This is a genomic window from Streptomyces sp. NPDC111507 (assembly GCF_055638955.1).
Genome location: NZ_JBVKBU010000013.1, coordinates 227,197 through 269,351 on the forward strand (window position 1 = coordinate 227,197; position 42,155 = coordinate 269,351).

39 protein-coding genes, 1 rRNA gene and 1 pseudogene (1 of these 41 running past the window's edge) are annotated in these 42,155 nt (G+C 71.7%); 10 read left to right on the plus strand and 31 right to left on the minus strand.

Going from position 1 to position 42,155, the window contains the following annotated elements; all coding sequences use genetic code 11:
- On the plus strand, positions 1 to 182 hold the 3' end of the coding sequence (locus ACZ7M2_RS38190; protein WP_471599177.1) for a hypothetical protein. Its footprint begins 226 nt before the window's first position; the window shows 182 of its 408 coding nt (coding positions 227-408); its start codon lies off the left edge, out of view; the stop codon is at positions 180 to 182.
- A gap of 63 nt (positions 183 to 245) precedes the next feature.
- Here ACZ7M2_RS38190 and der read toward each other — a convergent pair whose 3' ends face one another.
- The 6 genes from der to ACZ7M2_RS38220 form a co-directional block, all read right to left on the minus strand.
- Positions 246 to 1,730 carry a ribosome biogenesis GTPase Der gene (gene der, locus ACZ7M2_RS38195; RefSeq protein WP_352051368.1) on the minus strand — a complete coding sequence of 495 codons (1,485 nt, stop codon included), beginning with the start codon at positions 1,728 to 1,730 and terminating at the stop codon, positions 246 to 248.
- A 77-nt stretch (positions 1,731 to 1,807) separates the two neighbouring features.
- Positions 1,808 to 2,521 (minus strand): lysophospholipid acyltransferase family protein, encoded by a 714-nt coding sequence (locus tag ACZ7M2_RS38200; RefSeq protein WP_352051367.1) that lies wholly within the window; start codon positions 2,519 to 2,521, stop codon positions 1,808 to 1,810.
- On the minus strand, positions 2,479 to 3,174 hold the full coding sequence (gene cmk, locus ACZ7M2_RS38205) for a (d)CMP kinase (RefSeq protein WP_471599178.1): 696 nt from the start codon (positions 3,172 to 3,174) through the stop codon (positions 2,479 to 2,481). Before cmk ends, ACZ7M2_RS38200 begins: the two co-directional genes overlap by 43 nt.
- Before the next feature lie 168 nt (positions 3,175 to 3,342).
- Positions 3,343 to 4,428: a prephenate dehydrogenase gene (locus tag ACZ7M2_RS38210; protein WP_471599179.1), complete on the minus strand. Its 1,086-nt coding sequence runs from the start codon at positions 4,426 to 4,428 to the stop codon at positions 3,343 to 3,345.
- Complete coding sequence (gene aroH, locus ACZ7M2_RS38215) at positions 4,425 to 4,787, minus strand: chorismate mutase (RefSeq protein ID WP_054234458.1); 363 nt, start codon at positions 4,785 to 4,787, stop codon at positions 4,425 to 4,427. Before aroH ends, ACZ7M2_RS38210 begins: the two co-directional genes overlap by 4 nt.
- A 155-nt stretch (positions 4,788 to 4,942) precedes the next feature.
- Positions 4,943 to 5,377 (minus strand): YidB family protein, encoded by a 435-nt coding sequence (locus tag ACZ7M2_RS38220; protein WP_471599180.1) that lies wholly within the window; start codon positions 5,375 to 5,377, stop codon positions 4,943 to 4,945.
- Between the two features lie 224 nt (positions 5,378 to 5,601).
- Between ACZ7M2_RS38220 and ACZ7M2_RS38225 the strand changes: the two genes are divergently transcribed.
- The 4 genes from ACZ7M2_RS38225 to ACZ7M2_RS38240 are packed head-to-tail and all read left to right on the plus strand — an operon-like array spanning position 5,602 to position 8,144.
- On the plus strand, positions 5,602 to 6,270 hold the full coding sequence (locus ACZ7M2_RS38225) for a hypothetical protein (protein ID WP_471599208.1): 669 nt from the start codon (positions 5,602 to 5,604) through the stop codon (positions 6,268 to 6,270).
- A 50-nt stretch (positions 6,271 to 6,320) separates the two neighbouring features.
- Complete coding sequence (locus ACZ7M2_RS38230) at positions 6,321 to 6,905, plus strand: DUF6529 family protein (RefSeq protein WP_471599181.1); 585 nt, start codon at positions 6,321 to 6,323, stop codon at positions 6,903 to 6,905.
- Positions 6,902 to 7,339 (plus strand): Rieske (2Fe-2S) protein, encoded by a 438-nt coding sequence (locus ACZ7M2_RS38235; protein WP_471599182.1) that lies wholly within the window; start codon positions 6,902 to 6,904, stop codon positions 7,337 to 7,339. The genes ACZ7M2_RS38230 and ACZ7M2_RS38235 overlap by 4 nt, the downstream gene beginning before the upstream one ends.
- 22 nt (positions 7,340 to 7,361) lie before the next feature.
- Positions 7,362 to 8,144 (plus strand): nucleotidyltransferase domain-containing protein, encoded by a 783-nt coding sequence (locus ACZ7M2_RS38240; protein ID WP_471599183.1) that lies wholly within the window; start codon positions 7,362 to 7,364, stop codon positions 8,142 to 8,144.
- Here the strand turns inward: ACZ7M2_RS38240 and ACZ7M2_RS38245 are convergent.
- The 12 genes from ACZ7M2_RS38245 to ACZ7M2_RS38300 all read right to left on the minus strand — a co-directional run bounded on the left by ACZ7M2_RS38245 (position 8,040) and on the right by ACZ7M2_RS38300 (position 21,950).
- Positions 8,040 to 8,825 (minus strand): nucleotidyltransferase domain-containing protein, encoded by a 786-nt coding sequence (locus ACZ7M2_RS38245; protein ID WP_471599184.1) that lies wholly within the window; start codon positions 8,823 to 8,825, stop codon positions 8,040 to 8,042. The genes ACZ7M2_RS38240 and ACZ7M2_RS38245 overlap by 105 nt on opposite strands.
- 25 nt (positions 8,826 to 8,850) lie before the next feature.
- A complete protein-coding gene (locus ACZ7M2_RS38250; protein WP_471599185.1) occupies positions 8,851 to 9,876 on the minus strand; it encodes an ADP-ribosylglycohydrolase family protein in 1,026 nt (341 codons plus the stop codon).
- Positions 9,873 to 10,616 (minus strand): NUDIX hydrolase, encoded by a 744-nt coding sequence (locus ACZ7M2_RS38255; protein ID WP_471599186.1) that lies wholly within the window; start codon positions 10,614 to 10,616, stop codon positions 9,873 to 9,875. Before ACZ7M2_RS38255 ends, ACZ7M2_RS38250 begins: the two co-directional genes overlap by 4 nt.
- A gap of 303 nt (positions 10,617 to 10,919) precedes the next feature.
- A complete protein-coding gene (locus ACZ7M2_RS38260; RefSeq protein ID WP_471599187.1) occupies positions 10,920 to 12,092 on the minus strand; it encodes a pseudouridine synthase in 1,173 nt (390 codons plus the stop codon).
- Complete coding sequence (gene scpB / locus ACZ7M2_RS38265; RefSeq protein ID WP_351699047.1) at positions 12,092 to 12,748, minus strand: SMC-Scp complex subunit ScpB; 657 nt, start codon at positions 12,746 to 12,748, stop codon at positions 12,092 to 12,094. Before scpB ends, ACZ7M2_RS38260 begins: the two co-directional genes overlap by 1 nt.
- Positions 12,745 to 13,872, minus strand: coding sequence for a segregation and condensation protein A (locus ACZ7M2_RS38270; protein ID WP_471599188.1), 1,128 nt, complete (start codon positions 13,870 to 13,872; stop codon positions 12,745 to 12,747). The genes scpB and ACZ7M2_RS38270 overlap by 4 nt, the downstream gene beginning before the upstream one ends.
- A gap of 18 nt (positions 13,873 to 13,890) precedes the next feature.
- Positions 13,891 to 14,460, minus strand: a complete 570-nt coding sequence (locus ACZ7M2_RS38275; protein ID WP_471599189.1) for a hypothetical protein — start codon at positions 14,458 to 14,460, stop codon at positions 13,891 to 13,893.
- Positions 14,445 to 15,572, minus strand: a complete 1,128-nt coding sequence (locus ACZ7M2_RS38280; protein WP_075027827.1) for a ParA family protein — start codon at positions 15,570 to 15,572, stop codon at positions 14,445 to 14,447. The genes ACZ7M2_RS38275 and ACZ7M2_RS38280 overlap by 16 nt, the downstream gene beginning before the upstream one ends.
- Before the next feature lie 423 nt (positions 15,573 to 15,995).
- Entirely contained in the window at positions 15,996 to 17,120 is a 1,125-nt protein-coding gene (gene ald, locus ACZ7M2_RS38285; RefSeq protein ID WP_471599190.1) for an alanine dehydrogenase, read from the minus strand.
- Between the two features lie 165 nt (positions 17,121 to 17,285).
- Positions 17,286 to 19,394 carry a tetratricopeptide repeat protein gene (locus ACZ7M2_RS38290; protein WP_471599191.1) on the minus strand — a complete coding sequence of 703 codons (2,109 nt, stop codon included), beginning with the start codon at positions 19,392 to 19,394 and terminating at the stop codon, positions 17,286 to 17,288.
- Between the two features lie 193 nt (positions 19,395 to 19,587).
- A complete protein-coding gene (locus tag ACZ7M2_RS38295) occupies positions 19,588 to 20,214 on the minus strand; it encodes an NUDIX hydrolase (RefSeq protein WP_352051353.1) in 627 nt (208 codons plus the stop codon).
- Between the two features lie 86 nt (positions 20,215 to 20,300).
- Positions 20,301 to 21,950: a CTP synthase gene (locus ACZ7M2_RS38300; RefSeq protein ID WP_067364904.1), complete on the minus strand. Its 1,650-nt coding sequence runs from the start codon at positions 21,948 to 21,950 to the stop codon at positions 20,301 to 20,303.
- 490 nt (positions 21,951 to 22,440) lie between these two features.
- Between ACZ7M2_RS38300 and ACZ7M2_RS38305 the strand changes: the two genes are divergently transcribed.
- The 3 genes from ACZ7M2_RS38305 (at position 22,441) to ACZ7M2_RS38315 (ending at position 27,517) form a co-directional block, all read left to right on the plus strand.
- A complete protein-coding gene (locus ACZ7M2_RS38305; RefSeq protein ID WP_471599209.1) occupies positions 22,441 to 24,249 on the plus strand; it encodes a glycoside hydrolase family 15 protein in 1,809 nt (602 codons plus the stop codon).
- 220 nt (positions 24,250 to 24,469) lie between these two features.
- Complete coding sequence (locus tag ACZ7M2_RS38310; RefSeq protein WP_471599192.1) at positions 24,470 to 25,807, plus strand: FAD-binding protein; 1,338 nt, start codon at positions 24,470 to 24,472, stop codon at positions 25,805 to 25,807.
- Between the two features lie 57 nt (positions 25,808 to 25,864).
- On the plus strand, positions 25,865 to 27,517 hold the full coding sequence (locus ACZ7M2_RS38315) for a PucR family transcriptional regulator (RefSeq protein WP_471599193.1): 1,653 nt from the start codon (positions 25,865 to 25,867) through the stop codon (positions 27,515 to 27,517).
- 15 nt (positions 27,518 to 27,532) lie between these two features.
- Here the strand turns inward: ACZ7M2_RS38315 and ACZ7M2_RS38320 are convergent, their stop codons facing one another.
- The 6 genes from ACZ7M2_RS38320 to ACZ7M2_RS38345 all read right to left on the minus strand — a co-directional run bounded on the left by ACZ7M2_RS38320 (position 27,533) and on the right by ACZ7M2_RS38345 (position 33,809).
- Positions 27,533 to 28,660 (minus strand): glycosyltransferase family 4 protein, encoded by a 1,128-nt coding sequence (locus tag ACZ7M2_RS38320; RefSeq protein ID WP_471599194.1) that lies wholly within the window; start codon positions 28,658 to 28,660, stop codon positions 27,533 to 27,535.
- Between the two features lie 299 nt (positions 28,661 to 28,959).
- A complete protein-coding gene (locus ACZ7M2_RS38325; protein WP_471599195.1) occupies positions 28,960 to 29,703 on the minus strand; it encodes a hypothetical protein in 744 nt (247 codons plus the stop codon).
- Positions 29,704 to 29,864: 161 nt separating this feature from the next.
- Positions 29,865 to 31,583, minus strand: coding sequence for a DNA repair protein RecN (gene recN / locus ACZ7M2_RS38330; protein WP_471599210.1), 1,719 nt, complete (start codon positions 31,581 to 31,583; stop codon positions 29,865 to 29,867).
- 138 nt (positions 31,584 to 31,721) lie between these two features.
- Complete coding sequence (locus ACZ7M2_RS38335; protein WP_352051349.1) at positions 31,722 to 32,627, minus strand: NAD kinase; 906 nt, start codon at positions 32,625 to 32,627, stop codon at positions 31,722 to 31,724.
- The gene (locus ACZ7M2_RS38340) at positions 32,624 to 33,439 is read right to left on the minus strand and encodes a TlyA family RNA methyltransferase (RefSeq protein ID WP_352051348.1); all 816 of its coding nucleotides are present in this window, start codon (positions 33,437 to 33,439) and stop codon (positions 32,624 to 32,626) included. Before ACZ7M2_RS38340 ends, ACZ7M2_RS38335 begins: the two co-directional genes overlap by 4 nt.
- 55 nt (positions 33,440 to 33,494) lie before the next feature.
- Entirely contained in the window at positions 33,495 to 33,809 is a 315-nt protein-coding gene (locus ACZ7M2_RS38345; RefSeq protein ID WP_471599196.1) for a hypothetical protein, read from the minus strand.
- 42 nt (positions 33,810 to 33,851) lie between these two features.
- Here ACZ7M2_RS38345 and ACZ7M2_RS38350 point away from each other — a divergent pair, with 42 nt between their 5' ends.
- The gene (locus tag ACZ7M2_RS38350; protein WP_352051346.1) at positions 33,852 to 34,199 is read left to right on the plus strand and encodes an SCP2 sterol-binding domain-containing protein; all 348 of its coding nucleotides are present in this window, start codon (positions 33,852 to 33,854) and stop codon (positions 34,197 to 34,199) included.
- On the opposite strand, the gene ACZ7M2_RS38355 is transcribed toward ACZ7M2_RS38350, so the two are convergent.
- The 4 genes from ACZ7M2_RS38355 to ACZ7M2_RS38370 all read right to left on the minus strand — a co-directional run bounded on the left by ACZ7M2_RS38355 (position 34,183) and on the right by ACZ7M2_RS38370 (position 38,335).
- On the minus strand, positions 34,183 to 35,109 hold the full coding sequence (locus ACZ7M2_RS38355; RefSeq protein ID WP_471599197.1) for an ABC transporter ATP-binding protein: 927 nt from the start codon (positions 35,107 to 35,109) through the stop codon (positions 34,183 to 34,185). The genes ACZ7M2_RS38350 and ACZ7M2_RS38355 overlap by 17 nt on opposite strands.
- Positions 35,106 to 36,149 carry a FecCD family ABC transporter permease gene (locus ACZ7M2_RS38360; protein ID WP_471599198.1) on the minus strand — a complete coding sequence of 348 codons (1,044 nt, stop codon included), beginning with the start codon at positions 36,147 to 36,149 and terminating at the stop codon, positions 35,106 to 35,108. Before ACZ7M2_RS38360 ends, ACZ7M2_RS38355 begins: the two co-directional genes overlap by 4 nt.
- Positions 36,146 to 37,189 (minus strand): FecCD family ABC transporter permease, encoded by a 1,044-nt coding sequence (locus ACZ7M2_RS38365; protein WP_471599199.1) that lies wholly within the window; start codon positions 37,187 to 37,189, stop codon positions 36,146 to 36,148. Before ACZ7M2_RS38365 ends, ACZ7M2_RS38360 begins: the two co-directional genes overlap by 4 nt.
- Positions 37,190 to 37,267: 78 nt before the next feature.
- A complete protein-coding gene (locus ACZ7M2_RS38370) occupies positions 37,268 to 38,335 on the minus strand; it encodes an HAD hydrolase-like protein (protein WP_352051342.1) in 1,068 nt (355 codons plus the stop codon).
- Between the two features lie 72 nt (positions 38,336 to 38,407).
- Between ACZ7M2_RS38370 and ACZ7M2_RS38375 the strand changes: the two genes are divergently transcribed.
- A complete protein-coding gene (locus tag ACZ7M2_RS38375) occupies positions 38,408 to 39,739 on the plus strand; it encodes a DUF1015 domain-containing protein (RefSeq protein WP_471599200.1) in 1,332 nt (443 codons plus the stop codon).
- 66 nt (positions 39,740 to 39,805) lie between these two features.
- Here ACZ7M2_RS38375 and ACZ7M2_RS38380 read toward each other — a convergent pair whose 3' ends face one another.
- From ACZ7M2_RS38380 to rrf, 3 genes and pseudogenes are all read right to left on the minus strand, one after another.
- On the minus strand, positions 39,806 to 40,615 hold the full coding sequence (locus ACZ7M2_RS38380; RefSeq protein WP_471599211.1) for a tetratricopeptide repeat protein: 810 nt from the start codon (positions 40,613 to 40,615) through the stop codon (positions 39,806 to 39,808).
- A 228-nt stretch (positions 40,616 to 40,843) separates the two neighbouring features.
- Positions 40,844 to 41,395, minus strand: a pseudogene (locus ACZ7M2_RS38385) (hypothetical protein); the annotation flags it as partial.
- Between the two features lie 667 nt (positions 41,396 to 42,062).
- Positions 42,063 to 42,155 (minus strand): 5S ribosomal RNA (rrf, locus tag ACZ7M2_RS38390); the annotation flags it as partial.

Genomic DNA, 42,155 nt, shown 5'->3' on the forward strand with positions numbered 1-42,155 from the left:
CCTCGTACCCCTCGTCGTACAGCTCCTACAGCGCGGGGGCGTACTCCGCGCGCAACGGCGGCTCCCAGCACGGTCACGGCGCGTCGACGACCGGCGTCTGGCAGCCGGTGGCGCGCCAGCACGGTACGGGACTGCACCCCATCCCGGCCGCACTGCCACCCGCGCCCCGCAGGGGGCTGTGAGCAGAAACGGTTGAACAGGTGAGGGGCGGCTCCCCCGGGAGCCGCCCCTCACCTGTCGCTACGTCACTTCTTCTTGGCGCCGCGCTTCTCACGCACCCGTACGGAGATGTGGATCGGCGTCCCCTCGAAGCCGAACTCCTCGCGCAGCCGGCGCTCGATGAAGCGCCGGTAGCCGTGCTCGATGAAGCCGGAGGCGAAGAGCACGAACCGCGGGGGCTTGGTGCCGGCCTGCGTCCCGAAGAGGATGCGGGGCTGCTTGCCGCCGCGGACCGGGTGGGGGTGGGCGGCGACGAGCTCGCCGAGGAAGGCGTTCAGACGGCCGGTCGGGACGCGGGTCTCCCAGCCGTCCAGGGCCGCCTCGATCGCGGGGACGAGCTTCTCCATGTGCCGTCCGGTGCGCGCCGAGACGTTCACCCGGGGCGCCCACGCCACCTGGAGGAGCTCGGTCTCGATCTCCCGCTCCAGGTAGTAGCGGCGCTCCTCGTCGAGGGTGTCCCACTTGTTGAAGGCGAGGACGATCGCGCGGCCCGCCTCGACGGCCATCGTCACGATGCGCTGGTCCTGTACGGAGATGGTCTCGGACGCGTCGATCAGGATGACCGCGACCTCGGCCTTCTCGACGGCGGCGGCGGTGCGCAGCGAGGCGTAGTAGTCCGCGCCCTGCTGGAGGTGGACGCGCTTGCGGATGCCCGCCGTGTCGACGAACTTCCAGGTGATGCCGCCTAGTTCGATGAGCTCGTCGACCGGGTCACGGGTGGTGCCCGCGACCTCGTTGACGACCACACGGTCCTCGTTCGCCACCTTGTTCAGCAGGGAGGACTTGCCGACGTTCGGGCGGCCGATGAGGGCGATGCGGCGGGGGCCGCCCACCGCGGTGCCGAAGGTCTGCGCCGGAGCCTCGGGCAGCGCCTCAAGGACGGCGTCCAGCATGTCGCCGGTGCCGCGGCCGTGCAGCGCGGACACGGGGTGCGGCTCGCCGAGACCGAGGGCCCAGAGGTACGAGGCGTCGGACTCGCCGCTCATGCCGTCGACCTTGTTGGCGCACAGGACGACGGGCTTGCCGGCCTTGCGGAGCAGGCGTACGACCGCCTCGTCGGTGTCGGTCGCGCCGACCTTGGCGTCGACGACGAAGACGACCGCGTCGGCGGCCTCGATCGCGTACTCGGCCTGCGCGGCCACGGACGCGTCGATACCGAGGACGTCCTGCTCCCAGCCGCCGGTGTCGACGAGCTTGAAGCGGCGGCCCGCCCACTCGGCCTCGTAGGTGACGCGGTCGCGGGTGACGCCGGGCTTGTCCTCGACGACCGCCTCGCGGCGGCCGATGATCCGGTTCACCAGGGTCGACTTGCCGACGTTGGGCCGGCCGACGACGGCGAGGACGGGCAGCGGGCCGTGGCCCGCCTCGTCGATCGCGCCCTCGACGTCCTCGATGTCGAAGCCCTCTTCCGCGGCGAGCTCCATGAACTCCGCGTACTCGGCATCGCCAAGCGCCCCGTGCTCGTGCTCGGCCGGGCCGGCCGAGCCGTCGGGCTGGATGTGGTCGTTCATGAAGTCCGTACCTCGTCGTTCATCGTGGTGATCGGTGGACCGCCCGCATATCGGGTGATCCACTACTCAAGTGTCGCCTAGTGCCCGGTGGGGCGCCCGGCGTTTTCCGGGCGTCCGGTCAGACGCCTGGCGTGGTCCAGGTGGGCGCTCAGCTGCTTCTGGATGCGGGCGGTCGCCTCGTCCAGCGCCTTGCGGGTACGCCGTCCGCTGCCGTCGCCCGCCTCGAAGGGGTCTCCGAAGACGACGTCGACCCGGCTGCGCAGCGGGGGCAGCGCCTTGGTCAGCCTGCTGCTCTTCTCGGAACTTCCCAGGACCGCCACCGGGACGATCGGCGCGCCGGAGCGGACCGCGAAGTACGCCAGTCCGGCACGCAGCGAGGCGAAGTCGCCCTCGCCGCGGGTGCCCTCCGGGAAGATCCCGAGCACGCCCCCGGACGACAGGACGCCGAGGGCGTCGGTGATGGCGGTGCGGTCGGTGGTCTCACGGTCCACCTTCAGCTGGCCGATGGCGAGCAGGAAGGGGTCGAGCGGGCCGATGAAGGCTTCCTTCTTGATCAGGAAGTGGGTGGGGCGGGGCGCCACGCCCATGACCATCGGGCCGTCGATGTTGTGCGAGTGGTTCACGGCCAGGATCGCCGGGCCGGTCGCGGGGACCTTCCAGGCACCGAGCACGCGCGGCTTCCACAGCCCGTACATCAGGCCGACGCCGATACGACGGCCTACCTCGGCGCCTCTCTCGGAGGGTGCGGTCACTTGGCGGCCCGCTTCTCCTCGACGAGGGTGACGACGCACTCGATGACCTGCTGGAGCGTGAGGTCGGAGGTGTCCACCTCGACCGCGTCGTCCGCCTTGGCGAGGGGGGAGGCCTTACGGCTGGAGTCGGCGGCGTCCCGCTTGAGCAGCGCCTCGCGGGTGCTGTTGACGTCCGCGCCCTTCAGCTCACCGCTGCGGCGGGAGGCACGCGCCTCCGGGGAAGCGGTGAGGAAGATCTTCAGATCGGCGTCCGGCAGCACGGTGGTGCCGATGTCGCGTCCCTCGACGACTATCCCCAGCTCGGCGGTGGCCGCGATCGAACGCTGCAGCTCGGTGATCCGGGCGCGCACCTCGGGTACCGCGCTGACCGCGCTGACCTTGGAGGTGACCTCCTGGGTGCGGATCGGGCCCGCGACGTCGGCCCCGTCGACCGTGATGGCCGGCGCGGACGGGTCGGTCCCGGAGATGATCTCCGGCTTCCCTGCCACGTCGGCGATCGCGGTCGGGTCCGTGACGTCGATGCCGTTGGTCACCATCCACCAGGTGATCGCCCGGTACTGCGCGCCCGTGTCCAGGTAGCTGAGGCCCAGCTTCGCGGCCACGGCCTTGGAGGTGCTCGACTTGCCCGTGCCGGAGGGGCCGTCGATGGCGACAATCACTGCCGGGGCGGGCCGGGCGGCGCCGTTTTCCACGGTGGGAACACCTTCCTGGTGCGGGGTGGAGGTCTGTGCGGGGCACGATCGCGCCCAGCACAAGGTTACTGTCTCCCCAGACCCCGCATTACTGGCCCTTCCCGGGCCCACCGCACGGGCAGAGCCGACGTCGCCCCGGAGCAGTCCGCCCCGGGCCAGTCGACGGCCCTACTGCCGCAGCGCCCAGCCCCGTTCCCGCAGTGCCGTGCTCAGTACCGGTGCCGCCTTCGGGTCCACCATCAGCTGGACGAGGCCGGCCTGCTGTCCGGTCGCGTGCTCGATGCGTACGTCCTCGATGTTGACCCCGGCGGCCCCCGCGTCGGCGAAGATGCGGGCCAGCTGGCCGGGCTGGTCGTCGATGAGGACGGCCACCGTCTCGTACGTCAGAGGCGCGGCACCGTGCTTGCCGGGGACGCGGACCTGGCCCGCGTTGCCGCGGCGCAGGACGTCCTCGATGCCGCCCGCGCCCTCGCGCCGCTTGGCCTCGTCGGAGGACTGGAGGGCCCGCAGGGCCTGGACGGTCTCGTCGAGGTCGGCGGAGACGTCCGCGAGGAGATCGGCGACCGGGCCCGGGTTCGCGGAGAGGATGTCGATCCACATCCGGGGGTCGGAGGCCGCGATCCGGGTCACGTCACGGATGCCCTGCCCGCACAGCCGTACCGCCGCCTCCTCCGCGTTCTCCAGACGCGCGGCGACCATGCTGGACACCAGGTGCGGCATGTGGGAGACGAGCGCGACCGCGCGGTCGTGGGCGTCGGCGTCCATGACGACCGGGACGGCACGGCAGTGCGACACCAGCTCGAGGGCGAGGTTCAGGACCTCGGTGTCCGTGTCCCGGGTGGGGGTGAGCACCCAGGGGCGGCCTTCGAAGAGGTCGCCCGTCGCGGCCAGCGGACCCGACTTCTCGCGGCCCGACATGGGGTGCGAACCGATGTACGCGGAGAGGTCGAGGCCGAGCGCCTCCAGCTCGCGGCGCGGTCCGCCCTTGACGCTCGCCACGTCGAGGTAGCCGCGCGCGACTCCCCGCCGCATGGCGTCCGCGAGTGTCGCCGCCACGTGCGCCGGCGGTGCCGCCACGATCGCGAGGTCCACGGGCCCGCCGGGCGCCTCGTCGGTGCCGGCGCCGAGCGCGGCCGCCGTACGGGCCTGCTCCGGGTCGTGGTCGGTGAGGTGGACGATGACGCCCCGCTGGGAGAGCGCGAGGGCCGCCGACGTACCGATCAGCCCGGTTCCGATGACGAGCGCGGTTCTCACTGGGCGATGTCCTTGCGCAGCGCGCCCGCGGCACCCAGGTAGACGTGCGCGATGTCGGCGCGGGGCTTGTCGGACTCGATGTGCGCGAGGACCCGTACGACCCGGGGCATCGCGCCTTCGATGTCCAGCTCCTGCGCACAGATCAGCGGTACGTCGACGATGCCGAGCTTGCGGGCGGCGGCGGCCGGGAAGTCGCTGTGCAGATCGGGCGTCGCGGTGAACCAGATGCTGATGAGGTCGTCGGTGGTGAGACCGTTGCGCTCCAGGACGGCGGTGAGCAGCTCGCTGACCTGCTCGTCCATGTGGCCGGCCTCGTCCCGTTCCAGTTGGACGGCGCCCCGGACCGCTCGTACCGCCACGGTGTCACTCCTCGCTGAGCCGAGCTACGTACCTGTCGTATCTCGTCGTATGTCGTCGTGTCTCGTCTTGTCACACCAGCGTAGTCAGGCCGCAACGCGCGAGTGCGCGACGCCCGCCTGACGAGACGGCCGCCGCGCACGGAAAGAAGCACGTCTCAGAGCGACTGCTGCTTGATGAGGTCCTCCAGGGAGGCGCCCGGCTGCGGCAGCTCTCCGCCCGGAGTCAGTTTGTCGACCGCCTGGGGCAGGTGCTGGGCGATCTGGTCCGCGGCCTCCTGCTGGCTGACGCCGGCCTGTGCGGCGACCTCCTGGAGGGTGTTGTCGGGCAGGGCCTGGGCGATCTGCTCACCGCTGACGGGCTTGTTCTCGCCCGTGCCGATCCACGACTGGGCCTGGTCCATCAGACCCGACTTGGTGAGCATGTCGAGCAGGCCGCCCAGAGGATTGCCGCCGGCCGCCTGGCCACCACCGCCGCCCAGGGCGCCGAGCAGCGCGCCGAGGATGTTGCCCGCGCCGGAACCGCCGGTACCGCCCTGGCCGCCTCCGCCGAGGAGACCGCCGAGCAGGCCGCCGAGATCGTTACCCGCCATGGTCACGCCTTTCGAGAGGTGCGTTTCGGGGAGTGTCTGGAGAGTGTCCTTCGGGAGTGCGACCGGAGGCAGACCACCGCCAGGCCCGGGCCTCCGCCAATGTGACCCGAATCGCCCTGTTCCGCCACTTGTAGTGAGAACACACCCGTGCGCCTCTGGACGCCGGGGCACGGGTCCGCTCTCATGGCAGGAGACCCGCCTCGGGGGAGGCCCGCATGGCCCGTATGAAACGCCCAGGACCGCTGCTCACCCTTCTGGCGGGGCTCCTGCTCGCCGTGTTCATGCTGACGCTCAACGCGACGACGGGGACGACGAACGCGTCCTCCTCGTCCCAGGAGGCCTCACCCAGCGCCACGCCGCGGACGAGCCCGCCACCCACCACTACGCCGCCGTCGTCGAGCCCCCCGCCCCCTACGAAGAGCGCGCCGCCGAACGCCGACTACGCGGGCCGCACCGACGACAACTCCTCCGCGGTCGCGGTCTCCCTGCGGGGTGGCAGGGCGATCGCGTACTTCTGCGACGGCCGGAGCAAGGAGTCGTGGCTGAAGGGCGACGTCAAGGACGACGGCACCATGCGGCTCACCGGCAAGAACGGCGCCAAACTGAACGGCACGCTCAAGGACGGCAGGAGCATCCGCGGCACCGTCGACCTCGGCGGGCAGCGCTACGCGTTCACCGCCGACAAGGCGGTCAAGCCGTCCGGGCTCTACCGCGCGACCGCCGGCGTGCGCGGCGCCAAGCTCGACGGCGGCTGGATCGTGCTGCCCGGCGGCAAGCAAGTCGGCATCCTCGACCGGGACGGCAAGCCCGCGGCGGCGCCGACGATCGACCCCCGGACCGGCACGGTGACGGTCGACGGACAGACACTCACCGCCTCGCCCGTCACTCCATGACCCGTTGCTCCAAGACCCGTTCGTGAACCCTTTCCTGATCGGGAGCCGATATGACCGTGGATCCGAACGCCGCCACCCAGGGCTTCCCCTCTCCCCCGCCCGCCCACCGCCGCCCGGGCGCGGCCCGCTATCTCGTCCCCGCCCTGGTCGCCGCGGCGGTCGCGGTCGGCCTCGGCGCCTACGGCAAGGGGCACCACCCGGCGGGGACCGCCTTCAACCTGGCGGGCTTCAGCAGCACGGGCGCGGTGAAGTCGTGGCTGGCGACGACGGCCTTCGGCTTCGCGCTGGTCCAGTTGGTCTCGGCATTCATGGTCTACGGGAAGCTGCCCGGGCCCAGCTGGGCGCCGACGCTGCATCGCTGGTCGGGACGGGTCGCGTTCCTGGTGGCGGTGCCGGTCGCGGTGCACTGCCTGTACGCGTTGGGCTATCAGACGTACGAACCGCGGGTGATGTGGCATTCGCTCCTGGGTTGCTTCTTCTTCGGTGCATTTAGTGCCAAAATGCTCTTGCTCCGCTCGGAGCGACTGCCCGGCTGGCTGCTGCCCCTGGTCGGAGGACTCGTCTTCGTCGTCCTCACGGCCATCTGGCTGACGTCGGCTCTCTGGTTCTTCCGTACGTTCGGAGTGACGACATGACGAACCCCCCGGCTCGGCGCACGGTTCTCGGAACGGGCGCGGCCTTCCTGCTCGCGGGGTGCAGCAAGTACGGCGACAGCAACAGCTCGCCGGCCTCCGCTCCCACCGCGACCCCCTCCCCGATCGCCTCCTCCAAGCCCTCGCCCGGCAAGGAACTCGCCGAGAAGAGCGACATCCCGGTCGGCGGCGGCAAGGTCTTCAAGGACCAGAAGGTCGTGGTCACCCAGCCGAAGAAGGGCGAGTTCAAGGCCTTCTCGGCGATCTGCACCCATCAGGGCTGCACGGTGAACAAGGTCGCCGACGGCACCATCGACTGCCCCTGCCACGGCAGCAAATACCGCATCACCGACGCCTCGGTGGTCCATGGGCCGGCCCCACGCCCCCTGCCCGCGAAGAAGATCACGGTGAAGGGAAATTCGATCTTCCTGGCGTGAGCGGGCACGTACGCTCCGGGGCATGCATTCCGATGCCCCGGTGTCCCTGGTGCGCGACCACACGATCTACTCCTGCGTGATGGGTTCGCGCGCCTTCGGGCTGGCCACGGACGGCAGCGACACGGACCGCCGGGGTGTGTTCCTCGCGCCGACCCCGCTCTTCTGGCGCTTCGAGAAGCCTCCGACGCACGTCGAGGGGCCGGCCGAGGAACAGTTCAGCTGGGAACTGGAGCGCTTCTGCGCCCTCGCGCTGCGCGCCAACCCGAACATCCTGGAGTGCCTGCACTCCCCTCTCGTCGAGTACGTCGACGACACGGGTCGCGAACTCCTCGCCCTGCGCGAGGCGTTCCTCTCCCGCCAGGTGCACGACACGTTCGCCCGCTACGCGCTGGGTCAGCGCAAGAAGCTGGACGCCGACGTCCGGCAGCACGGCGCCCCGCGCTGGAAGCACGCCATGCACCTCCTGCGCCTCCTCATGAGCTCCCGTGACCTGCTGCGCACCGGCGCGCTGACGATCGACGTCGGCTCGCAGCGCGAGGCTCTGCTCGCGGTGAAGCGCGGCGAGGTCCCGTGGCCCGAGGCCGAGGCCTGGATGTCCCGGCTGGCGGCCGAGACGGACGAGGCGGCCGTCCACAGCCCCCTGCCCGCGGAACCGGACCAGGCCCGCGTCGAGGACTTCCTCCTGCGCACCCGCCGCGCCTCAGCCCTCCGCGCGGACTTCGAAGCTCCCCGGACCCTCCAGCCGGACCCGGACGACGAACGCGTGCAGGGCGTCGTACGCGGACGGAGCGTCCGGCAGCGCTGAGGCGTCCTGCGCCAGGTCCAGCACGCCGTGCAGTCGCTCCACGTCGGCCGCCACACGCACGAGGTCGACGTCCGCGTCCCCGTGCTCCCGCTCCGCCTTCGCCGCGATCAGGTCGGCCAGATACACGGGAGCCTCCCCGACCTCCGCGGCCAGCGTGCGCAGATCGGCCTGCACCTCGCGGCCGCGCATCAGATGAATGCCGGTGAGCAGCACTCGGAACGTGTAGAGCAGCGGCTTGAGTTCACCGGTCTTCTCGAAAAGCCGCCACTGGGTCGCCGCGAAACCCCGGTAGTGGTGGGCATGGTGGGAGGTGAGGACTCCGGGGGCGAGCGAGACCAGCTCGCGGTGCGCCTCCCCGGTGTGCACGACCAGGGGCGAGAGCAGCTGCTCCAGCACATAGCCGTTTCGCCGCAGCATCAGCCGTACGAACTTGCGCAGGTCGTGGGTGACGAGGTCCATCTCGACGCCGTCCCGGTGCCACATCCGCGACCGGGTCTCCTCCGGCTCGCGCAGGCCGACCAGTTCGGCCGTCGGCAACAGGTGCACACCCCGCAGGTCGACATCCGAGTCGCGGGACGGGAAGCCGTACAGGTGCGCCCCGGAGACGGTGGCGAACAGCACCGGGTCGGGCTGCTCGGCCACCACACCCGCGAGGTCGATGTCCAGGACGTCGTCGATCATCGTCCAAGCATTCCAGAGCCGCCTCTCAGGCGTCCCAGAGCGCCCCCAGCGACATGAGGTCGCTCTGGTACTCGATGCGGTCGGCCCACTCCGTCGGCCAGGCGTCGGAGCCGTGGTGGGCGCCGGCGAACGCGCCCGTGAGACAGGCGATGGAGTCGGAGTCGCCGGAGGTGCAGGCCGCGCGGCGCAGCGCGGTGACGGGCTCGTCGACGAACTGCAGGAAGCAGAGCAGTCCGGTGGCGAGCGCCTCCTCGGCGATCCAGCCCGCACCGGTGGCCAGGCACGGGTCGCTCTCGGGCGAGGCGGTGCGCACGGCGTCCTGAAGGCGGTCGAGGACCTCCAGGCACTCGTCCCACCCGCGTTCGATGAAGTGCTCCGGTGTGGGGTCCTGGCTCCGGGTCCACAGGTCGCCCAGCCAGCGGGAGAGGTAGCGGCCGCGGTTCTCCTGGGCGTACGCGCGCAGGAGGCCGATCAGTTCGGCCGGCTCGGCGCCACCGGCGAGAAGCCACACGGCGTGGGCGGTGAGGTCCGAGGCGGCGAGCGCGGTGGGATGGCCGTGGGTGAGCGCCGCCTGCAACTGCGCGGCGCCCGAACGCTGTTCCTCGCTCAGCCCCCGTACGAGCCCGACGGGCGCCACCCGCATGTTGGCCCCGCACCCCTTGGAGCCGATCTGGCTGGCCTCCTGCCAGGGCCGGCCCTCGGTCTTCAGGAGGTTGCAGGCCACGAGGCAGGTGCGGCCGGGCGCGCGGTTGTTGTCGGGCGACTGGTACCAGTCCACGAACTCCTCGCGCACCGGCCGTTCCATCCGCAGCGGTGTGAGCAGGCCGCGGTCCATCGCCGTACGCAGCCCCCGCCCCAGCGCCAGCGTCATCTGCGTGTCGTCCGTGACGATCGCGGGCCGCGGCAGCTTCATCTCCCGCCAGGGGCCGAACTTGGCCAGGATCGAGGGGACGTCGTTGAACTCGGTCGGGAAGCCCAGCGCGTCACCGAGGGCGAGACCGAGCAGGGATCCGGTGGCGGCGTGCTTCGCGAGCGTCGGGGTGGTGGTCATGAGGGCCGTCCTTCCGAAGGGGGGCGCAGCAGGGGGGGCAGCAGGGTGGTTGCGCCGCCCGCACGGTAGAGCGCGGCGGGTTTACCGCGGCCCCCGGTGAGGCGTGCGGCGCCCGGGACCGGTTCGACGAACCCGGGCGTGGCGAGGACCTTGCGCCGGAAGTTGGGCCGGTCGAGGACGGCGCCCCACACCGTCTCGTAGATCCGCTGCAGCTCACCGAGGGTGAACTCGGGCGGGCAGAAGGACGTGGCGAGACAGGTGTACTCGAGCTTGGCGCCGACGCGTTCGTGGGCGTCGGCGAGGATGCGGACGTGGTCGAAGGCGAGCGGGCCGGCCGAGCCGTACGGCAGCCAGCGGGCCTGTGCCGCGTCACCGCCGCCGTGCGGCTCGGGAGGGTCGGGGAGCAGCGCGGCGAACGCGACGGAGACGACCCGCATTCTCGGGTCGCGGTCGGGTTCGCTGTAGGTCCGCAGCTGTTCCAGGTGGAGGCGGGAGAGGTCCGGGATGCCGGTCTCCTCGGCGAGTACACGCCGGGCGGCCGTCTCCGCGGATTCCTTCGGCAGCACGAAGCCGCCGGGCAGTGCCCAGCGGCCGGCGTACGGTGCCTGCCCCCGTTCGACGAGCAGCACCTCGAGTGCGCCCGCGCGGACGGTCAGGACGGCGAGGTCGACGGTGACGGCGAAGGGTTCGAAGGCGTACTTGTCGTAGCCCTCGGGAGCGAGGCCTTCCCTTGCGCGCAAGTCACCCGCCCCCGGTTCCGCACGAGCCGTGGCCGGTCATGACCGGCACGAGTAAGAGTCAGTACGACTATAAAAAGCCGAACCGCGCCCTACAAGACCTCGGGCGCGGTTCTCGGCACATCCGTGCTCTCGGCACATCCGTGCTCTCGGCACATCCGCGCTCTCGACACATCCAGGCTCTCGACACATCCGTGACAGAAGCCCTCAGCGACCCCTGGGGAGCGTCGGAGCTCGTCATGCTCCCCACGGGCGGCGAAGGCGGGCGGAGGGCGCACAGCGCCCTCCAGGGCCGTCGGGCGAGGCCTAGAGATCGACCTCCTGCATGAGCATTCCGACCTCGGTGTTCGACAGGCGGCGCAGCCAGCCCGACTTCTGGTCGCCCAGGGTGATCGGACCGAAGGCCACGCGCACCAGCTTGTCGACCGGGAAGCCGGCCTCCGCGAGCATGCGGCGCACGATGTGCTTGCGGCCCTCGTGCAGGGTCACCTCGACGAGGTAGTTCTTGCCGGTCTGCTCGACGACGCGGAAGTGGTCCGCCTTGGCGTACCCGTCCTCCAGCTGGATGCCGTCCTTGAGCTGCTTGCCCAGGTCGCGCGGGATGGGACCCACGATGTGCGCGAGGTAGACCTTCTTCACGCCGTACTTGGGGTGGGTCAGCCGGTGCGCCAGCTCGCCGTGGTTGGTGAGCAGGATGACGCCCTCGGTCTCGGTGTCGAGCCGCCCGACGTGGAAGAGCCGCGTCTCGCGGTTCGTCACGTAGTCACCGAGGCACTGCCGACCCTCCGTGTCCTCCATGGTCGAGACCACACCGGCGGGCTTGTTCAGCGAGAAGAACTGGTACGACTGCGTGGCCACGGTCAGCCCGTCGACCCTGATCTCGTCGTGCTCCGGGTCGACGCGCAGGCCCTGCTCCAGGACGATCTCGCCGTTGACCTCGACCCTGGCCTGCTCGATCAGCTCCTCGCAGGAGCGGCGGGAGCCGTAGCCCGCACGCGCGAGCACCTTCTGCAGGCGCTCGCCCTCCTGCTCGGCGCCCGGGAAGGTCTTGGGCAGCTTGATGTCCTTCTTGCCCGCGTACCGGTCCCGGTTGCGCTCCTCGGTCCGCGTCTCGTACTCGCGGGAGCGCGAGGGCTCCGTACGTCCGCCGCGCGGCTGGCCCTGCTTGGGGCCGCCCTTGGCGCCGCCGCGCGCCGCGTTGCCGCGCCCGGACTTCGGGCCGTCCGGCGAGGCCCCGGGGCCTACGTCGTAGCGGCGCTCCTCAGGGCGGGGCTTGCTGGGACGCTTCGGCCTGTCGTCGCGCCCTCCCGCGCTCCTCGCCTGGGAGCCGCTCCCACCGGTCCCACGTGCGCCGCCGCTCCCACCGGTCCCCCTCGAGCCACTGCTCCCACCGGTCCCCCGCGGGTTGCTGCCCCCGCCGGTTGCCCGCGGGTTGCCGCGCCCGCTGTTCCTGCCACTGCCGCTGCCACTGCTTCGCATCAAAGTTCCGTCGTCGTCGTGTCGTCTGCATCTGCATCCGGTGCATCCGGATCGAACGACGGGACCCCTTCCAGCGTCTCGGCCTCGATCGCGTCCGCCTCGGGGAGGAAGGGCGCGAGCTCCGGGAGCTCGTCCAGACCGCGCAGGCCCATTCGCTCCAGGAAGTAGTTCGTCGTCACGTACAGGATCGCACCTGTTTCGGGTTCCGTGCCCGCCTCCTCCACCAGACCGCGCTGCAACAGGGTGCGCATCACACCGTCGCAGTTCACTCCGCGGACCGCCGAGACCCTGGATCGGCTGACCGGCTGGCGGTACGCGACGACCGCCAGGGTCTCAAGCGCCGCCTGGGTGAGCCGGGCCTGCTGCCCGTCGAGAACGAAGCGTTCGACGGCCGCCGCGTACTCGGGCCGGGTGTAGAAACGCCAGCCCCCCGCGATGAGCCGAAGCTCGAAACCGCGGCCCTGGACGGTGTACTCGTCGGCCAGCTCCCGCAGCGCGTCCTTGATCTGCCGTTTGGGCCGCTCCAGGATCTTCGCGAGGTGCTCCTCGGTCGCGGGCTCGTCCACGACCATGAGGACGGCCTCCAGGGCGGGCTTCAGATCGAGGTCGGCGACGGTACGCAGGCCCGCCGGGACGTCGGTGGTCTCCTGGTTCACGCCTTGTCCTCCTTGGCGCCGTCCTTGATCTTGTCGTCCTTGGCCGCCTCCGGCGGGCGGTCGAACTCGTCCGTCACCCTCGGCTGGCCGTCGCCGTCGCCGCCCGTCCAGCGCACCATGAGCTCCCCGAGGGCCTCCTCCTGGTCGAGGGCGACGGCCTTCTCCCGGTAGAGCTCCAGCAGGGCCAGGAACCGGGCCACGACGGTAAGGGTGTCCTCGGTGTCCTCGACGAGGGCGCGGAAACTGGCCTCCCCGAGCTCCCGCAGCCGCGCCACCACGATCCCGGCCTGCTCCTGCACGCTCACCAGCGGGGCGTGGATGTGGTCGACGTACACCTGCGGCTTGGGCTTGGGCTGCATCGCCTTCACGGCGAGCCTGGCGAATCCTTCCGCCCCGATGCTGATGACCACCTCGGGCAGCAGCTCGGCGTGGTGGGCTTCCAGCCCGACGGTACGCGGGTAGCGGCGGCCCTCTTCCTCCAGCCGGGCGTTGAAGATGTCCGCGATCTGCTTGTAGGCGCGGTACTGGAGCAGCCGCGCGAACAGCAGGTCCCGGGCCTCCAACAGCGCCAGATCCGCCTCGTCCTCGACCTCGGCGGCCGGGAGCAGCCGCGCGGCCTTCAGATCGAGCAGCGTCGCCGCGACGACCAGGAACTCGGTCGTCTGGTCGAGGTCCCAGTCGGGCCCCATCGCCCTGATGTGCGCCATGAACTCGTCGGTGACCTTGGACAGCGCCACTTCGGTGACATCGAGCTTGTGCTTCGAGATCAACTGAAGCAGCAGGTCGAACGGCCCCTCGAAGTTCGCGAGCCGCACCTTGAAGACCCCGTCACCGGCCTCGGCCTGTGCGGGAGGCTCGGCCGAAGGCTCAGGCGCCGTGTCCGCCGGAGGGTGCACCGCCGGAGGCTCGGGCGCCGTCTCCGCGGCGGCCTCGACGGGCTTCTCGACCGACTCCTCGACCGGCTCGGTTCGACCGTCGGCCGGCGGCCCCTCGGCCGACTCGACGCGCTCCTCGGGCCGCCCGTCCCGCTCCTCCGTCGGGACCGGCGTCGCGCCGGGGCCCCGCCCCAGGACACGGCGACGGCCGCCGGAGCCGGCGGGGACAGAGGTGTCGTTCGAGGTCATAGCCGTCGCAGGCTACCGCTACCGCCCGCGAAGCCGTCGTACGAGGATGCTCGCGTCCCCGCGGGATTCAAGATCGGCGAGTACGACGGCGACCGCCTCGCGGACGATCCGGCCGCGGTCGACCGCGAGCCCGTGCTCCCCGCGGAGCACCAGCCGGGCGTGCTCGAGGTCCATGAGCTCCTCGGCGGACACGTACACCGTGATCTTCTCGTCGTGCCGCTCCCGCCCGCTGGGCCGCCGGTTGGCGGCGCGGGAGCGCTTGCTGCCGCGGGCGGGCTGCCCACCGGCGCCCTCCTGCGTCGCCTGGCGCCGCGCCGAGCGCTCCGGGGCCGTACCCCGGCTGCGGGACTCTCCCGCGTCCGCCTCGGCGTCCGCCGCCACGTGTTCGTCGCCCTCGCCGTCACCGCCCTGCACGGGCACCGACTGCGGCGCGTCCTCCGCGACGGCGGCCGGGTCGCTCTCACCGGCCGGAGCCGGTACCCGGGCCTCGCCGTTGGAACGGCGGGTGGGGGTGGAGGACTGGAGCGCCATGCCCCCGGTGGTACGGAACAGTTCGTCGGCCCCCGGCAGACTCACTCGGCGTGACACCGGGCGAGCACCTCCCTGGCGAGCTGGCGATAGGCGGCGGCACCGACGGAGTTGGAGGCGTACGTGGTGATCGGCTCACCGGCGACGGTGGTCTCCGGGAAGCGGACGGTCCGGCCGATCACCGTGTGGTAGACGTGATCGTCGAACGCCTCGACCACGCGCGCGAGCACCTCACGGCTGTGCACCGTGCGGGAGTCGTACATGGTGGCGAGGATGCCGTCGAGCTCCAGCTCGGGGTTGAGCCGCTCCTGGACCTTCTCGATGGTCTCGGTGAGCAGCGCGACACCGCGCAGGGCGAAGAACTCGCACTCGAGCGGCACGATCACCTTGTGGGCCGCCGTGAGGGCGTTGACGGTGAGCAGGCCGAGCGAGGGCTGACAGTCGATCACGATGTAGTCGTAGTCGGCCATCAGCGGCTTCAGCGCGCGCTGGAGCGTGGACTCGCGCGCGACCTCCGACACCAACTGCACCTCGGCTGCGGACAGGTCGATGTTGCTGGGCAGCAGGTCCATGTTCGGGACCGCCGTCTTCAGGAGCACCTCGTCGGCCGCCATGCCCCGCTCCATGAGCAGGTTGTAGACGGTGAGGTCGAGCTCCATGGGGTTGACGCCGAGGCCCACGGAGAGCGCGCCCTGCGGGTCGAAGTCGACGAGCAGGACCCGGCGTCCGTACTCCGCGAGCGCGGCGCCCAGGTTGATGGTCGACGTCGTCTTGCCGACGCCGCCCTTCTGGTTGCACATCGCGATGATCGTCGCGGGGCCGTGGCTGGTCAGCGGACCCGGGATCGGGAAGTAGGGCAGCGGGCGTCCGGTCGGTCCGACGCGCTCACGGCGCTGACGGGCCGCGTCGGGCGCGAGCGTGGCCGCGTACTCCGGATCGGGCTCGTACTCGGCGTCGGGGTCGTAGAAGTGCCCCTCGGGCAGTTCGTCGTAGTCGGCGAAGTGGGTGTGGTTCCCGCCACTTCCGTTGCCGGCCATGGCGTTCACGTGATGGCCATCCATGCTCTGGTGTGCTGTCTGAGTCATCCGGGGACTCTTTTGCGCTGCGAAGGTTCGGACAGCGACGGAGCCGACAGCCTCGAGCCCCGTGGGGCCCTGGCCCCGCGCCGGCATTCCTGGTTGACCACCCCCGGGAGTAAATGTCGACTCATTCACAAGTCGTCTTACCTCCTTGGTGACCAGGAAACTTCTAGATAGGTCAGCGTGGCACCATGCCGACGGTTGGCGACTCTATGGCGTGTCACCGGTCCGCAGCAACACAATCCGCCGGACCCGACCCGATGTGTCGGCAACCGAACACCCCTCTGTCAAGGGCGTAAGGCCGTCGCACAGCAGGTTTCACGGGTGTGCGAATCGGTTAAAGGGTTACGTTCGTGGCGAGTTGAACGAGTGTCGCAAAGTGACCCGATACACACCCGGCCGGACCTCGCTGGGCAAGGTCCGGCCGGGTGCGGGGCGTTGACGACCTGTGTTGACGTATCGCCTTTTGCTGATTGATGGGTCAGCCGGCGACTCGTCCGGTCACCCTTCGGTGTCTCAGCCGAGCAGGGACTCCAGCTCGAGGTGCTCCAGGCCGTGCGCCTCCGCGACCTCCCGGTACACGACCTTGCCGTCGTGCGTGTTGAGGCCCTTGGCCAGCGCGGGGTCGCGGCGCAGCGCCTCGACCCAGCCGCGGTTGGCCAGTTCCACGATGTACGGCAGCGTGGCGTTGGTCAGCGCGTACGTGGAGGTGTTGGGCACGGCGCCGGGCATGTTGGCGACGCAGTAGAAGACCGAGTTGTGGACCGGGAAGGTCGGCTCGGCGTGCGTGGTCGGGCGGGAGTCCTCGAAGCAGCCGCCCTGGTCGATCGCGATGTCGACAAGAACACTTCCCGCCTTCATCCGGGAGACCAGCTCGTTGGTGACGAGCTTCGGGGCCTTGGCGCCGGGGATGAGGACCGCACCGATGACGAGGTCGGCCTCGAGGCAGGCCTTCTCGAGCTCGAAGGCGTTGGAGACGACGGTCTGGATCTTCGTGCCGAAGATCTTGTCCGCCTCCTTGAGCTTGTTGATGTCACGGTCGAGCAGGGTCACCTGGAAGCCCATGCCGATGGCGATCTGCGCGGCGTTCCAGCCGGAGACGCCGCCGCCGATGACGACCGCCTTGGCGGGCAGCACACCGGGGACACCGCCGGGCAGCACACCGCGGCCGCCGTTGGCGGCCATCAGGTGGTAGGCGCCGACCTGGGGGGCGAGGCGGCCCGCGACCTCGGACATCGGGGCGAGCAGCGGCAGCGCGCGGCTCGGCAGCTCGACCGTCTCGTACGCGATCGCCGTGGTGCCGGACTCCAGCAGCGCGTCGGTGCACTCCTTGGACGCGGCCAGGTGCAGGTAGGTGAAGAGGGTCTGGTCCTTGCGGAGGCGGTGGTACTCCTCCGCGATGGGCTCCTTGACCTTCAGCAGCAGGTCGGCGGCGGCCCAGACCTCGTCGGCGGTCTCCAGGATCTGCGCACCGGCGGAAACGTACTCGTCGTCCGTGATCGAGGAGCCGACACCGGCGTTCCGCTCGACGACGACCTGGTGGCCGTTGCGCACCAGCTCATGCACACCGGCGGGGGTGATGGCCACCCGGAACTCGTTGTTCTTGACCTCGCGGGGGATGCCGACCTTCACGTCGATCACGGTCCTTGACTCAGAGGGTTCTGGGGCTATGCACGGCCGGGGCGATGCAAGCCGGGGCAATGCATGTCATACCCGGATACACGAGGGCGCATCGGGAGACACCACGAAAGAACGCGGCGGAGCCAGTCTAATGAAGGGGTTCTCTCTGTCTAGCCTTTCAATGCATCAATCTTCGACGGATGCACTACGGATTTCGCAGGTGTTAGCGCCTTGTTCCGTGCCTTCTGTGCCTTCTGGGTCCTCCATGGCCGTCGCGCTCTCCGGGAGCTCATCACCCAGCATGCGCTCGGCCGCCTTGCGGTGCAGTCGCGCCGCGGCGGGGTCGCCGAGCCGGTCCAGGGTGTCGGCCAGCCGGAGCTGCAGCGCGGCCTGCAGCCGGTGGTCCTCGGCGCGGCGCGCCCACTCGACCGCCTCGTGGCAGGTGCGCAGCGACTCCTCGGGCCGTCCGGCGTACTCCTGGACGCGCGCCAGCTCGCTCAACGCCCGTGCCTGAGCGGGCACATCGCCGTTCCTGCGGTGTCCGGTGACGGCGGCGCGCCAGTTGCGCAGCGCCTCGCCGTAGCGGCCCGCGTAGGTGTGCGCGGTGGCGATACGGCCGTACAGCCGGGCGGCGTCCACCCGCTCGTCCCGCGCCAGGCGCTGGGCGAGCGCCCTGCCGTACCAGTCGGCGGCCCGGTCGTGGTCCCCGAGCTCCTGGTGGGCGCCGCCTACGGATTCCATCGCGCGGCCGGTCGCATACGGGTCGTTCGCCTCGCGTCCGGCGTCCAGGGCGGCCCGGTAGCGGGTCAGGGCGTCGGCCGTACGGCCGGTCTGCGCGTCCAGGTCGGCGAGGTTCAGCAGGGCCGCGGCCTGCTCGCGGTGCAGGCCCCGGCGCTCGGCGACATCGAGGACGAGGCGGTGGATGCCGTACAGCTCGGGCGCCGCGGCCCGGGTGCCGAAGTGGGCCACCATCGCCCGCACCAGCGCGGCCATCAGCCGCCTGGCCAGGGTGTCCAGCTCCCCGTCCGCGACCGCGAGCCGGGCCGCGGCCAGCAGCGCGGGCTGGCGGACGCGCAGCCAGTCCTCGGCCGCCCTGGGGGTCGGGAAGCGCAGTTCGCGGGGCAGCGCGGCGAGCTTCTCGCGGGCGGGCGCGTTGTCGGTCTCGGTGATGGCGCGGCAGGACACCAGCAGCCGTACGGTCCGCTCCAGCATCCGGGCGCGGGCCAGCTGGAGTTCGGCCGGGCGGTCCTGGCTCTCGGCGAGGGAGCGCAGCAGCGGCAGCAGGCAGCCGGGCACCTCGTACTGCGGCACCTGCGACTCGACGGGCCGTACGAGGCCGAAGCCGACGAAGTCGTCCAGCGCGGCCCGCGCGGTGTCCACCGAGCAGCCGGCCAGCGCGGACGCGGTGTGCGGGTCGATGAGGCCGGCCGGGGCGAGAGAGAGCAGACGCAGTATCCGCGCGGCGGTGGCGGACAGCGCGGTGTAGACGAGGTGGAAGACCCGGCCGAGCGGGGTGCTCTCGTCGCCCTCGGTGCGCAGTTGCTTGGCGAGGTCGGCGACGGCCGAGGTGGGGCGGGCGGCGAGCCAGCCTCCCGCGAGGCGCAGGGCGGCGGGCTGACCGGCGCACTCCTCGACCAGCCCCTCGGCCGCGAGCGGGTCGACGGTGATGCGCACCGAGCCGGTGAAGCGGTCGAGCAGTTCGAGCGCGGACTTGGTGTCCAGGCCGCCCAGGGTGCAGGGGCGGACGTCCGCGATGCCGGTCAGCGGCCCGCCGGAGACCGCGACGACCAGGCACTCGGGGGTGTCCGGGAGCAGCGCGTCGACCTGCTCGGCGTCGGCCGCGTCGTCGAGCAGCAGCAGGACGCGGCGGGTAGCGAGGGCCTCGCGCACCGCCTCGCTCAGGTCGTCGGCGGCTGCCCCCGCCGGCGCGGGCAGCTCCAGGGTCCTCAGCAGTTCCCGCGCGGTGCGCTCGGTGGGCACGGGGGTGCCGTCGGGTTCGGTGAGCCGGGCGCGCAGCACCCCGTCCGGGTAACTCCCCGCAACCTGCCGTACGAGCTCCTCGGCGAGCGCGGTGCGGCCCGATCCGGGCCTGCCGGCGATGAGCAGCACGCGCGCGCGGGGTGCCTTGCGGCCCGCGAGGGTGTCCAGGCCCGCGCGCTCGATGTCGACCCTGAGTTCCTTCAACTCTCGTGTACGGCCGAGGAACTGACCCTCCGTAGGAGCGGACCCGGCAGCCGGGGGCCGCCCCGCCGACGACACTTTCGTGCCGTCTGTGTCCACCGCCTGATCCGCCACGGGCCACGCTCCCGTCCCACTGCGCGCGCAAGCCCGCCGGGACTCCGGTTCGGGCGTTTCCAGAGCCTAGTTCACGCTCTGCGACGATCCGGGCGGAGCACGGCGGGGACGTCCCCCGATCGGATCAGCCGATCGTAGGACTGATGCTGTCCGGTCGGGGATCCGGTCGTGGGAGAGGAGCGTCCGGGGTCCGTCAGGACGCGAACGGGCGGGCCGGCCAGGGCGCCTCGGCGGGGCGCAGCGCGTCGAGGCCGTCGCCGCCGCGGGCGGCGACCAGGGAGAGGACGCCCACGACGAGACAGTTGTTGTGCAGTTCGCCGGCGAGCACCCCGCGCACGAGATCGCCGACGGGGACCCGGGCCAGCTCCATGTCGGCCTCTTCGTCCTCGACCTCGAAGCGCTCCCCCTCGGCCTCGGAGAGATCGCGGGCGAGGAAGATCCGCACGGCCTCGGAGCAGCCGCCCGGGGTGGTGTAGACGTCGGTCAGCACCCGCCAGTCCTCGGCCTTGACGTGCGCCTCCTCGTACAGCTCGCGCTGCGCGGCGTGCAGCGGGTTCTCACCGGGCACGTCGAGGAGTCCGGCCGGGATCTCCCACAGCTTGTGGCGCACGGGGTGCCGGTACTGGCGCAGCACCACCGCGCGGTCCTGGTGGTCGAGGGCGAGGACGGCCACGGAGCCGGGGTGGACCTGGTAGTCACGGCGGGCGACCGATCCGTCCGGCATGACCACGTCGTCGGTGCGGACGGACGTCTTGTTGCCGACGAAGGGAGTCGCGGTGGCCCTGACTTCCCACTCCTCGGGGGTGTCCTTGATCGTCATGTCGCCCTGTTCCTCCTACGCACCGAACGAAAACCGGGGCACGTGTCCCAAAAGACGCGTACCCCGGCCACCGTACAGCCCTGGTGTTACTTGCCCGTCTTGCGCTCGACGGCGGCCTTGACCAGGCCCGCGAAGAGCGGGTGCGGGCGGGTCGGGCGGGAGCGCAGCTCGGGGTGCGCCTGGGTCGCGACCAGGTAGGGGTGCACCTCGCGCGGGTACTCGACGTACTCCACGAGCTTGCCGTCCGGGGAGGTGCCGGAGAACTGCAGACCGGCCTTCTTCTCCAGCTCGCCGCGGTAGGCGTTGTTCACCTCGTAGCGGTGGCGGTGACGCTCCTCGACGTACTCCTTGCCGTCGTACACCTCGCGCGCGATGGAGCCCTCGGCGAGCTTGGCCGGATACATGCCCAGGCGCATCGTTCCGCCCATGTCGCCCTCGCCCGCCACGATGTCGAGCTGCTCGGCCATCGTGGAGATGACCGGGTGGGCGGTGGCGGAGTCGAACTCGGTGGAGTTGGCGTCCGGGATGCCGGCCAGGTTGCGCGCGGCCTCGATCACGATGCACTGCAGGCCGAGACAGAGGCCGAGCAGCGGGATCTTGTTCTCGCGGGCGTACTGGATCGCGCCGACCTTGCCCGACACGCCACGGTCGCCGAAGCCGCCGGGGATGCAGATCGCGTCGACGTCGCCGAGCTGCTTCGCGGCGCCCGCCGGGGTCTTGCAGTCGTCCGAGGTGACCCACTTGATCTTCACGCGGGCCTTGTTGGCGAAGCCGCCGGCGCGCAGCGCCTCGGTGACCGAGAGGTAGGCGTCGGGCAGGTCGATGTACTTGCCGACGAGCGCGAGGTTGATCTCGTGGAGCGGGTTGTGGACGCGGTCGAGCAGGTCGTCCCAGGTCGTCCAGTCCACGTCGCGGAAGGGCAGGTCCAGCTTGCGCACGACGTAGGCGTCCAGGCCCTCGGTGTGCAGCACCTTCGGGATGTCGTAGATCGACTTGGCGTCGATGGCCGCGACCACGGCCGCCTCGTCGACGTCGCACATCAGCGAGATCTTGCGCTTGATGGCGGTGGGCACCTCGCGGTCGGCGCGCAGCACGATCGCGTCCGGCTGGATACCGATGTTCCTGAGGGCCGCGACCGAGTGCTGGGTCGGCTTGGTCTTCAGCTCGCCGGAGGGGCCGATGTACGGCAGCAGCGAGATGTGGACCACGAACACGTTGTCCCGGCCGACCTCGTGCCGGACCTGGCGGACGGTCTCCAGGAAGGGCAGCGACTCGATGTCGCCGACCGTGCCGCCGACCTCGGTGATGACGACGTCGACGTCGTCGGTCGCCATCCGCCGGATGCGGTGCTTGATCTCGTTGGTGATGTGCGGGATGACCTGCACGGTGTCGCCCAGGTACTCGCCGCGCCGCTCCTTGGCGATGACCGTCGAGTACACCTGCCCTGTAGTGACATTGGCGGAGCCGTCCAAGTCAACGTCGAGGAAGCGCTCGTAGTGTCCGATGTCCAGGTCGGTCTCGGCGCCGTCGTTGGTGACGAACACCTCGCCGTGCTGGAACGGGTTCATGGTGCCCGGGTCGACGTTCAGGTAGGGGTCGAGCTTCTGCATGGTGACCCGCAGGCCCCGCGCCTTGAGCAGCGCACCCAGGCTGGAGGCGGTCAGGCCCTTACCGAGGGAGGAGGCGACACCCCCGGTGACGAAGATGTGCTTGGTCGTCGTGGATTTGGGCGGCATGGCCAAGAGGGGGCTCCCGTGGTCGCGGTCTGGGGTGCGTACCGGCGTGGTGTCCGAAGATTTCCGGAGGTGCCGTCGCTGCGGTTCGGGGGTTTCTTGCCCACCGGTCCACGGGCTACCAGGGTATCAGCGACCCGAGGAGGCTGCTTCCGGCCACGCTGCGCACACACATCGGCACAGACCACACACAGCACTCACTCGATCGGACCAGTCGGGTTGCCTGGAGCGGCACGCGGACCACCCACGTGCGTCGTATCCTGCTCGGACACTCGCTGCCGAGTCCGGCCGGCACACGGCACCATCCCCGCCCGTATCCCGGAACCACGAGAGCTCGTCAGTTCGTTTCGCAACGACAATCGCACCGATAATTGACGTTCCGCAGCGACGCTTTACCAACGTTCTAACGTTCATTCTTCTAACGTTTTAACGTTCCTGTTCCCTGACCGCAGAGCGACCGCCCCTCGGGGGCGACGTGGCCGTTCGACTGGAGATGCACGTGGCCGGGCGCATCGAGGACTACGCACTCATCGGAGACATGCAGACCGCAGCACTGGTCTGCCGGGACGGCACAGTGGACTGGCTGTGCCTGCCCCGCTTCGACTCTCATGCCATCTTCGCGGGACTGCTCGGCACGGAGGAACACGGATTCTGGCGGCTCGGGCCCGCCCACGCGGCCGACGCCGAACCGCCGACGGCGGCGCGCCGCTCGTACCGCGGCGACTCCCTGATCCTCGAATCCGAGTGGGACACCCCACGCGGCACGGTCCGAGTGACCGATTTCATGCCGCCGCGTGACGGCGCGCCCCAGCTGATCCGGATCGTGGAAGGCGTCACGGGCCGGGTCCCGATGCGCTCCGCGCTGCGGATGCGTTTCTCGTACGGCCGTGTCGTGCCCTGGGTGCACAAGCACGAGGGACGCACGGTCGCCGTCGCCGGACCCGACTCGGTGTGGTTCGACACCGTCTGCGAGACCTACGGCAAGGCGCTGACCACGTACGCGGACTTCACGGTGGCACCCGGTGACCGGATCGCGTTCACCATCTCGTGGGAACCCTCGCACAAGAAGCCCCCCGCGCTGCCCGAGCCGGAGCAGGCCCTGGAGGCCACCGAGGACTTCTGGCGCGACTGGGTCGACCAGTGCACGTACCACGGCCCCTACCGCGAGGCCGTCGTCCGCTCCCTGATCACCCTCAAGGCCCTGACGTACGCCCCCACGGGCGGCATCGTCGCCGCGCCCACCACCTCCCTCCCGGAGGAGATCGGCGGCGTACGCAACTGGGACTACCGCTACACCTGGCTGCGCGACGCGGCGATCACCCTCTCCTCCCTCCTGCGCACCGGCTACCGCGAGGAGGCCCGCGCCTGGCGCGAATGGCTGCTGCGCGCCGTGGCCGGTGACCCGGAGAACCTGCAGATCATGTACGGCATCGCGGGCGAGCGGGAGCTGGGCGAGGCGGAGCTCGACTGGCTGCCCGGATACGAGAACTCGGGCCCCGTGCGGGTGGGCAACGGCGCCGCGCACCAGCTCCAGCTGGACGTCTACGGCGAGGTCACCGAGGCCCTGCACCTGGCCCACATGACGGGCCTGTCCCGCAACGACTACGCCTCGCTCCTCCAGCTGAAGCTGATCCGCTACCTGGAGGACCACTGGGACCAGCCGGACGAGGGCATCTGGGAGGTCCGCGGCCCGCGCCGCCACTTCGTGCACTCCAAGGTGATGGCCTGGGTCGCCGTCGACCGCACGATCAAGCTCATCGAGTCCGGTGACGCGGACGGCCCGCTGGAGAAGTGGCGCGAACTGCGCGACGACATCCACCGGGACGTGTGCGAGAAGGGCTACGACAAGGAGCGCAACACCTTCACGCAGTCGTACGGCTCCAAGGAGCTGGACGCCTCGCTGCTCCTCATCCCGCAGATGGGCTTCCTCCCCCCGGACGACAAGCGCGTGATCGGCACCATCGAGGCGATCCAGCGGGAGCTGTCCACCCCGGACGGCTTCATCCTGCGCTACCCGACCTCCGGCGAGGACGCGGGCGTGGACGGCCTCGAGGGCGACGAGGGGGCCTTCCTCGCCTGCTCCTTCTGGATGGCGGACGACCTGGCGATGATCGGCCGCGTCGACGAGGCCCGCAAGCTCTTCGAAAGGCTCCTGGCCCTCCGCAACGACCTGGGCCTCCTGGCCGAGGAATGGGACCCCCGCCTCCAGCGCCAGGTGGGCAACTTCCCCCAGGCCTTCAGCCACGTGCCCCTGATCGACACGGCCCTCAGGCTGACGGCGAGCGGGGCATACGGCGGCTGACGACGACCGCGACGGCGGCCCGCGCTCCCCTTTCGGGGGGAGTGGCGGGCCACTGCCTTTCTTCAGCGACACGGGCCGCTGCCTTCTTCAGGGGGCGCCGACAACCGCCCTCAAGTGGCGCGGGGAACTACGCGACCGGTCCCCACCGGCCCGCAGCCTCCCACAAGCCCCTAGGCTGAAAGCAGTCCCGTCCCCTCCTGAAAAAAAGGGGGCACCTGCGATGTCCCCCTTCTCAAAAGCCCACACCCGCCTCGCCGCCCTGCGCGCAGCCCTGACCGGCGACGCTTTCAGGCCGGAAGACCCCGGCTACGACAACGCCCGCAAGGTCTTCAACGCCCGCATCGACCGCCACCCCGCAGTGATCGCCCAGTGCGCGACCAAGGCGGACGTGGTCCAGTGCGTCCGCTTCGCGCGGGACCTGGACCTCCACATCGCGATCCGAGCCGGCGGCCACAGCCCGGCCGGGATGTCGCTCAACGACAACGGCCTGGTCATCGACCTGCGCCGGATGCACGCGGTGACCGTCCACCCCGGCTCCCGGACGGTACGGGTCGAGGGCGGCGCCCTCATGAGCCACCTCGACCAGGCCACCCGGCCCCACGGCCTGGCCACCACCGGCGCCCGGAACTCGACCACGGGCGTCGCCGGCTTCGCCCTCGGCGGCGGCACCGGCTGGCTCGACCGCGCCTTCGGCCTCGCCGTCGACAACCTGCTCGGCGTCGAACTGGTCACGTGCGACGGCTCGCAGATCCAGGCCACCGAACACGAGAACCCGGAACTCTTCTGGGCCCTGCACGGCGGTGGCGGCAACTTCGGCGTCGCCACCGCACTGACCCTCAGACCGCACCCACTGCCGGATTTCTCGATCGCCCTGCTGACATACCGCCCGGAGTCCTGTCCGGACGTGGTCCGCACCTACCGCGAGATCATCGAGGCCGCCCCACCGGAGACCGGCGGCGGCATCATCCGCACCCAGCTGGTGGACGCACTCCTGACCTACCCGGGCCCCGAACAGGACCTCCGCAAACTCGCCCGGCCGCTGCTGGCGCTGCCGCACGAGGCCGTGGTCCTCACGCCCCTCCCCTACGCCGCCTTCCAGCGCATCCTGGACAGCCCGCCCGGCCTGAGGAACCACTGTTCCGCGGAGTCCCTGACCGGTCTGCCCGACAAGGCCCTGGACGTCTTCTGCGAGCTGGGGAACGCCATGCCCGTGCCCACGGACACCCGGTACTCGCTGTTCCCGCAGGGCGGCGCGATCGCCTCAGGCCCGGACCGCTTCCCGGTGCCGTTCCGGGACGCCCGGTGGACCGTGCACCCCTTCGGGATGTGGGAGGACCCCGCAGACGACAGGCGCTGCGTCCAGTGGGTCGAGGACGTGCGTGCCGCCTTCCGGCCGTGGAGCACCGGCGCGGTCTGCCTCAACCTCGTCGGCGACGAGGGAGCCGACCGCGTGGTGGCCGGCCTCGGCGCCGGCAACATCCGCCGGCTGGCCGCGGTGAAAGCCGCGTACGACCCGGACAACGTCTTCCGCTTCAACCACAACATCCTGCCCCGGTAGTGAGCGGCCCGGCCTCGGACATGCCTCCGGGAGGCCTCCCCGGGTACCGTCCGCTGCATGGACAGCCGTTTGGACAGCCACTTGGACAGTCGATACGACACCCAGGGCGCCGGAATCACCGTGCAGCGGGCGCTGGAGCTGCCCGGGCTGCGCAGCGGGCTGCCGGAGATCCTCGCGGGCGCCGACCGGCTGGGCCGCACCGTGCGCTGGGTGCACGCGGGCGAGGTCCCGAACATCGCCTCGCTCCTCAAGGGCGGCGAACTGCTCCTGACCACGGGCTACGGCCTCGGCACCCGCCCCGCCGACCAGCGCGCGTTCGTCCGCACCCTCGCGGAACGCGGTATCGCGGCGCTCGTCGTGGAGCTCGGCCCGCGCTTCACCCGGCTGCCCTCGGCCCTCGTGGAGACGGCCCGCTCCGCCGGTCTCCCGCTGGTCCAGCTCCACCGCGAGGTGCCCTTCGTGGCGGTCACGGAGGAGATCCACACCGAGATCGTCAACGGCCACTACGCGCTGCTGCAGCGGGCCGAGGAAGTGCACCGGCGCTGTACCGAGGCCCTGCTCGGCGGCGGGGGCATACCCCAGGTCCTCGGCATCCTCGCGGACTTCAGCGGCAACCCCGTCTTCCTCGAGACCGCCGACGGACAGCTCCTGTACGCCGCGGGGGCCGGCTCCGCCGGCGCCGATCCGCTCCAGGTGTGGGAAGGGCTGCGCGGCCAGCACAAGGAGGAGCCGCCCGCCGGGACGACCCTCGTGGACGTGCCGGGCGGCGGCCCCGGCACCGGCTCGGTACGCGCCCGGCTGGTCCTCCTGCCCGTCAGCGCCCCGGTCGCCCCCGTGCACCGGATCGCGGCGGAGCGGGCCGCGGGCATCCTGGCCGTCGTCCTCATGCAGGCCCGCCAGGAGGAGGAGCTCGCGGCACGCGGACGCGGCGACTTCCTCACCGACCTCGCGGAGGGCCGTATCGCCGCCGAGGACGCCCCCGCACAGGCCCGCGTGCTCGGCTTCAAGCCCGGCAACAGCCCGCTCCTGCCGGTTGTGATGCGGCTCGCCGACGGCCCCTCCCCCGGCGGCGGCTGGGCCGTCCTGGCGCGCGCGGTCGCGGAGGAGCTGGCCTCGGTGGGCGTGCCGGTCCTTTTGGGCGTACGCCCGGTGGAGGGCCGCGTCCCCCTGCTGCTGGGCCTGCGTTCGGAGTCCGAGCGGGCGGCGGTCGCGGACCGGGTCGCGGCGGCCCTCAGGGCGGGCGTGGAGCGCGCGGGCATGCAGCGGCCGGGCGCGCAGCCGCCCGTGGTGGTGGTCGGGGTCGCGGGCGGCTGGGCGGCGGCCTCGGCGGGCCTGCGGCACGCGGCGGAGACGGCGACGGCCGCGCAGGGCCTGACGGACCGCCCCTGGTACGACGCCCGCCGCCTCGACACCGACCTGCTCCTGTGGCGGCTGCGCGACCATCCGGACCTGGCGGCGTTCGTGGACCGCGCCATCGGCCCCCTCCGCGACCACGACCTCCGCTCCAAGCCGCCGCTGCTGCCCACCCTGGAGACATACCTGGCGCACGCGGGCCGCAAGGCGGAGACGGCCCGCGAGCTGCACCTGAACCGACAGACCCTCTACAACCGCCTCGCCCGGATCGGGGAGTTGCTGGGCACGGACCTGGACGACCCGCAGACGGTACTGGCGTTGAGCCTGGCACTGCGAGCGCGACGGCACGTGCCCTGAGCCACCGGACGGCTCCTAGGCAAGAGGCCTGGTCTGGGTCAACTCGTCGTAGACGCTGAGCACTTGGGCGACGGTCTCGTCCTCGGTCGGCCAGGTCGTGGCCTGCCGCACCCCCCGCTCCTTGAGCAACTCCCGGCGATCGTCGTCCCCGAGCAGTCGTACGACGGCCGCGGCGAGCGCGTCGGCGTCCGCCCACGGGACGAGTTCGGCCGCGTCGCCGACCAGTTCGGGGACACCTCCGACGGCCGTCGCGACGAGCGGCACACGCGCGTGCAGGGCCTCCTGGGCGAGCACGGAACGGGACTCCCAACCGCCCGGCAGCACCGCGAGATCGGAGGCCAGAAGCAGCTCGGAGACGTCGTCGCGCCGCCCGACGAGCCGCACCGGCAGTTCCTCGTCCTCGATCCGCCGCTGGAGGGCCGCCCGCAGCGGCCCCTCCCCGGCGATCACCAGGAGCGGCACGGGGTCGAGCGAGCGCCACGCGCGCGAGGCGTCCAGCAGCGTGTCGTACCCGCGGTGCCGGTCGAGGGAACCGACGGCCATGAGCAACGGGCGGTCGGTGGCGCCGAGTTCGGCCCGCGCCTTGTGGCGGAGCCAGTCGGGGTCCCCGTACTCGACGGCCTTGCGTGGCGTCGGGAACGCGACGGCCGCGAGCCGGGCGTCCCGCGCCCCGCGCCTGCGGGCGCGGTCCACGAGGTCGGACGAGGAACCCAGCACCACCGCCGCGGCTCTGGCGACCCGCCGCTCCAGCAGCCGCAGCAGATGCGCCCGCGCGCCCTCCGCGTGCGAACGGGTGTGCCAGGTGACGACGAGCGGGATGCGCCGCCCGCTGAGCGCGAGCGCGGCCCGCAGCGCGGCGTGCAGCCCGTGCGCGTGCACGAGATCGGCGTCCGCGCAGGCCACCCGCAGCGCGGCCACGGCGGCCGGATCGCTGCTGCGCGGCACGGGAACGTGCTGGGCGCCGACGCCACTGAACCCGTACGCGAGGTCGGCCTCGGCGGGTGCGCACACAGTGACCCGCACCCCCCGGGCGACGAGCCCCGAGGCCAGCGACCGCACATGCGCGCTGCTGCCCGCGCTTGCGCCGCCGAGCACCTGCACGGTGCGCAGCGGCGACTGACCGTGCGGTGAGTGGCTGCTCACGTGGCCGGGGCTCCTGGTTCGGCGTCGGACGGGCACGGAGAACGTACAGAGGGAAAAGCAGAGGGGGTGTACCGCACGTCGTGCTCCGCGTACTACGCCAAGGATGCCAGGCCGTACGAGTGTTCCGGGACCGCCATCGGAGCAAGCCTTGCGGCGCAGCGCCCAACTCGACGACAGCTGTCACCCACAAGAGTGACAAGTCGCGTGTCTTCGCGACGGGTTGTCCTGCGCGTCGGATTGTCCTTCGCGACGGATTGCCCCTCTCGACGAGTTGTCCTTCGCTACGAGTTGTCCGCCTCTCACCCCAGCGGTCGCGCGACCGCCTCGCTGACCTTGTCCCCGTACACGGTCGCGGCCACCAGCGCCGCGGCGTGGACGAGGAGTCCGGCCCGCCCGTTGCCCGCGACGATCGCGCCGCCCAGCGCGGCGCCGAGCGCGTGGGCCCCGGTGTCGCCGATCATCGCGCGCTCGCCGAGGTCGTCGGGGAACACGGCCGCCGCCGCACCCATCGCCGCGGCCGACAGGCGCCCGGCGGGCCCGCCCCGCAGCAGCCCCGGGGCCCCCAGCGCGAGCACCGCACCGGCGGCCCGCCCCGGCCGGACGTCCACGAGGTTGACGAAGTGCGCGCTCCCGGCGATCACGACCCCCGCGAGCAGCTTGTCCACCGGCCGCTCCTTGAGCAGCGCCCCCGCCACCAGCCCCGCGGCCGAGATTCCGAACAGCTTGACCGCCCCGCTGGTCACCTCCCCGTCCCTCAGCGCTCCCAGATGCGCCCGGAACCCCCGGCGGGGGTCCCCCGCCCCGACCACGTCGTCGTACGCGCCGCACACCCCGGCGGCCAGGACCGCGGCCCCGGCGCCCCGGTGGACGCGCGCGGCCGCGAGCGCCGCTCCGAGGGCGGTGGCGGGGCCGGCGTACAACTCGACGGTGCGCCCGGCGTAGTTCGTGCGCTGCCAGCGCTCCGGGCCGCCCGGGGTCCTGGTGCGCAGGCCTGCGATGGTGGCTCGGGTGACGGCGACGGCGGTACCGAAGCTGGTGATCACGCGACAACTCCAGGGGCCCGCGGAGCGGGCTGGTCCGGGGGCCGCGGAGCGGCCGAAGGGGCGGGAAAGCTGCCGCGGAGCGGCGAGGAGAGGACCGCGGAGCGGTCAGGGCACCTATCGCGGAGTGACGCAAAAAAGCCGGCCCCCGCGCGCAGAGGGAACTACCCGTCGCCCCGAGCCGTGGCCAACAACTCCTCCGCATGCGCCCGGGCCGTCTCCGAGTCCTCCTGCCCCGCCAGCATCCGGGACAGCTCCCGAATCCGCTCCTCCCCCTCGAGCACCTTCACCCCGGAGCGCGTCACAGACCCGTCATTGGTCTTCTCGACCAGCAGCTGCCGGTCGGCGAACGCGGCGACCTGCGGCAGATGAGTCACCACGACGACCTGCGCGCTCTTGGCGAGCTTGGCCAGCCGCCGCCCGATCTCGACCGCGGCCTTGCCACCCACACCGGCGTCGACCTCGTCGAAGAGATACGTCGGCACCGGGTCGGTCCCCGCGAAGACGACCTCCACCGCGAGCATCACGCGTGAGAGCTCACCACCGGAGGCCCCCTTGGCGATGGGCCGCGGCGGCGCCCCGGGATGCGGGGCGAGCAGCAGCTCGACCTCGTCCACGCCCGCGGGCCCGTACGCGACGGTGCGCCCGCCGAGCTCCACGCCCTCGGGGTCGTCGGTCTGCCGGATCTCGAACGACACGCGCGCGTGCGGCATGGCGAGCGAGGCCAGCTCGGCGGTCACGGCGGCGGCGAACCGTTCGGCGGCCTCGGTGCGGGCGTCCGTCAGCGCCTGGGCAAGCCCGCCCAGTTCGGCCCGCAGCGCGTCCCGCTCGCCGGTCAGCTCGTCGATCCGCTCGTCGTCGCCGTCGAGTTCGAGGAGCCGCGCGGCGCCCTGCTCGGCCCACGCGAGTACGGCGTCGATGTCCTCGCCGTACTTCCGGGTCAGCTGGGTGAGCGCGGCGCGGCGCTCCTCCACGGCCGCGAGCCGCAAGGGATCGGCGTCGAGGTCGTCGGCGTACCCGGCCAGCTCTCCCGCCACGTCCCGCAGCAGGATGTTGATCTCGCCGATCCGCCCGGACAGCCCGGCGAGCGCGGCGTCGTGCGACCGTACGGCCTCCAGGGCCCGGTGCGCGCCCGCGACGAGCGTCGCCGCGTCGATGCCCTCGGGGTCCTCGGGATTGCCCGCGAGCGCGGCGTGGGCGGACGTGGCGGCCGACGCGAGCGCCTCCGCATGTCCTAGCCGCTCCGCCTCCGCCGACAGTTCCGCGTCCTCGCCCGCGCGCGGCTCGACCGCCGCGATCTCCTCGAGTCCGAAGCGCAGCAGGTCGGCTTCCTGGGCCCGCTCACGCGCGCGTGTGGTGATCTCGTCCAGCTCGGCGGAAATGGCCCGCAGCCGCCGGTAGGCCCCCGCGTACTTGGCGAGCGGCACGGCGACCGCGTCCCCGGCGTACCGGTCGAGCGCCTGCCGCTGCCGGGACAGTTTGAGCAGCCCCTGCTGGTCGGTCTGCCCGTGCACGGCCACCAGCTCGTCGGCCAGCTCGGCGAGCACACCCACCGGGACGGAACGGCCGCCCAGGTGCGCCCGTGAGCGCCCCTCGGCCGAAACGGTACGGCTGATCAGCAGCGCGCCGTCGTCGAGCTCGGCGCCCGCCTCCTCGGCCCGTACGATCGCCGTACCGCCCGTGGGTACGGTGATCCGCCCCTCCACGACGGCGTTCTTGGCGCCGATCCGTACGAGGGCGGGGTCCGCGCGCCCGCCGAGCAGCAGCCCGAGGCTGGTGACCACCATCGTCTTGCCCGCACCGGTCTCACCGGTCACGGCGGTGAAGCCTGGCGACAGCTCGACGACCGCGTCGTCGATGACTCCGAGCGACCGTATCCGCATCTCCTCCAACACGGACACGACCTTACGAGGTCCAGCCGCGGATGTGCGACGGCCCCCGCCCCGCAGCCGCGAACCCGCAGGTGACAAGCACCTACAAACGGTGCCTTGTCACCCACGGGAGTGGACCGGACGGGAGCGTCAGTGCGGCGCCCCGCGCCAGCCGGAGACCGGCAACGCGAACTTGGCCACCAGCCGGTCGGTGAACGAGGCGTGGTGCAGTCGAGCCAGCCGCACCGGCACGGCCCCCCGCCGTACCTCCACCCGCGCCCCCGGCGGCAGCTCCACCGTCCGCCGCCCGTCGCACCACAGCACTCCGGGCGGAATGTGCGGCAGCACCTCCACCGCGAGCACCGAGTTCGGCGAGGTCACCATCGGCTTGGCGAACAGCGCGTGCGCGCTGATCGGCACCATGAGCAGCGCCTCGACCTCGGGCCAGACGACCGGTCCGCCGGCGGAGAAGGCGTACGCCGTGGACCCGGTCGGGGTCGCGCAGACGATGCCGTCGCAGCCGAAGCCGGTGACCGGCCGCCCGTCGATCTCCAGGATGACCTCGAGGAGCTTCTCGGCGGAGACCTTCTGCACGGCGGCCTCGTTGAGCGCCCAGTCGGTGTGCACGATGTCGCCGTTCTGGTGGACGACGACGTCGACGGTCATGCGCTCCTCGACCTCGTACGCCTTGGTCACCACCCGGTCGACGACCTTGTCGAGGTCGTCACGCTCGGCCTCCGCGAGGAAGCCGACGCTGCCGAGGTTGACGCCGAGCATCGGCACGCCGGAGGCGCGGGCGAACTCGGCGCCGCGCAGCAGTGTGCCGTCACCGCCGAGCACGATCAGCAGTTCGCATCCGTCGAGGCACTGCGGAGTGGCTTCCTTCACCAGCTCCACCTCGGGCGGCAGCGGCAGATCGGCCGCCTCCGCCGCCAGCACGCGCACCCCGATCCCGGAGCGCAGCAACCCCTGCACCACGAGTTCGGCGCTGCGGATCGCGGCCGGCCGCCCGGTGTGGGCGAGCAGGAAAACAGTACGAGCTCGGGTCTGTGTCAACGCGGCCCCTCCGCCACTGCACGGTCAACGTCGGCCGGGTCGAGTTCGGGTGCCCCGGCACGCAGCCACAGAAAGTACTCGACATTGCCCGAAGGCCCGGGCAGCGGACTCGCGGTCACGCCCTTCACCCCGAGCCCCAGCTCCGCGGCCCGCCGGGCCACTCCGCGCACCGCCTCGGCGCGCAGTTCAGGACTGCGTACGACTCCACCACTCCCCAGCCGTTCCTTCCCCACCTCGAACTGCGGCTTGACCATCATCACCAGATCGGCGTCGGGCGCCGCGCACCGCACGAGGGCGGGCAGCACCAAGCCGAGCGGGATGAAGGACAGATCCCCGACAACAAGATCCACGGGCTCCCCATCGATCGCCTCCAACGTCAACTCGCGTACGTTCGTACGGTCCTTGACGGTGACGCGTTCATCGCTCTGCAGAGACCAGGCGAGTTGACCGTAGCCGACGTCGACGGCGACGACATGGGAGACGCCCGCGCGCAGCAGTACGTCGGTGAAGCCTCCGGTGGACGCTCCGGCGTCGAGCGCCCGCCGCCCCTCGACCGTCAGTCCCTGGGGTACGAAGGCCGCCAGGGCGCCCGCGAGCTTGTGGCCGCCGCGCGAGACGTAGTCGGGGTCGCTGTCGTCCTGGGTGACCACGATCGCGGCCGCGGTCTCCACCTGGGTGGCGGATTTGGTCGCGAGGGTCTTGCCGACGCTCACCCGGCCGGCGGCGATCAGCTGGCCGGCGTGCTCGCGCGAGCGGGCGAGCTTCCGGCGGACCAGCTCGGCGTCGAGGCGGCGGCGTGCCACTCCTGCCACGTTGGGTTCAGCTCCTGCGGTCGTACGGCCATTGATAGGTGTGACCCGAAGGGTCTCATTGAGGGGCGGTGGTCGGGTGGCGGGTGGGAACCGGAGGTCCCGGGCGGGCGTCGAGCGCGGTCAGCGCGTCGCGCAGCCCCCGGTGTACATCCTCGTACACCTCGACATGTCCGTCCGTGGCGAGGTGGTCGGCGTCGCCCAGCCGGTCGAGCTGGGCGTCGACCTCGGCGTTCCCGGTGGGGGTGCGGTCCACGCCCAGTGGGGCCGGGGCGGCGGGGTCGTACTCGAGTTCGGGTTCGACCTCGGCCGGAACCTCCGGCTCCGGCATCGGGCCCTGCGGAGTCCCGACCTCCGGCACTGACTCGTTCATGCCCCGACGCTACCCCGAAGCGCTGCGGTACCGTCGACCGCGATGGCCACGATTGAGGAGTGCCGCAGCGCACTCGACAAGCTCTCGGACAACATGGCGGGCGCGGACGGGAACGTACGCGAGGCGGCGGCCCTGGACCGCTCGCTCAGCTGCCGTATCACCGACCTCGACATCACCTTCGTCGGTCGCCTCAAGGACGGCCGGATCGAGGTGCTCGACACCCTCCAGGGCCCACCCGTCGAGAAGGCCCAGATCAGACTCGCCATGTCAGGCGACGATCTGGTCGCCATGGTCGGCGGGCAGCTGAACTTCGCGAAGGCCTGGGGCTCGGGCCGGGTGCGGCTGGAGGCGGCCCTGCTCGACCTGTTCCGCCTCAGGAAGCTTCTGTAGCGGCTCCGGCGGCCGCCTTCACGCGGGCCTTGCGTGCCGCGGGCACCACCAGCGGCGTCCCGGTCTCCGGGTCGTCGATGACCTGGCAGCGCAGCCCGAAGACCTCCTCGACCAGTTCGGCCGTGACGATGTCGTTCGGCGCGCCCTCGGCGATGACCCGGCCCTCGCGCAGGGCGATGAGGTGGGTGGCGTACCGGGCCGCGTGATTGAGGTCGTGCAGGACGGCGACCAGGGTGCGCCCCTGCTCCTCGTGGAGTTCGGCGCACAGATCGAGCACGTCGATCTGGTGCTGGATGTCGAGGTAGGTCGTCGGCTCGTCGAGCAGCAGCAGCGGGGTCTGCTGGGCGAGGGCCATCGCGATCCACACGCGCTGCCGCTGGCCGCCGGACAGTTCGTCGACATAGCGATCGGCCAGTTCGGCGACGCCGGTCGAGGCCATCGACTCCTGTACGACCCGCTCGTCCTCCGTCGACCACTGGCGCAGCAGGCCCTGGTGCGGATAGCGGCCCCGGCCGACCAGGTCGCCGACCGTGATCCCGTCCGGCGCGATCGACGACTGCGGCAGCAGCCCGAGCGTCCTGGCCACCTTCTTCGCGGGCATCGACTGGATGACCTGCCCGTCGAGCAGCACCCGTCCTTCGGAGGGCTTGAGCATCCGCGACAGGGCGCGCAGCAGCGTGGACTTGCCGCAGGCGTTCGGGCCGACGATCACGGTGAAGGAGTTGTCGGGGATCTCCACCGACAGCTTCTCCGCGATGACGCGCTGGTCGTAGCCGAGGGTGACGTTGTCGGCGGACAGGCGGTTCACAGTGCTCCTTCGAGTGTTCTTTTTCGCCTGGGTGTTCTTATACGCCTGGGTGGTCTGGGTGTTCTTATGCGCCTGGGTGTTCCTGTTCGCCGCGGCGCTCATATCCGGCCTGCCTTGCGCTCGGTGACCAGCAGCCACAGCAGATAGATCCCGCCCAGGACCCCCGTCACGACGCCGACGGGCAGCTGATCGGCGCCGAAGGCCCGCTGCGAGGCCCAGTCCGCGACGATCAGCAGGGTCGCGCCCATGCACATCGACGGCACCAGGTTCGGGCCAGGCGAGCGGGTCAGCCGACGGGCGAGCTGCGGCGCGGTGAGCGCCACGAAGCCGACCGGGCCCGCGGCGGCGGTGGCACCGGCGGTGAGCAGCACGGCGGCCAGCATCAGCAGCAGTCGTACGCGCTCGACGCGCACTCCGAGGGCGTACGACACGTCGTCGCCCATCTCCATCATGCGCAACCCGCGCGCGTTGCCGAGGACGAGCGGGACGAGGACGGCGCACAGGACGAGCAGCGGCCAGACCTGGGCCCAGTCACGGCCGTTGAGGGAGCCGGTCATCCAGACGACCGCACGGGCCGCGTCGACGATGTCCGCCTTGGTCAGCAGATAGCCGTTGACCGCCGTGACGATCGCGGAGACTCCGATACCGACCAGGACCAGCCGGTATCCGTGCACGCCCCGTTTCCAGGCGAGCAGATAGATGGCGAGCCCGGTCACCAGGCCGCCGACGAGCGCTCCCAGCGCGACCTGGTTCGCGCTGCCCGAGTACAGCACGATCATGATGAGCGCCCCCGCCGTCGATCCCTGGCCGAGACCGAGGACGTCCGGGCTGCCCAGCGGATTGCGGGAGATGGACTGGAACAGCGCCCCGCCGAGCCCGAGCGAGGCCCCGACCAGCAGGCCGACGAGCACCCGCGGCAGCCGCAGGTCGTTGACGATGAACTCCTGGCCCGCGTTCCCGTTGCCGACGAGCGTCTTGAGGACGTCGACGGCCGGGATCGGGAAGTCGCCGGTGCCGATCAGCACCACGCTCGCGGCGAGCGCGGCCACCAGCAACAGCACGACGATGGTGAACGCCCGGACGTCGAGCCGGACGGAGAGACCGCCGCGCGTCCGCACGGCTCGGGTACGTGTGGTCGTCACAGCTGGGCCGTCCTCCGCCGTCGTACGAGATAGATGAAGACCGGCCCGCCGAGGACCGCGGTGACGATGCCGACCTGCAGCTCCGCGGGCCGCGCGACCATCCGCCCCACGACGTCGGCGCCGAGCAGCAGCACGGGCGACAGCACGGTCGCGTACGGCAGGATCCAGCGCAGGTCGGGCCCGGTGAAGGAGCGGACCACGTGCGGGACCATGAGCCCGACGAAGACGATCGGCCCGCAGGCGGCGGTCGCGGCGCCGCACAGCACGGTGGCGGCGGCCATGGACAGTGCCCGGGTGCGGTTCAGGTTGGCGCCGAGGGCGCGGGCCGTGTCGTCGCCCATGGCCATGGCGTTCAGGGGCCGGGCGAGCGCCAGCGCGACGACCGTGCCGACCACCAGGAAGGGCAGCACCTGCCTGATGGTCGAGTCGGTGGCCGAGGCCAGCGAACCCACCGTCCAGAAGCGCATCTTGCCGAGCGCCGCGTCGTCCATGATCATCACGGCCTGCAGATAGCCGTAGAGCGCGGCGCTGATCGCCGTGCCGGCGAGCGCGAGCCGCACCGGGGTGGCGCCGCGGCTGCCGCCCAGGAACCAGACCAGCGCCCCGACCGCGGCCGCGCCGAAGAAGGCGAACCACACATAGCCGCTCAGGCTCGTGACACCGAAGTAGGTGATGGCGGTGACGACCGCCGCGGACGCGCCCGCGTTGATGCCGAGCAGTCCGGGGTCGGCCAGCGGATTGCGGGTGAGCGCCTGCAGGACGGCACCCGACAGTCCGAGCGCCGCGCCGACGAGCAGCCCGAGGACGGTACGCGAGATCCGGTCGTCCACCACCACGTCGGAGTACGTCCCCGTGCCGTGGAACAGGCCGTGCCAGACCTGGTCCAGCGGCAGCGCTTTCGCACCGATCGCGATACTCGCCAACGCGACGAGCACCAGGAGGGCCAGGGACGCGAGGAGCCCAACGGCGCGTATCGCCTGACGGCTCGGGGGCGCGGGGGCGGTCTCCGCGCGCGGTTCGGGGGGACTGTCGACCAACACGCAGTTAGGTTAGCCTACCCTCGCTCACGCTTCGATCCCGGGTGACTACGCCCCACCACCGACGAGCCCCCGGGGCCTTCAGAGCCCCAGCCGCGCCAGCGCCTTGCCCCCGTCCAACTCGCACGCCCCGTCGCCCGCGGCCGTCCACGCCGCCGCGCACAGCGCCCGCAGCCCGTCGAGCGCCTCACCGTCGCCCGCGAGTTCCAGCCTCCCCCAAGCTCCCGACTTCGCTCGAGCAGGGGGGACCCCCATGCTCCCGGCCTGGGCCGTCCAGCCGCCGCAGCGGAACCCGTCGCCCTCCGCCACGACCTCCGGCTGCCCGGTGAGCAGCCCGCGCAGATCCGCGTCCACATACGTCGGCCGGTGCTGCGGCGGGGCGGCGAGGAGCTGCGCGCCGTCCGTCACCCCGGTGAGCACGAGCAGCGAGTCCACCTCGCCGTTGAACGCGCCCTCGATGTCCGTGTCCAGCCGGTCGCCGACCACCAGCGGCCGCCTGGCCCCGGTCCGCAGGATCGTCTCGCGGTGCATCGGGGGCAACGGCTTGCCCGCCACCTGCGGCTCGGCGCCCGTGGCGATGCGTACGACCTCCACCGCGGCCCCGTTCCCCGGCGCGATCCCCCGTGCGCTCGGGATCGTCAGGTCGGTGTTGGACGCGAACCACGGCACCCCGCGCGCGACGGCGTAGGACGCCTCCGCGAAGCGCCCCCAGGCCAGGTCGGGACCGCCGAACCCCTGGACGACCGCCGCCGGGTCGTCGTCCGCCGACTCGACCGGCTCCAGCCCGCGCTCGCGCAGCGCGACCCGCAGTCCCTCGCCGCCGATGACCAGCACGCGCGCACCGGCGGGCACCTGCTCGCTGATCAGCCGCGCCACGGCCTGCGCCGAGGTGATGACGTCATCGGCGCCCGTCGGTATGCCGAGCTCACTGAGATGCTCCGCCACCGCATCGGGCGTACGCAGCGCGTTGTTTGTGACATAGGCGAGGTGCATCCCTCCAGAACGGGCCGTGCCCAGTGACGCCACGGCGTACGCGATCGCGTTGCCTCCCGCGTACACCACGCCGTCGAGGTCGAGCAGAGCCGTGTCGTAGGCGTCACTCAGGGCCTGTTCACTGGCCTCCGGCCGGGTCCTGGCGGTCTGGCTCATTACGCATCGCTCCTCGTTCGATCTCTTTCCCCCGATCATCCCGCACAGCGTCTGCACACTTACGATGCCTCAATGAACTATGCAGGTCCCGCGGAGGAAACCCCGGCGCGCAGCGGCCTCGAACTGACCCCGTTCCGGGGCCTGCGCTACGACCCCGACCGGGTCGGCAGCCTCGCCGCCGTGACATCTCCGCCGTACGACGTCATCGTCCGGCCGGACGGTCTGCTCCACCTCGAGTCCGCCGACCCGCACAACATCGTCAGGCTGATCCTCCCCCAGGACACGACCCCGACGGCCCGCAACCGCCAGGCGGCGGACACCCTGCACGACTGGGTGTCCGAAGGCGTCCTGGCCGCCGACCCCGAGCCGGGCCTCTACGTCTACGAGCAGCACGACGACGGCATGCTGCAACGCGGCATCATCGGCGCCCTGCGCCTGTCGGAGCCGTCCGCCGGCGTCGTCCTCCCGCACGAGGACGTCATGCCGCACATCATCGCGGACCGCGCGGCCCTGATGCGTGCCACCTCGGCCAACCTCGAACCGCTGCTGCTGACCTACCGCGGCAACGGCTCCCGGGTGGGCACGGCCGCCGTCATCGAGCGCGCCGCGGAGGGCGACCCGCTGCTCTCGACAACCACGGAAGACGGTTTCAGTCACCGTCTGTGGGCGATCACCGACCCGGCCGACCTGGCCGAGATCCAGACGGATCTCGGCCGGCACCAGGCTCTCATCGCGGACGGCCACCACCGCTGGGCGACGTACCTGCGGCTACGCGCCGAGCATCCCTCACCGAGCCCCTGGGACTACGGCCTCGTGCTCCTGGTGGACACCGCGCGCTACCCGCTCCGGGTCCGCGCGATCCACCGCCTGCTGCACAATCTGCCGGTCGCGGAGGCGCTGACCGCCCTCACGGACTCGTTCCGCGTACGTCACCTCGACGTTGCGCTCCCCGAGGCCCTGGAGGCCCTCGCCGCGGCCGCCGCCGAGGGCAACGCCTTCCTCCTCGCGGGCGACGGCTCGTTCCACCTGGTCGACCGCCCCTCCCCGGACCTCCTCGCCCGTACGGTCCCGCCGGACCGCCCCGAAGCCTGGCGCACCCTGGACGCGACCGTCCTGCACGCCACACTCCTGGCCCACATCTGGGGCATCCCTGAGGACTCGCCCGCCGACATCGCGTACATCCACGACACGGCCGCCACGGTGGACAAGGCGGAGCGCGACGGCGGCACGGCCGTCCTGATGCACCCGGTCCGCGAGGAGGTCGTACGCGACCTCGCCCGCCAGGGCGTTACGATGCCCCGCAAGTCGACGTCGTTCGGCCCCAAGCCGGCGTCGGGGCTGGTACTGCGGGCGCTGCCCCTCTGCGGCACCCAGGCGAGGCACCCAGGCGAAACCAGGGGCTGAAACGCCACGGGCGGCGGGATCCCTTCCGGAATCCCGCCGCCCGTGTCCTACGACAACCGCTGTACGTCAGCCCCGCGGAGCATCGTCATCGTCGTCGGCCTCGACGATGTCGTCCTCATCGTCGTCCTCATCGTCGTCGGACTCGACCTCGGTGTCGGCGTCCGCGTCCGTCGTGGTCTCGGCCTCGTCCTCGTCCTCGACGAGCGCGTCGACGAACTCGACACCATCCAGCTCGGCGAGCCGGTCGGAGGCGTCCGTGCTGCCGTCCTTGTCGGACTCGACGGCCTTCGCGAACCACTCGCGCGCCTCGTCCTCACGACCGGCGGCCAGCAGCGCGTCGGCGTAAGCGTAACGCAGCCGGGCCGTCCAGGGCTGTACGGAGTTCGAGGCGAGCTCCGGGCTCTGGAGCGTCACGATGGCGGCGTCGAGCTGCCCCATGTCGCGCCGGGCGCCGGCCGCCACGAGCCGCATCTCGACCTGACCGGCCTTGTCCAGCTTGTGCACCTCGGGCGCACCCGCCATGTCCAGCGCCTTCTCGGGCCGGCCCAGACCGCGCTCGCAGTCCGCCATGACGGGCCACAGGTCCACGTTCCCGGTCATACGGCGCGCCGCCCTGAACTCCGCGAGCGCCTCGCTGTACTTCTGGTTGGCGTACGCGGCGAACCCGGCCGCCTCCCGTACGGCGGCCACACGCGACGCCAGCCGCAGGGCGATCCTCGAGTACGCGTACGCGCCCTCGGGGTCCTCGTCGATGAGGCGGGCGACCATCACCAGGTTCCTGGAGACGTCCTCCGCAAGCCCCTTCGGCAGGCTCTGGAGCTCCTGCCGTACGTCCGCGTCGATCTCCTCGCCCGTGATGTCATCGGGGATCGGCAGCCGCTTGATCGGCTCACGGTCCCGGTCGCGCTCGTCGCGGCCACGGAAGCCACCACCGCGCCGGTCGTCGCCGCGACGGTCGTCACGGCCCCGGAAGCCACCGGTGCCACCGGGGCGGCCACCCCGGTCGTCACGACGGGGGCCACCACGCCCGCGGTCGTCGCGACCCCGGTCGTCGCGGGCGCGGAAACCGCCGCCGCCGCGGCTGTCGTCACGACGGTCATCGCGCCGGTCGTCACGCCTGTCGTCGCGACGGAAGGCCGGACGGTCACCCTCACGGCGGTCGTCCCGCCGGTCGTCACGGCGGAAGTCACTGCGGTCGTCGCGCCGGAAGCCGCCGCCACCACCGCGGTTGTCGTCCCGACGGAACCCGCCGCGGTCACCGCTGTCACGACGGTCGTCACGCCGGAAGTCACCACGGTCGTCACGGCGGAAGCCACCGCGATCGCCGCTGTCACGACGGTCATCGCGGCGATCGTCGCGACGGAAGCCACCGCGGTCGTCGTCCCGACGGGGAGCGCTGCTGGGGCGGTCGTCGCGGCGCGGGCCACTGCTGGGACGGTCGTCACGGCGGAACGCCGGACGGTCCCCTTCACGACGGAACCCGCCACGGTCGTCGCCCCGACGGTCGTCACGGCGGAAGTCACCACGGTCGTCACGGCGGAAGCCACCGCGATCGCCGCTGTCACGACGGTCATCACGGCGATCGTCGCGACGGAACCCACCGCGGTCGTCGCCCCGGCGATCGTCACGCCGGTCGTCCCGACGGTCATCACGCCGGAAGTCACTGCGGTCGTCGCGCCGGAAGCCGCCGCCACCGCCACCGCGGTTGTCATCGCGACGGAAGCCACCGCGGTCGTCGTCACGGCGGGGACCGCTGCTGGGGCGGTCGTCGCGGCGCGGGCCACTGCTGGGACGGTCGTCACGGCGGAACGCCGGACGGTCCCCGTCCCTACGGACCCCACGGTCACGGTCGTCGCGGCGCGGACCACTGGTGGGTCGATCGTCACGGCGGAACGGCGGGCGACCGCCTCGGTCGCCCTCACGCCGGTCGTCACGGCCACGGAAACCGCCACCGCCACGGTTGTCGTCACGACGGCTGTCGTCACGACGGTTGTCATCGCGGCGGAAGCCGCCGCGGTCACCGCGGTTGTCGTCCCGACGGAAGCCACCGCGGTCGTCGTCGCGGCGCGGGCCACTGCTGGGGCGGTCGTCACGGCGGTCGTTGTCGCGGCGCGGACCTCCGCGGTAACCGCCGCGGTCACCACTGTCCCGGCGGCGCTGATCGCGCTCCGGTCGCTCGTCGGGAGAGTTGGTGGACATGGTGACTCCTGTCATCGGTACCGCAAGTCATTCTCGCGCAGCCGGGTACCCGGCGCGCTTCGGAAAAACAAAAAAGGACCTCTGGTCCCAGCGAGTCGCTGGGACCAGAGGTCCTCCAAAGATTGTTCGGCGGCGTCCTACTCTCCCACAGGGTCCCCCCTGCAGTACCATCGGCGCTGTGAGGCTTAGCTTCCGGGTTCGGAATGTAACCGGGCGT

Bases quoted from the DNA above. Each gene is read 5' to 3' on its own strand.
- der (WP_352051368.1), bottom strand. From the start codon at position 1,730: ATGAACGACCACATCCAGCCCGACGGCTCGGCCGGCCCGGCCGAGCAC.
- ACZ7M2_RS38220 (WP_471599180.1), bottom strand. From the start codon at position 5,377: ATGGCGGGTAACGATCTCGGCGGCCTGCTCGGCGGTCTCCTCGGCGGA.
- ACZ7M2_RS38225 (WP_471599208.1), top strand. From the start codon at position 5,602: ATGAAACGCCCAGGACCGCTGCTCACCCTTCTGGCGGGGCTCCTGCTC.
- ACZ7M2_RS38230 (WP_471599181.1), top strand. From the start codon at position 6,321: ATGACCGTGGATCCGAACGCCGCCACCCAGGGCTTCCCCTCTCCCCCG.
- ACZ7M2_RS38235 (WP_471599182.1), top strand. From the start codon at position 6,902: ATGACGAACCCCCCGGCTCGGCGCACGGTTCTCGGAACGGGCGCGGCC.
- ACZ7M2_RS38240 (WP_471599183.1), top strand. From the start codon at position 7,362: ATGCATTCCGATGCCCCGGTGTCCCTGGTGCGCGACCACACGATCTAC.
- ACZ7M2_RS38245 (WP_471599184.1), bottom strand. From the start codon at position 8,825: ATGATCGACGACGTCCTGGACATCGACCTCGCGGGTGTGGTGGCCGAG.
- ACZ7M2_RS38250 (WP_471599185.1), bottom strand. From the start codon at position 9,876: ATGACCACCACCCCGACGCTCGCGAAGCACGCCGCCACCGGATCCCTG.
- ACZ7M2_RS38260 (WP_471599187.1), bottom strand. From the start codon at position 12,092: ATGCGAAGCAGTGGCAGCGGCAGTGGCAGGAACAGCGGGCGCGGCAAC.
- ACZ7M2_RS38270 (WP_471599188.1), bottom strand. From the start codon at position 13,872: ATGACCTCGAACGACACCTCTGTCCCCGCCGGCTCCGGCGGCCGTCGC.
- ACZ7M2_RS38280 (WP_075027827.1), bottom strand. From the start codon at position 15,572: ATGCCGGCGCGGGGCCAGGGCCCCACGGGGCTCGAGGCTGTCGGCTCC.
- ACZ7M2_RS38295 (WP_352051353.1), bottom strand. From the start codon at position 20,214: ATGACGATCAAGGACACCCCCGAGGAGTGGGAAGTCAGGGCCACCGCG.
- ACZ7M2_RS38300 (WP_067364904.1), bottom strand. From the start codon at position 21,950: ATGCCGCCCAAATCCACGACGACCAAGCACATCTTCGTCACCGGGGGT.
- ACZ7M2_RS38305 (WP_471599209.1), top strand. From the start codon at position 22,441: ATGCACGTGGCCGGGCGCATCGAGGACTACGCACTCATCGGAGACATG.
- ACZ7M2_RS38310 (WP_471599192.1), top strand. From the start codon at position 24,470: ATGTCCCCCTTCTCAAAAGCCCACACCCGCCTCGCCGCCCTGCGCGCA.
- ACZ7M2_RS38315 (WP_471599193.1), top strand. From the start codon at position 25,865: ATGGACAGCCGTTTGGACAGCCACTTGGACAGTCGATACGACACCCAG.
- recN (WP_471599210.1), bottom strand. From the start codon at position 31,583: ATGCGGATACGGTCGCTCGGAGTCATCGACGACGCGGTCGTCGAGCTG.
- ACZ7M2_RS38345 (WP_471599196.1), bottom strand. From the start codon at position 33,809: ATGAACGAGTCAGTGCCGGAGGTCGGGACTCCGCAGGGCCCGATGCCG.
- ACZ7M2_RS38350 (WP_352051346.1), top strand. From the start codon at position 33,852: ATGGCCACGATTGAGGAGTGCCGCAGCGCACTCGACAAGCTCTCGGAC.
- ACZ7M2_RS38355 (WP_471599197.1), bottom strand. From the start codon at position 35,109: ATGAGCGCCGCGGCGAACAGGAACACCCAGGCGCATAAGAACACCCAG.
- ACZ7M2_RS38370 (WP_352051342.1), bottom strand. From the start codon at position 38,335: ATGAGCCAGACCGCCAGGACCCGGCCGGAGGCCAGTGAACAGGCCCTG.
- ACZ7M2_RS38375 (WP_471599200.1), top strand. From the start codon at position 38,408: ATGAACTATGCAGGTCCCGCGGAGGAAACCCCGGCGCGCAGCGGCCTC.